Here is a 57,671-nt window from a genome sequence, read left to right as displayed (position 1 = left end):
CTCGGCGCTGGCGGTGGTAATGCTGGCGATCCTGCTGGTGCCCATCATTCTCTTCAACAAGAACCAGGCGAAAGAGATGGAGGGCAGGGCATGAGTCATATTCTCGTCGTGTGCCCATCATTCTGTTCAACAGGCTTTCCATCCAAGAGCCGGGCCAAAGAGATGGAGGGGCGGGCATGAAAAACTTCCGTTTCTCCACTTTCATGCTCTGGGTCGGCTTCGCGTTCATCTACCTGCCGATGCTGATCCTGGTGATCTACTCGTTCAATGCCTCGCGGCTGGTGACGGTGTGGGGTGGCTGGTCGGTGAAATGGTACGTCGGGCTGCTCGACAACCGGCAGCTGATGAGCGCGGTATGGCGTTCCCTGGAAATCGCCTGCTACACGGCGATCGCCGCCGTGGCGCTGGGTACGCTGGCGGCTTTCGTGCTGACCCGGATCAACCGTTTCAAGGGGCGCACCCTGTTCGGCGGCCTGGTCACCGCACCGCTGGTCATGCCCGAAGTGATCACCGGCCTGTCGCTGCTGCTGCTGTTCGTGGCCATGGCGCAACTGATCGGCTGGCCCGCGGAGCGTGGGCTGATGACCATCTGGATCGCCCACACCACCTTCTGCTCGGCCTACGTGGCGGTGGTGGTGTCGGCGCGCCTGCGCGAGCTGGACCTGTCCATCGAGGAAGCCGCCATGGATCTCGGCGCGCGGCCCTGGAAGGTGTTCTTCCTGATCACCATTCCGATGATCGCGCCGTCGCTGGCGGCCGGCGGCATGATGTCCTTCGCCCTGTCGCTGGACGATCTGGTGCTGGCCAGCTTCGTCTCCGGACCCGGTTCCACCACCCTGCCCATGGAAGTCTTCTCGGCCGTGCGCCTGGGCGTGAAACCGGAAATCAACGCCGTGGCGAGCCTGATTCTGCTGGCGGTGTCGTTCGCCACCTTCCTGGTGTGGTTCTTCGCCCATCGCGCCGAGGAGAAGCGCAAGAAGGCCATCGAGCAGGTCATGGAAGAGAGCAGCAATCCCAGCTGGCAGCAGGTGCTCGACAGCCGTCGTCCGGCGCCGAAACCGCTCGACTGAGGTCGCTCGCATGGCCGCCAATACCCGCCCTGCAGACGCAGAGGCGGGCATTGGCGTCGATGAAGGCAGTAGCGGTTCAGGCGTAACACCTAAGCTTTAGCTTCCAGCTTGAGGCTTGCTGCTTAGGGCTGCTGCTTAGGGCTGCTGCTCGAAGATCACATACACCTTGCGGCAGGCTTCCAGCACTTCCCAGGTGCCGCTGAAGCCGGCGGGTATGACGAAGCGATCACCGGCGCGCACCGTCTTGGCGTTGCCCTGCTGGTCGCGCAGGACGGAAACCCCCTGGAGGATTTCGCAGTACTCGTGCTCGCTGTAGTTCACCGTCCATTGCCCGACGGCGCCTTCCCAGATGCCGGCGTTGAATTGGCCGCAGGGGCTGCCGTAATGGTTGCGTGCCTGTTGGACGGGGTCGCCCTTGAGGATCTTTTCCGGAGCGGGCCGGTAATGCTCCGCCGCGCTGGCGCTTTGGGCGAAATCGACGATTGTCTGGATATCCATGCTCGTTTCCGTGGTCGATCGGTGGGTGGGCATGCGGCGCACCGCCGGCGTCGGTACAGGCCGCAAGGAGCGATCGCTTCGAGTCTATGTTTAATAAAACGAACGTGACAAGGCGGTATTGGCCGCAATTGTCAAAAATATTGAAAATCCGACCGGCGCTGGTTTAGTGTGGCCGGCAGGCTATCCAGGGTGCAAGGCGCCTTCACCGACTATTGAGGATGATCGAATGACCCGTTTGACTCGTGCCGACTGGGAACAGCGCGCCAAGCAGCTGAAGATCGAAACCCGCGCCTTCGTGCAGGGCGAGTACCAGGCCGCCCGGAGCGGCGAAACCTTCGACTGCATCAGCCCCGTGGATGGCCGCGTGCTGGGCCAGGTCGCCAGTTGCGACCTGGCCGACGCCGAGCTGGCGGTCAAGTCCGCACGCGCCGCCTTCGATGCCGGCGTCTGGTCGCGCATCGCCCCGGCCAAGCGCAAGCGGAAGATGATCCGTTTCGCCGAACTGCTGCTGGAAAACGCCGAAGAACTGGCGCTGCTGGAAACCCTGGACATGGGCAAGCCGATCAGCGACTCCCTGGACATCGACGTTCCGGGCGCCGCCAACGCCATCAGCTGGAGCGCCGAGGCGATCGACAAGGTCTATGACGAAGTGGCGCCGACGCCCCATGATCAGCTTGGCCTCGTCACCCGTGAGCCGGTTGGCGTGGTGGCCGCCATCGTGCCGTGGAACTTTCCGCTGATGATGGCCTGCTGGAAGCTCGGCCCGGCGCTGGCCACCGGCAACTCGGTGATCCTCAAGCCGTCCGAGAAGTCGCCGCTGACGGCGATCCGCATCGCCCAGCTGGCGCTGGACGCCGGCATTCCAGCCGGCGTGTTCAACGTCCTGCCTGGCCACGGCCATACGGTTGGCAAGGCCCTCGCGCTGCACATGGACGTCGACACCCTGGTGTTCACCGGCTCCACCAAGATCGCCAAGCAACTGATGATCTATGCCGGCGAATCGAACATGAAGCGCGTGTGGCTGGAGGCGGGTGGCAAGAGCCCGAATATCGTCTTCGCCGACGCACCGGACCTGCAGGCCGCCGCCGAAGCCGCCGCCAGCGCCATCGCCTTCAACCAGGGCGAGGTCTGCACCGCGGGCTCGCGCCTGCTGGTGGAAAACTCGATCAAGGACAGTTTCCTGCCCCTGGTGATCGAGGCCCTGAAAGGTTGGAAGGCCGGCAACCCGCTGGACCCGGACACCACTGTCGGGGCCCTGGTCGATACCCAGCAGATGAACACCGTGCTCGGTTACATCGAAGCCGGACACGCCGACGGCGCCAAGCTGGTCGCCGGTGGCAAGCGTACCCTGGAGGAGACCGGCGGCACCTATGTCGAGCCGACCATCTTCGACGGCGTGACCAACGCCATGCGCATCGCCCGCGAGGAAATCTTCGGGCCGGTGCTGTCGGTGATCGGTTTCGACAGCGCCGAGCAGGCGGTGCAGATCGCCAACGACACCGTCTATGGCCTGGCGGCCGCGGTGTGGACGGGCGATCTGTCCAAGGCGCACCTGACCGCCCGCGCCTTGCGCGCCGGCAGCGTCTGGGTCAACCAGTACGACGGTGGCGACATGACCGCGCCGTTCGGTGGCTTCAAGCAGTCGGGCAATGGGCGCGACAAGTCGCTGCATGCCTTCGACAAGTACACCGAGCTGAAATCCACCTGGATCAAGCTCTGACGAGAAAAGCGCTGAAGGCTGGAGGCTGAACGAAGGGGCATTGCGCTTTTCGTCCAGCTTTCCAGCCTACAGCGCTTTTTGTCGAGCGTTTCATGAACTGGAAAACCTATTTCGCCGTCTGTGCCGCGGTGATCAGTATCGGGCTGGCGCTGGGTGTGACCATGCCGCTGGTATCGCTGCGCCTGGAGAGCTGGGGCTACGGCTCGTTCGCCATCGGCGTGATGGCGGCGACGCCGGCGGTCGGCGTGCTGCTCGGGGCATCGCTGGCCGGGCGTCTGGCCGCGCGTTGCGCCACGCCGCGTCTGATGCAGCTGTGCCTGCTCATGGGCGCCGTCTCGGTGACCGGGCTGGCGCTGCTGCAGAACTATGCGGTTTGGGTGCTGCTGCGCCTGCTTCTCGGCGTGGCCCTGACGGTGGTGTTCATCCTCGGCGAAAGCTGGATCAACCAACTGGCCGTGGAGAAATGGCGCGGCCGGCTGGTGGCGCTGTACGGTACCGGCTATGCCTTGAGCCAATTGTGCGGCCCCTTGCTGCTCAGTGTGCTGGGCACGCGCAGCGATCTCGGTTTCTGGTTCGGCACGGCGTTGCTGATCGGCGGTTCCGCGCTGCTGATCGGCCGTACCGGCGCGCCCCGGGTGGATGCCCACAGCGCGTCCGGGCGCGGCTTGCTCGATTTCTGCCGCAGCCTGCCGGCGATCGCCTGGGCGGTGATGCTGTTCGCCGCCTTCGAAGCGATGATGCTGACCTTGTTGCCGATCTACGGCCTGCGCCAGGGCTTCACCCAGGAAGTGGCGCTGCTCATGGCCAGCGTGGTGGTGGTCGGCGACGCGGCCTTGCAGTTGCCCATCGGCCTGCTGGCCGACCGCATGTCGCGGGTCACCCTGTTCCGTGGCTGTGGTGTGGTGCTGCTGTGTTCCAGCCTGGGCATTCCGGCCCTGCTGCACACGCCACTCATATGGCCCGTGCTGGTGCTGTTCGGCGCCAGCGCCGGTGGCTTGTTCACCCTGTCGCTGATCCTTATCGGCGAGCGCTTCCGTGATGATCAACTGGTACGGGCCAATGCCCATGTCGCCCAGCTCTGGGGCATCGGTTGCCTGATCGGCCCGTTGGCCACCGGGGCGGTCAGCCAGTGGGTCAGCGGTCATGCCTTGCCGATGATGATGGCACTGGGTGCGGCCGGTTTCGTCTGGCTGGCCTGGCAGCGCGATGCCTTCGCTGCCCAGGTGCCGTTGTCGCAGCCTTGAAAACCGCCGCGCGCCCGTAGCAGCGGCGGCCCAGGGGAAACCCCGCAGCGATTGGCGGCCATGACGCGGTTCCGGGTAACGGACGCAGTCCTTGTTGCGCCGAGGCCGGGGTTCCTGGGGACTTCTGGCTAAAGCATCTTTTCCAGGCCGATCAGGCGGGAGAACCAGGCGTTGAACTGACGCCAGCGGTTGCCCGGTTCCTTGTCCAGGACGAAGGTCTCGCCGTCTTCTTCGCCGATCCAGACCATGCGGGTGTCGTCGCCTTGCGCTTGCAGGCGCACTTCGTAGCTGACCGCCGGGGCCATGCCCTCCAGGGCCAGGTCGCGTACGTAGGCGGCAAGCTTCGGGCTGTCCACCAGCACCCCGACTTCGGTATTCCAGAGCACCGAGCGCGGGTCGAAGTTGAGTGAGCCGATGAACGATTTGCGTCTGTCCAGGACCAGCGCCTTGCTGTGCAGGCTGGAATTGGAACTGCCGCTGAAGCTGTAGACCGGGCTGGAGTCCTCGCCGGGCTGGCTGCGCAGTTCGAACAGCCGCATGCCGTGCTCGAGCATAGCCTGTCGATAGGGCGCGTAGCCGCCGTGTACCGCCGGCACATCGGTGGCTTCCAGGGCATTGGTCAGCAGGCGGATCTCGACGCCGGCGTCGGCGCGCGAGATCAGGTACTGCATGCCTTCCTGGGCCGGTACGAAGTAGGCCGAGATCAGCACCAGGTCTTCCTGGACGGCCAGCAGGTGTGGCAGCAACTGGGTGGTCAGCAAGAGCTGCGGGTCGGGTTCGCCGCGGGCCAGCACCTTGCTCGGTGCGTCCCACAGCGCGGCACCCGGTGCCCAGATCAGTTCGCCGAGCCAGTGTTCCAGCTGCGGTTTGTCGCGGTATTCCAGCAGCCGTTCGGAGAGTACCGGTTGTTCGGCGCGAGCCTTCTTCAGGTAGTCGCGCAAGCCCTGGCGCGCCTTGCCCAGGTCCTTGTCGTCCGGTTGCTTCCAGACGAACTGCTGGATTGGCTTGCTCAACGCGCTGTTCCAGTACTGATCGAAACTCTGCGACAGGTCCCGCGCCACCGGGCCGACGACGAGCATGTCGATGTCGGTGAAGTTGAGGTTGGGTTCGGCGTCGAAGTATTCGTCGCCCAGGTTGCGTCCGCCGACGATGGCGGCGGCGCTGTCGGCCAGCCACAGCTTGTTGTGCATGCGCCGATGCTGCTGCGACAGGTTCAGGGCACGGCCGAGCAGGCGCGTGGCGCCGTTCATGCGGCCCAGGTGCAGCGGGTTGAACACCCGTATCTGGATGTTCGGGTGCGCCGCCAGCAGGGCGATCTGGTAGTCCTTGCCATCGCTGCTGGTGTCGTCCAGCAGGATGCGCACGCGCACGCCGCGGTCGGCTGCCTGCAGCAGCTCCTTGACCAGCGCCCGGGTGCTGAGCCCGTCGTGCACGATGTAGTACTGCAGGTCGAGGCTGTGCTGGGCGGCGCGTATCAGTTCGGCCCGGGCGGCGAAGGCCTCGTTGCTGGCCGGCAGCAGACGAAAACCCGACTGCCCCGGATGCTCGGCGGCGCGCGCCTCGATGGCGGCGCCGAACGAGGAGTCGGCGGCGGGGATGGCCTGGCTGGGCACGATGGCCACCGGGTTGGCGCAACCGGCCAGGCTCAGCAGGACGATAAGGAGCAAGCGCAGAGGCACTACTGCAGCCTCCATGGCTGGCTGTATTGACCCTGTTAGGACGCCGGCAGCGGAAGAAAGATTCAGTCCGTGTGCATCGCCGTGTCGCGCGCGTGGTTGTCCTCGAGCAATCGCGCCACGCTTGCGCCGACCTGGCGTACCGCAGCTTCGATGGCGGCGCTGGGCTTGGCCGCGTAGTTCATGCGCAGGCAATTGCGGTACTTGCCCGCCGCCGAGAAGATGCTGCCCGGGGCGATCTGTATCTTGTACGGCGCCAGTTCGCGATTCAGGCGCTGGCTGTCGAAGCCCTCGGGCATTTCCACCCAGAGCATGAAGCTGCCCAGCGGGCGGCTGACCCGGGTCTGGGCGGGGAAGTAGCGGCTCACCCAGTCGATCATCTGGTCGCGGCCGCGGGCGTACTGCATGCGCATGCGCCGCAGGTGGGGTTCGTAGTGGCCGCCCTCGATGTACTCCGCCAGGGCCAGTTGCGGCAACTGGGCGGTGGTGCCGGTGCCCATGTACTTCATGTGCAGCACACGATCGAGGTAGCGCCCCGGGGCTATCCAGCCGACGCGCAGGCCGGGCGCGAGGGTCTTGGAGAAGGAACTGCACAGCAGTACGCGGCCGTCTTCATCGTAGGATTTTATGCTGCGCGGGCGTGGGTAGTTGTAGGCCAGCTCGCCATACACATCGTCTTCGATGATGGCCACGTCATAGCGCTGCGCCAGCGCCAGCAGGGCGCGTTTATTGGCCTCCGGCATGATGTAGCCCAGCGGATTGTTGCAGTTGGGCGTGAGCTGGATGGCCTTGATCGGCCACTGTTCCAGCGCCAGTTCCAGCGCATCCAGGCTGATGCCGGTGAGCGGATCGGTCGGCAGCTCCAGGGCTTTCATGCCGAAGCCCTTGAGCGCCTGCATCACGCCGTGGAAGCTCGGCGAGTCGACCGCGACGATGTCGCCCGGCGCGCAGATCGCGCGGATCGCCGCCGACAGGGCTTCATGGCAGCCCGTGGTGATGACGATGTCTTCGAAGGTCACCTGGCAGCCGCTGTCGAGCAACAGCCGGGCGATCTGTTCGCGCAGGCGCTGATCGCCACGGATGCTGCCGTAGGTGAGGGTCTGCAGATCCTGCTTGCGACTCAGGCGTGACAGCGAGCGCAGCAGTGGCCTGAGGGTCGGGCTGTCGATATCCGGGCGGCCGCGGCCGAGCTGGATGAAGTCGTTGTTCGGCTGCATGCCGATCTGTTCGAGGACCTGGTCCCATTGCGACACCTCCACCGGGCGCTGCGCCGTGCGGCTGATCCTGGGCAGCGCCGGTTTGTCCCGGCCGGGTGGCACGAAGTAGCCGGACTTGGGGCGGGGCGTGGCCAGCCCGCGGTCTTCGAGGTGGCGATAGGCCTGCTGCACCGTGCTCAGGCTGACGCCGTGCTCCAGGCTCAGCGCGCGTACCGAGGGCAAGCGGTCCCCCGGGCGATACAGACCTTGTTCGATTCGCGCGCCGAGCAGTTCGGCCAGATTGACATACAGGGTCATGACTGTTGCCTGTTCGGTAGTGGAGGGCGGCAGAGACCAGTACAGATTGTCTCCCAAGCAGCCATTCAGTCGGTTTTCAGCGATTTCTGTATGGATTTAATTGCATATTTTTGAATCTGTCATGCTTTTTCGTCGCTTGCCATCATGGTTACCCATGACAGGTGCAAGCAGGAGAACGAGATGAACGGCCTGAGTGATGTGCGATTGACTCTGACCCGCAGCGAACTGGACGGCAGCCACCGTCCCCGGATGGTGGATCAGGTAACCAGTGGCAAGATCATGGCGCAGCGCTGGAAGCTGTTCCTGCGGCGTCTGGCTACCCGGCGTGCGTTGCTGGAATTGAGCGATGCCCACCTGCGCGATATCGGCCTGACCCGGGAGCAGGCCAGGCAAGAGGCGCTCCTGCCGTTCTGGAAACTGTGAACAGCCGGCCTGCCGAAAGCCCATGGTCGTGTGTAGCCCGGCGTTGAGCGCAGCGATACCCGGGAACGGCTACCCTGGGTATCGCCATGCTCAACCACAGGCTACGGTCCGTGAGTTCGCCCGTAGCAGCCGGTTTGCCGAAAGCCATTGGTCGCCTGTAGCCCGGCGTCGAGCGCAGCGATACCCGGGTCGGTTGCCCTGGGTATCGCTCTGCTCAGCCACAGGCTACGGTCTGTGAACTCGCCCGTGGCAGCCGGCTTGCCGAAAGCCACTGGTCGCCTGTAGCCCGGCGTTGAGCGCAGCGATACCCGGGATCGGTTGCCCCGGGATCGCTCTGCTCAACCACAGGCCACGGTCGACGAAGCACGACCGGTGCTTCAGGCCAGCTCTTTGAGCCGGTGCCAGAGCATGCCCAGCGCCAGGAGCGGGGAGCGCAGGTAGCGCCCGCCGGGGAAGGTCATGTGCGGCACCTTGGCGAACAGTTCGAAGCCGCCGCCGGCCTGGCCGGCGATCGCCTCGCCGAGCAGTTTGCCGGCCAGGTGGGTGACGTTCACGCCGTGGCCGGAATAGGCCTGGGCGTAGAACACGTTGGGCTGATCCTTGAGGCGGCCGATCTGCGGCAGGCGGTTGGCGCCGATACCGATCATGCCGCCCCACTGGTAGTCGATCCGCACCGTGTCCAGGTGCGGGAACACCTCGAGCATCTTCGGCCGCATATAGGCCGCGATGTCAGCCGGATCACGCCCCGAATAGTGACAGGCACCACCGAATAGCAGGCGGCGGTCGGCGCTGAGGCGGTAGTAGTCCAGCGCCACCCGCTGGTCGCAGAGCGCCATGTTCTGCGGGATCAGGGCGCGGGCCTGCTCCTCGTCCAGGGGCTCGGTGGCGATGATGTAGCTGCCCGCCGGCAGTACCTTGCCGCCCAGGGCCGGGTTGAGGTCGCGGATGTAGGCATTGCAGCCCAGCACCAGGTGAGCGGCCCGCACCAGGCCCTGGGCCGTGTGCACGCGCACCTCGCTGCCGTATTCGATGCGCGTCGCCGGCGAGTGCTCGAACAGGCGCACGCCCAGGCTCTGCGCCGCGGCGGCTTCGCCCAGGGCCAGGTTGAGCGGATGCAGGTGGCCCGAGCCCATGTCGATCAGGCCGCCGACGTAGCGGCTCGAGCCGACCACCTCGTGCATCTGCTCCGGTTGCAGCAGGCGCAGCTCATGGCGGTAGCCGAGGCTCTGCAGTTCGGCGGCGTCTTCGGCGAAACCGGCCAGGTCGCGGGGTTTGTTGGCCAGGTCGCAATAGCCCCAGGTCAGGTCGCAGTCGATGGCGAACTGCTCGACCCGTTGGCGGACGATCTCCACCGCTTCGAGCCCCATCAGTTTCATCTCGCGCACACCGCTGGCCCCGATCACCGGCTCGAACTGCTCGAGACCATGGCCGACGCCGCGGATCAGTTGCCCGCCATTGCGCCCGCTGGCGCCCCAGCCGACCCGGTGCGCTTCGAGGAGCACCACCGAGAGGCCTTTCTGCGCCAGTTCGATCGCCGTATTGAGCCCGGAAAAACCGCCGCCGACGACACACACATCGGCACGCTGCTCACCGTGCAGGGCGGCGAAGTCGAGTTGGCGATTGCTGCTCGCGGCGTAATAGGACGGGGCGTGCTCGCTGCTGGGAAGCGACGGGTTGGCACGGGCGTTCATGTGCGAAATCCTGATTGTCTTGTTTGCTAAATTTGACGAGCATAAGCGCTGCGTTCCCTTCGCGCCAAGCACCGCTGGCGTGCAGAGGCAGGCGATGTCGTGTCCGGGTGGGTCTTTTGCCGCGGGCGTGGGCGGGGCGCTACCATGTACGCCTCCTGTTCAGAGCCGCCTCCATGAGCTGTACCCGCGACAAGGTCGACCAGTTGCGTCGGCAGATCCCCCGTTTCGACTGCGTACCGGGTTGCCACGACTGCTGTGGCCCGGTGACCGCCTCGTCGGAAGAAATGTCGCGCTTGCCGCGCACGAGCGCCGCCGAGCAGGAGGCCGCGCTGGCGGAGTACAACTGTGTGCATCTCGGCCCCCAGGGCTGCCGGGTATACGACCAGCGTCCGCTGATCTGCCGCCTGTTCGGCACCACCGCCAGCCTGCCCTGCCCGCGTGGCCGCGGCCCGGAGCAGCCGACCGAGGCGCGGGTGGAGCGCCAGGTGCATCGGCTGATCGCCAGCACGCGGCAGGTGCTGGTGTAAGCCGTCACTCCGCAATCGGCAACTGCAGCGACTCCTTCACCTCTTCCATGACGATGTAGCTCTTCGACTCGCGCACGTGCGGCAGCTTGAGCAGGATGTCGCCGAGCAGCTTGCGGTAGCTGGCCATCTCGTTGATGCGGGCCTTCACCAGGTAGTCGAAGTCACCGGACACCAGGTGGCATTCAAGCACGTGCGGCAGCTTGAGCACGGCGCGGCGGAACTCCTCGAAGGTGTCGCCGGACTTGTAGTCCAGGCTGATCTCGACGAACACCAGCAGGCTGGCCTTCAGGTGTTGCGGATTGAGCCGGGCGTGGTAGCCCATGATGATGCCCTCGCGCTCCAGGCGGCGGACGCGCTCGGTGCAGGGCGTGGTGGACAGGCCGACCCGTTCGCCCAGCTCGGTGAAGGAGATACGCCCGTCTTCCTGGAGGATGCGCAGGATGTTGCGGTCGATCTTGTCCAGCTCGCGGCGGCTCTGGTGTTGAGTGCGCATGGGTGGTGCCCCTCCGTGAAAGGCTGTAAAGGCGAGAACTCTCTTTGAATATAGCTATGTATATAGTGAAAAGCACTGCCCATCACTTTCTATACTGCCCACATTGACTTCTCAATTGCTTTTACGTCAGTGCAAAGTCGCGACGAGGAGAAAACATGCGGGTTCTGGTGCTTGGCAGCGGTGTGATCGGTACCGCCAGTGCGTATTACCTGGCCCGTCAGGGCTTCGAGGTGGTGGTGGTCGATCGCCAGGATGGCCCGGCCCTGGAAACCAGTTTCGCCAACGCCGGGCAGGTATCGCCCGGTTATGCCTCGCCCTGGGCCGCCCCCGGCGTACCGCTGAAGGCCATCAAGTGGCTGTTGCAGAAGCACGCGCCGCTGGCGATCAAGGTCACTGGCGATATCGACCAGTACCTGTGGATGGCGCAGATGCTGCGCAACTGCACCGCCAGCCGTTACGCGGTGAACAAGGAGCGCATGGTGCGCCTTTCCGAGTACAGCCGCGACTGTCTCGATGAACTGCGGGCGCAAACCGGTATCGGTTACGAGGCCCGCCAGCTGGGGACCACGCAACTGTTCCGCACCCAGGCGCAACTGGACAATGCCGCCAAGGATATCGCCGTGCTCGAGCAGTCCGGCGTGCCTTATGAACTGCTCGACCGTGCCGGTATCGCCAAGGTCGAGCCGGCCTTGGCCAGCGTCACCGACAAGCTCTCCGGTGCGCTGCGCCTGCCCAACGATCAGACCGGCGACTGCCAGATGTTCACCCGCAAGCTGGCCGAGATGGCCCGCGAACTGGGTGTCGAGTTCCGCTTCCAGCAGACCATCCAGCGCCTGGATTTCGCCGGCGACCGGATCAACGGCGTGTGGATCGACGGCAAGCTGGAAACCGCCGATCGCTACGTGCTCGCCCTGGGCAGCTATAGCCCGCAACTGCTCAAGCCGCTGGGCCTGCGCGCGCCGGTCTATCCGCTCAAGGGCTACTCGCTGACGGTGCCGATCGTCAACCCGGACATGGCGCCGAGCTCGACCATTCTCGACGAGACCTACAAGGTCGCCATCACCCGTTTCGATCAGCGCATCCGCGTCGGCGGCATGGCCGAGATCGCCGGTTTCGACCTGAACCTCGACCCGCGGCGCCGGGAAACCCTGGAAATGATCGTCGGCGACCTCTACCCGCAGGGCGGCGACCTGAGCCAGGCCGATTTCTGGACCGGCCTGCGCCCGGCGACCCCGGACGGTACGCCGATCGTCGGGGCGACCCCTTATGGAAATCTGTTTCTCAACACCGGGCACGGTACCCTTGGCTGGACCATGGCCTGCGGCTCCGGGCGTTTCCTGGCGGATGTGATGGCCAAGAAGCGTCCGCAGATCAGCAGCGAAGGCCTGGATATTTCCCGCTACGGCAGCGCCCGCGTGCCTGCCGCCGCCTCGCCACAACCGTGCCGTACCTGACGGCCCGCCAAGGAGCATCCGCCCAATGTCCATCCAGCGCCAGCGCATCGAAACGCGCTACAGCGAAATCGTCATCCACAACGGCACGGTCTACCTGGCCGGTCAGCTGGCCGACGATTACAGCGGCGATATCGTCGAGCAGACCGAGCAGACCCTGGCCAATATCGACATCCTGCTGGCCGAGGCGGGGACCGACAAGACGCGCATCCTCTCGGTGACCATCTACCTGCGCGACATGGCGCGTGACTACGCCGGGCTCAACCAGGTGTGGGACGCCTGGGCGCCGCGCGGCCATGCGCCGGCGCGGGCCTGTGTCGAAGCCGCCCTGTACACCCCCGAGGTGCTGGTGGAGATGAGCGTGGTGGCCGCGCTACCCTGAACCCCCTTCGTCGCCAGCGGGCCGGGTGCGTGGTAACGCCCCGGCCCGCGTGTTTTCAACCACCATTCGAGAGAACCATGCGTCCCGCCCGTGCCCTGATCGATCTGCAAGCGCTGCGTCACAATTATCGGCTGGCCCGGGAGCTGTCCGGCGCCCGGGCACTGGCCGTGGTCAAGGCCGATGCCTATGGCCATGGCGCCGTGCGTTGCGCCCGTGCCCTGCAGGAAGACAGCGATGGCTTTGCCGTGGCCTGCGTCGAAGAAGCGCTGCAATTGCGTGAGGCGGGTATCCGCGGGCCGATCCTGTTGCTCGAGGGCTTTTTCGAAGCCAGCGAGCTGGTGCTGATCGAGCAGCATGAGCTGTGGTGCGTGGTGCATGCGCAGTGGCAGCTGGAGTCCATCGAACAGGCGCCGCTGAAGCGTCCGTTGAACGTCTGGCTGAAGCTCGACAGCGGCATGCACCGGGTCGGCTTCCACCCGGCCGACTATGCCGGGGCCTACCAGCGCCTGCTGGCCAGCGGCAAGGTGGCGAAGGTCGTGCTCATGACCCATTTCTCCCGCGCCGACGAGCTCGACTGCACGCGCAGCGACGAGCAACTGGCGGTGTTCCAGCAGGCGCGCCAGGGCCTGGCCGCCGAGACCAGCCTGCGCAATTCGCCGGCGCTGCTGGGCTGGCCGCAGCTGTTCAAGGAACAGCCGGCCAGCGACTGGGTGCGGCCCGGCATCATGCTGTACGGGGCCACGCCCTTCGAACAGCAGCAGGCGCTGGCCACGCGGCTGCAGCCGGTGATGACCCTGGAATCACGGGTCATCAGTGTGCGCGAGCTGCCAGCCGGGGAGCCGGTCGGCTATGGCGCGCGCTTCGTCACCGAGCGCGCGACGCGGGTCGGGGTGGTTGCCATGGGCTATGCCGACGGATACCCGCGGCATGCGCCCAGTGGCACGCCGCTGCTGATCGACGGGCAGCCGTCACGCCTGATCGGCCGGGTATCCATGGACATGCTCACGGTCGACCTCAGCGATCTGCCGGGGTGCGGGCTGGGCAGCCGGGTCGAGTTCTGGGGCAAGGGCGTGCTCGCCAGCGATGTGGCCGGCGCTGCCGGCACCATTCCCTATCAGCTTTTCTGCAACGTGCGGCGGGTACCGCTGGTCTACTCCGGGGACTGAAGGCGCAACTGGGCAGGATTGGCAACCATACTGTTGTAAATACTGAACGCTGTTGCCATGATACGGCCACTTTTCCGTGTCTTCCCAAGGGGGAAACCTGCATTGGACGTCGGTGTTCGACTGCAATCCATCCGTAAGCTCAAAGGCCTCTCCCAGCGCGAACTCGCCAAGCGAGCCGGCGTGACCAACAGCACCATCTCGATGATCGAGAAGAACAGCGTGAGTCCTTCCATCAGTTCGTTGAAGAAGGTGCTGGCGGGGATTCCCATGTCCCTGGTGGAGTTCTTCTCGCTGGAAGTGGAGCAGGACAGCCAGACCCAGGTGGTCTACCGGGCCAGCGAGCTTACCGATATCTGCAGTGGCGCCATCACCATGAAGCTGATCGGCAAGGCCCATCCCAGCCGCGCCATCGCCTTTCTCGACGAAACCTACCCGCCGCAGAGCGACACCGGCCTGGACATGTACGCCCACGAAGGCGAAGAAGCCGGCATGCTGGTCGAAGGCCGCCTCGAGCTGACCGTCGGCGGCGAGGTGTACATCCTGGAAAGTGGCGACAGCTATTATTTCGAGAGCAGCAAGCCGCACCGTTTCCGCAACCCCTTCGACCAGCCGGCCAGGCTGATCAGCGCCACCACCCCGGCCAATTTCTGAAAAGGCAGCGACAAGCCACAAGCCAGAAGCCGAGAACAGCGCTGAAGGCTGGACGAAAAAGCCAGGTAGCCCGGGTCGAGCGCAGCGACACCCGGGGAGGCGTTACCTGGGTATCGCTGCGCTCAACCCAGGCTACGAGCCAGAGGCCGATAAGAGCGCTGAAGGCTGGACGAAAAAGCTTGACGGTGGCGAGGCCGACCACAACGCTGTCCAGCCTCCAGCCTCCAGCCTCCAGCCTCCAGCCTCCAGCCTCCAGCCTCCAGCCTCCAGCCTCCAGCCTCCAGCCTCCAGCCTCCAGCCTCCAGCCTCCAGCCTATTCGTCTACCTCGACCTTGACCCGCCGGGCGCTGCGGCCGTCCTCGGGGGAAAGCTGCAGGAAGATGCCCGCGGCCAGCATCGACAACAGGCCGACGCACAGGTAGGTGGCCTGGAAGGCCGACAGCACGGCATCCGTCTGGCCCTGGTGGTCCAGGCTGAAACCGCCGAGCAGGGCCGCTGCGGCGGCCACGCCGAGGCTCATCGACAGCTGCACCACCACCGAAAGCAGGCCGTTGCCGCTGCTGGCCTCGTTGTCGCGCAGGTCGATCAGGGTCACGGTGTTCATGGCGGTGAACTGCAGTGAATTGAGGGCGCCGATCAGGCTCAGCTGGATGAACAGCTGGACATGCGACGTCTGTCCGTCGACCAGGGCCATGCTGGCGATCAGCAGGCCGAGCAGCAGGGTGTTGCTGGTCAGGATGCGGCGGTAGCCGAGGCGGTCGATCAGCGGCTTGGCCAGCGGTTTCATGGTCATGGCGGCCAGGGCCAGGGGAATCATGCTCATGCCGGCCTGGGCCGGCGAGTAGCCCATGCCCAACTGCAGCAGCAGCGGCGTGAGAAAGGGCAGGGCGCCGCTGCCGAGGCGGGCGAAGACGTTGCCGAGGATGCCCACGGCGAAGGAACGGGTATGGAACAGGCTCGGCGAGAACAGCGCGTTGTCGATGCGTCCGGCGCGCAGCCAGTAGGCCGCCAGGCAGGCCAGGCCGCCGAGCAGCAGGAGCATCACCCGCACGTGGGGCAGGTGCAGCTCGCCCAGACCTTCCAGGGCCACGGTGATCAACAGCATGGCGGCGCCGAACAGCAGGAAGCCGATGGCGTCGAAGCGCGTGCGTTGGGGGCCGCGCAGATCCGGCATGAAGCGCAGGGCGGCCCAGCAGCCGAGCGCGCCCACCGGCAGGTTGATCAGGAAGATCCAGTGCCAGCTGGTGTATTCCACCAGCCAGCCGCCCAGGGTCGGGCCGATCAGCGGGCCGAGCAGGCCGGGCAGGGTGATGAAGCTCATGATCCGCACCAGCTCCGTGCGCGGGTAGGCGCGCAGCACCACCAAACGCCCGACGGGCATCATCAGGGCGCCGCCCAGGCCCTGGATCACGCGGGCGGCGACCAGCATGCTCAGCGAGTTGGACAGGGCGCAGAGCAGCGAGCCGAGGCTGAACAGCAGGATGGCGCCGAAGAAGATGCGCCGGGTGCCGAAGCGGTCGGCGATCCAGCCCGAGGCCGGGATCAGCAGGGCCACGGTGAGCATGTAGGCGATCACCACCGACTGCATGCGCAGGGGGTCTTCGTCGAGGTCACCGGCCATGCTCGGCAGGGCGGTATTGAGGATGGTGCCGTCCAGCGTCTGCATGAAGAAGGCGATGGCGACGATCCAGGGCAACAGGCGGGCGGTGCGGGCGTCGAGCAGGGTCATGGCGGTCGCGAGTCTGCGGGTGGTAGAGCAGTTTGACCGATGCCGGGCGCGAATGTCTCGATCTTGAAGCTTGAAGCTTGAAGCGGCGAACGCTTCACCCTTGCACTTGCCTGGTCGCCTGGCCGGACCTCGGCAAACCCGGGTTACGCCTGCGGCTAATCCAGGCTACGCATACAACCGTAGCCCGGGTGGAGCGAAGCGATACCCGGGAGCTGGCCGTCTCAACCCGCCGAGCGTATTGCCTCGATACCGCGCACCGGCGTGCCGCGTACCGGCGCGTCGCCCGCCACATGGTAGGGCGCATCGCTGCGCGGCAGCGGCGCCCGGCCACGGATGCGATCGGCGATCTTCTCGGCGATCATGATGGTGGTGGCGTTGAGGTTGCCGGTGATGATCTGCGGCATGATTGAGGCGTCTACCACGCGCAGCCCCTGCAGGCCGTGCACGCGGCCCTGCCCGTCGACCACCGCCATGGCGTCTTCGCCCATCTTGCACGAGCAGGAGGGGTGGAAGGCGGTTTCCGCATGTTCGCGGATGAAGGCGTCCAGCTCCGCATCGCTCTGCACATGGGCGCCGGGGCTCAGTTCGCGACCGCGGTATGGGTCGAGGGCCGGCTGCTGCATGATCTCGCGGGTCAGGCGGATGCCGTCGCGGAATTCCTGCCAGTCCTGTTCATGGGCCATGTAGTTGAACAGGATGCTCGGGTGCTGGCGTGGGTCCTTCGACTTCAGGTGCACGCGGCCGCGGCTCGGCGAGCGCATCGAACCGACGTGGGCCTGGAAGCCGTGTTCCTTCACCGCATTGCTGCCGTTGTAGTTGATCGCCACCGGCAGGAAGTGGAACTGCAGGTTCGGCCAGGCGAAGGCCTCGCGCGAACGGATGAAGCCGCCGGCCTCGAACTGGTTGCTGGCGCCGATGCCATTGCCGGCCAGCAACCACTGGGCGCCGATACCCGGCTGGTTGAGCATCTTCAGCGCGGGATACAGCGAGACCGGCTGGGTGCAGGCATACTGCACGTAGACCTCCAGGTGATCCTGCAGGTTGGCGCCCACGCCCGGCAGGTCGTGCACCACATCGATGTCCAGGCCGCGCAACAGCTCGCCGGGGCCGACCCCGGAGCGCTGCAGGATCTGTGGCGAGGCGATGGCGCCGGCGCACAGCAGCACTTCGCGGCGTGCCGTGGCGATGCTCGGCGTACTCGCGTTGCCCTGCAGGTAGGCCACGCCGCTGGCGCGCTTGCCGTCGAACAGGATGCGGTCGGTGGTGGCGTGGGTGACGATGCTCACGTTGGCGCGTGCGCGGGCCTGGTCGAGGTAACCGCGGGCGGTGCTGGCGCGGCGGCCCTCCGGGGTCACGGTGCGATCCATCGGGCCGAAGCCTTCCTGCTGGTAACCGTTGAGGTCGGAGGTAGCGGGGTAGCCGGCCTGTACGCCGGCCTCGATCATGGCCTGGAACAGCGGGTTGTTACCGGGTTTCGGCGTGGTCACGCTGACCGGGCCGTCGCCGCCATGGTAGTCGTTGGGGCCGATATCGCGGGTTTCCGCCTTGCGGAAATACGGCAGGCAGTCCAGGTAGCTCCAGTCTTCGAGGCCGGGCTGGCTGGCCCAGTTGTCGAAGTCCAGGGCATTGCCGCGGATGTAGCACATGCCGTTGATCAGCGAGGAACCGCCCAGGCCCTTGCCGCGGCCGCACTCCATGCGGCGGTTGTTCATGTGCGGTTCCGGGTCGGTTTCATAGGCCCAGTTGTAGCGCCGGCCCTGCAGCGGGAAGGCCAGGGCGGCGGGCATCTGGGTGCGAAAGTCGAGGCGGTAGTCGGGGCCGCCGGCCTCCAGCAGCAGGACACTGACGTCCGCGTCCTCGCTCAGGCGGGTGGCCAGGACATTACCGGCCGAGCCGGCGCCGATGATGATGTAGTCGTATTCCATGGGAAATATCCTCCTGCGGAGGGCTGAAAGCTGGAGGCTGGACGAGTCGGGGCCGCTTTTCGTCCAGCCTTCAGCCTCCAGCGCTTTTATCGTCTTTTAAAAAACGCTGGCGTAATCGCCCAGCTCGACCTGCACCGACTTGATCCGGGTGTAGTGGGCCAGGGTGGTCAGGCCGTTCTCGCGGCCGACGCCGGACTGCTTGTAGCCGCCGACCGGCATCTCGGCGGGCGATTCGCCCCAGGTATTGATCCAGCAGATGCCGGCTTCCAGCCTGTGGATGACCCGGTGGGCGCGGGCCAGGTCGCGGGTCACCACGCCGGCGGCGAGGCCGTACTGGCTGTCGTTGGCGCGGCGGATGGCTTCCTCTTCGCTGTCGTAGATGAGGATGCTCATCACCGGGCCGAAGATTTCCTCGCGGACGATGGTCATGGCATCCGTGCAGTCGGTGAACACGGTGGGCGCCACGTAGGCGCCATTGGCGTAGGCCCCCTCGGTCACGCGTTCGCCGCCGGTCAGCAGGCGCGCGCCTTCCTGGCGCCCCTTGTCGATGTAGCCGAGCACGCTCTCCATATGGGCGAAGCTGACCAGCGGGCCGAAATTGGTGGCGTCCTGCTGCGGGTCGCCGAGGCGAATGCGTTTGACCCGCTCCAGCACCTTGCTTTCGAAGCGGGCCTGCAGCGCCCGTGGCACGAAGACCCGGGTGCCATTGGTGCAGACCTGGCCGGAGCTGTAGAAGTTGGCCATGACCGCGATATCGGCGGCGCGCTCCAGATCGGCGTCGTCGAAGATGATCAACGGCGACTTGCCACCCAGCTCCATGGTCACTTCCTTGAGCGACGAGCTGGAGGCGCTGGCCATGACCTTCTTGCCGGTGACGGTGCCGCCGGTGAAGGAGATCTTCTCGATGCCGGGGTGCTCGGTCAGCCACTGGCCGACTTCACTGCCGCTGCCGGTGAGCACGTTGAACACGCCGTCGGGCACGCCGGCCTCGGTGTAGATCTCGGCCAGTTTCAGGGCGCTCAGCGGGGTCACTTCGCTGGGCTTGAAGATCATCGCGTTGCCGGCGGCCAGCGCCGGGGCGGATTTCCACAGGGCGATCTGGATCGGGTAGTTCCAGGCGCCGATGCCGGCGACCACGCCCAGGGGCTCGCGGCGGGTATAGACGAAGGAGGAGTCGCGCAGGGGGATCTGCTCGCCTTCGATGGCCGGGATCAGGCCGGCGTAGTACTCGAGCACGTCGGTGCCGGTGACGATGTCCACGTAGCGGGTTTCCGACAACGGCTTGCCGGTGTCCAGGGTTTCCAGCTCGGCCAGTTCGTCATTGCGCGCGCGCAGGATGTCGACGGCGCGGCGCAGGATGCGCGAGCGCTGCATGGCGGTCAGCGCCGCCCAGGTCTTCTGCCCCTCGACGGCGCTGGCCACGGCGTGCTCGACGTCGTCCCGGCTGGCGCGCTGGACCTTGGCCAGCACCTCGCCATTGGCCGGATTGATGCTCTCGAAGCTGGCGCCGCTGCTGGCGTCGACATAGCGACCGCCGATGTAGAGCTTCTGGTCTTCGAATCGGGCCATGGGGTGTCCTCTTGATGGGGTTGCGCAAGGCGTGCACGGCGCCCTGGCGAATGGTTCGGCGTGGCAATGGGGGTGGCGAAAAGGATGAGATGCAAGCCGATTGATCAAAAAACAGCCTACTTTATTTTTATTGATCGATCAATCAATAACGATTCCGAGAGCGACGGGAACCGTGCCGGAAGCGACGAATCGGCGCTGTTTCAGGGGGGGCTTCGACGCAGCGCTGTAAAAACAGTTACAGCGGATAGGCACGGTAGGAACTGGCTTGCCAGCGAAGCGATATCACCCACAATGCAAGGGTGAATTTCGCCACCGCTATCGCCGGCAAGCTGGCTCCTACATGAGCCTCGATACCGGGCGCACTCTGTTGCTGTGAAGACGCTACAGTGCAGTCACCAGCGCAGACCGGGAATCAAACCGGTTGGTTATGGGCGAGGCAGTGGCTGCCGGGGTCGTCAGCCCGCCTTGGCCAATTGCAGGTCCAGGTAGTCGTAGGCGATCTGCACCGCCTGGCGGGTGTCGAAGGCTTTCCCGGACAGCGCGCCGCGCAGCCACAGGCCGTCGATCAGCGCGGCCAGGCCGCGGGCGGCGGCGCGGGCCTGCTGCTGCGGCAGCACCCGGTGGAACTGGCCGCACAGGTTGGAGTACAGGCGGTGGTCGTTGACCCGCTGCAGGCGCCGCAGCGAGGGCTGGTGCATGCTGCTGGCCCAGAACGCCAGCCAGGTCTTCATGGCCGGGCCGTTGACCTGGGTTTCGTCGAAGTTGCCGTCGATGATGGCGCGCAGGCGCGCGCGCGGCGTGTCTTCGCGCAGGGCCCGGTGACGGGCACGCACGGCATCGCTCAGGGCTTGCATGAGGTGGCGCATGGTGGCTTCGAGCAGGCCGTTCTTGTCCCGGAAGTAGTGGCTGATGATGCCATTGGACACCCCGGCCAGGCGGGCGATATAGGCGATGCTGGCGTCGCTCATGCCGACCTGGTCGACGGCTTCGAGGGTAGCGGCGATCAGCTGCGAGCGGCGGATCGGTTGCATTCCGACCTTGGGCATCGTGTTCTCCGGTAGGGGCTGTGATGGCAGTCTAACAGAGGCGTCCGCAGGCTGGCCGCTCAGCCATCCCGATCCACCAGGCGATAGCCGACCCCGGCTTCGGTGACGATCAGCCGCGGTGCGGCCGGGTCGTCACCCAGCTTCTGCCGCAGGTGGGCGATGACGATGCGCAGGTAGTGGCTGTGCTCGACATGGCTCGGCCCCCAGATGTCGCGCAACAGCTGCTGTTGGGTGACGACCATGCCGGGATGCCGGGCGAGCGTCTCCAGCACGGCGTATTCCTTGCGTGTCAGGCCGACATCCTGATCGTCCAGGGTGACCCGGCGAAAGGCGAAGTCGACCCGCAGCGGACCACTGACCAATGCTGCCGATGGCCTTTCGGCCGATGGCCGATTGCGCAGCAGGGCGCGTACGCGGGCGAGGAACTCCTGCACGCCGAAGGGTTTGCTGACGTAGTCGTTGGCGCCCTGGTCGAGCGCCATGACCTTGTCCTTTTCCCCGGCGCGTACCGAAAGTACCAGTACCGGTATGCTCGACCACTCACGCAGCCGCGCCAGTACCTGCTGGCCGTCCAGATCCGGCAGGCCGAGGTCGAGCACCACCAGGTCCGGTTGTTCCAGCGCCGCCAGGCGCAGGGCCACTTCGCCGCCGTCGGCTTCGATCACCCGGTAGTTCTGGGCCTGCAGGCCGATGCGCAGAAACTTGCGGATGGCCGCCTCGTCGTCGACCAGCAGAATGGTCGCTTCACTCATGGGCAATGGCCTCGTTCTCGCCAGGTTCATCGTCCGGTGCCGCCGCCAGCGGCAGGTGCAGGGTCAGTGTGCTGCCCTGGCCGACGACCGAGGCGACGCTCATCTTGCCGCCATGGGCAGTGAGCATGCCCTGGCAGATCGCCAGGCCCAGGCCGGTACCCCCGCCGCCGCGGTCACCCCGGGCGGCGGTATAGAACATGTCGAAGATACGCGCCTGTTCGTCCGCGGGAATACCGGGACCCTGGTCGCTGACGGCGATGCTCAGCCAGTCGCCGTCGCTGCAGACGCGAATGCCGATTTCACCGCCGGGCGGTGAGAAGCGGGCAGCGTTTTCCAGCACGTTGATCAGCGCCTGCTCGATCAGTGCGCCCTGCACCCACAGCAACGGCGTGTCGCCGGGTACGCTGTGGCTGACCCGCAGGGGCTGCAGCACCGGCTGCAAGCGTTGCAGGGCGGCGGCGATCAGATCGTCGGCGCTGACCCAGTCGCGCTCCAGGCGCAGGGCGCCATGGCCGAGGCGCGTCATGTCCAGCAGGTTCTGGATGTAACGATCCAGGCGCGCGGCCTCGGTGCCGGTGTCCTGCAGCAATTCGTCGCGGACACTCGCGTCGAGGCTGTCGGCGAACAGTTGCAGGGTTTCGATATTGCCGCGCATGGCGGTCAATGGTGTGCGCAGATCGTGGGATACCGAGGCCAGCAGGGCACTGCGCAGCCGCTCCGTCTCGTGGTGCAGGCGCGAATGGGCGAGGGCTTCAGCGATCTTCACCCGGGCCAGCGCATTGCTCAGCAGCGGCAGCAGCGCACTGATCAGGCGGCGCTGGTCGATAGGCGGCGCGTCGCCCTGGCCGGTACGCACGCCAAGCAGCGCCAGCGGCTGATCGATCTCCAGCAAAGGCCACCACCACCAGTGCGGGCGCGCCAGGCTATGGCTGTCGTAACCGCGCGGCTGGCCGTTGCGCCAGGCGTGTTCGGCACTGATCCGCTCCAGTTCGCTGAGGTCGGTCGGGCTGCCGTCCAGCGTCTGCCAGTGACCCTTTTCGTCCCGGCTCAGCAGGCACAACTGCGCGGCGGGAATATCCAACTGGCGGGCCATGGCGTGCAGCAGGTCGCCGTGATCACGGGCGTTGCTCAGGCGTTCGGCGAACAGCAGCAATTGCTGGGTGTGCGTCTGTGCCTGCTGCAGGTCCCGGTACTGTCGACGCTGGCGGGCGGCGAGGTTGCCGGTGAGCAGGGCCATCAGCATGAAGAACACCAGGGTGAGGATGTCCTGCTCGCGACGAATCATCACCGACCAGGTCGGCGGCAGGAAGTAGAAGCCATAGGCCGCGAACGACAGCAGCGCGCAGAGCAACGCCGGGCCGGTGCTGCTGCGCACCGCCACCAGCAGCACGGCGGCGAGAAATATCAGGGAAATGTTCGGCAGGTCGAGCCAGCGCGAGATGCCCAGGGCCAGCAGTGCGCCGACAACTGCCGCAGCGATCGCCAGCAGATAGTCGGCGAAAGGCGCCGTGGGCCCAGGCACGCGTTTCTCGGTGGGTTTTCCTGGCAAATTCAGGACGCCGATTTCGAAACCGTCACCCTTGCGCAGCAACGATCTGGCCAGCGAGCGTCGCGCTGCGCCAATGCACCACAGGCCCGCTGCCTGCCGGGCATGGGCGAAGTCCATGAGCAGCGCGGCGCAATCGTTGCCCTGCAGTTGCACGTAGCTGCCGTCCAGTTGTTCGCAGAGGCGTTCCGGCGTGCGCAGCCGTTCATGTCGAGCACTGCCGTCCAGCGCCACGGCGACCCACGGCCTGCCACGCTGCCGGGCCAGCTCGGCGACATGGCTGAGCAGGGCGTCTTCGTTGGCCTGGCCGCTCAGGCAGGCCAGCAGCGGCCCCTGTGGATAACGCAGGGTGGAAGGTGCGGCGGTAGGCATGGCGATTTCCGTGTCCCGGGCTGTGGCGATCATGGCCCGCTGCAAGGTTGGCGTAAAGAACCGCGAGTGGGCGTAAAAATGCCGTAAAACTTCGCCTGGAGGCGCTGTCGGTGGCTGAGTTCAGGCGTATATCTGAGGCCTCTGCATTCCCAGAGAGCTTGAACGTGAGCACCACCACCCGCACGTCACCCGTCGCACTGCTGATCGGCGCGGTCGGTATCGTTTATGGCGATATCGGCACCAGCCCGTTGTACAGCCTGAAGGAAATCTTCTCGCCGCATTATGGGGTCGGCCTGTCCCAGGCCAGTGTGCTGGGCATCCTGTCGCTGATCTTCTGGTCACTGACCCTGGTGGTCACGGTCAAGTACGTGATGTTCATCCTGCGCGCCGACAATGGCGGCGAAGGCGGCATCATGGCGCTGACCGCCCTGGCTCAGCGCGCCGCGGCCAGCCACCCGCGGCTGCGCACGGTGCTGATCATGCTCGGCCTGTTCGGTGCCGCCTTGTTCTATGGCGACAGCATGCTCACGCCAGCGGTCTCGGTGCTGTCTGCCGTGGAGGGCGTCGGCCTGGTGGTCGACGGCATCGATCACTGGGTGGTGCCGGTGGCGCTGCTGATCCTGGTGCCGCTGTTCGTCCTGCAGCGCCATGGCACGGCGCGCATCGGTTATCTGTTCGGCCCGGTGATGGTGATCTGGTTCGTGGTGCTCGGTGCGCTGGGCGTGCATGGCATCGTGCAGCGGCCGGAAGTGCTGCTGGCGCTGAACCCGTACTGGGCGCTGCATTTCTTCATTGCCAATCCATTGCTCGGGGTCACGGTGATGGGCGCGGTGGTGCTGACCATCACCGGCGCCGAGGCCCTGTACGCCGATCTCGGCCACTTCGGCCGTCGGCCCATCGTGCAGGCCTGGCTGTTCCTGGCCTTCCCCGGTCTGATGCTCAACTACCTCGGCCAGGGCGCGGTGCTGCTCAGCGACCCCGCAGCGGTGCGCAACCCCTTCTACCTGCTGGCGCCGTCCTGGGCGCTGATTCCGCTGATCGGGTTGTCGACCTTGGCCACCATCATCGCTTCCCAGGCGGTGATCACCGGCGCCTTCTCGGTGACCCGCCAGGCGATCCAGCTCGGCTATGTGCCGCGCATGCAGATACTGCACACCTCCAGCGCCGAACAGGGGCAGATCTACATCCCGCTGATCAACGGTCTGTTGGCGATTGGTGTCGTGCTGCTGGTGCTGGGCTTCCAGTCGTCCAGCGGCCTGGCTGGCGCCTATGGCGTGGCGGTGACGGGCACCATGCTGTGCACCACGCTGCTGGTGTCGGCAGTGATCCTGCTGTTGTGGCGCTGGCCGAAAGCCCTGGCCGTGCCGTTGCTGGCGGTGTTGCTGCTGGTCGACGGGGTGTTCTTCGCTGCCAACATTCCGAAGATCATGGGCGGTGGTGCGGTGCCGATGATGGTCGGCATCCTGCTGTTCGGCCTGATGACCACCTGGAAGCGGGGGCGGCAACTGGTGCTCGAACGCCTGGACGAACATGCGCTGGTACTGAAGGACTTCATCGCCAGTATCACCCTGCAGCCGCCCCATCGGGTATCCGGCACCGCGGTGTTCCTGACCAGCCGCGTGGATGTGGTGCCCCACGCGCTGCTGCACAACCTGCTGCACAACCAGGTGCTGCATGAGCGGGTGATGCTGCTCACGGTGCTCTACGAGGATCGTCCGCGGGTGCCGTTGGCGGAGCGCTTCGAACTCAATGCCTATGACCAGGGTTTCTACCGTGTGCGCCTGCGCTTCGGCTTCCTCGAAGCGCCGGACATTCCCCAGGCGCTGGCGCAACTGAGCGAGCGAGGGCTGGATTGCCCGCCGATGCGCACCACCTACTTCCTCAGCCGGGAAACGGTGATTCCTTCCGAGCGCATCGGCATGGCGATGTGGCGTGAACGGTTGTTCGCGGTGCTGCAGAAGAACGCCGGCAGCTCCCTGGGGTTTTTCCGCCTGCCGGTGAACCGGGTCATCGAGTTGGGAACCCAGGTGGAGATCTAGTGCCCCGTCACAGATCAACTGAGGGGTGAACGGCTTCTCGTAGGGTGGGGCGGGCCACGCCCGCGTAGGAGCCCCGCCCCGGGGCGAATGGTGCGCACGGCACCGATATCGGGTGGCGGCCGCCATCGATTCGCGCCGGGGCGACGCTCCTACAAATGGGCACGAACGACATGGGAAGGTTTCGGGGTGGCGCGGCGCACCGGTCCTGGTGGCCGCGGCCCCCTGCGGGGCAGGGGGCGTTTCAGCGCGTTGTCGGGCTTATTCCAGCCACTCGGCGACCCGCTCCGGGTTCTTGGCGATCCACTCCTTGGCCGCATCTTCCGGCTTGGCGCCGTCGCGGATGGACAGCATCACCGCGCCCACTTCCTCGGCGCTCCAGGAGAGTTTCTTGAGGAAGGCGGCGGCTTCCGGCGCCTTGCTTTCCAGGCCCGGGTTGGCCACGGTGTCGACGTGCTCGGCTTCGCCGAAGACGTTCTTCGGGTCTTCCAGGAAACGCAGTTTCCACTGGGCGAACATCCAGTGCGGAATCCAGCCGGTGACCACGATCGGCTTCTGCGCTCTCTCGGCGCGGGTCAGGGCGGTGGCCATGGCCGGGCCCGAGCTGGGCATCAGTTTGATGCTCTTGAGGTCGTATTCCTTGATCGCGTCTTCGGTGCGGCGCATCACGCCGGCACCGGCGTCGATCCCGGTGATCTTGCCGTCGAAGTCCTTGGCGTATTTCTCCAGGTCTGCGATGGTCTTGGCTTCGACGTAGTCGGGCACGATCAGGCCGATCTTGGCGCCATCGTAGTTGGTGCCCAGGACGGTGACCTTGTCCTTGAGCTTGTCGAAGTATTCGCCATGGGTGGCGGGTAGCCAGGCGGAGAGGGTGGCGTCGAGGTCGCCGCGGGCCACGCCCTGCCACATGATGGCCGGCTCGACCGGCTGCAGGGTGACGTCGTAGCCCAGTTTGCTCTTGAGGATCTCGCCCGCGACGTGGGTGACGGCGACGCTGTCGTCCCAACCGTTCACGTAGCCGATTTTCAGGCTGGGTTTGTCCGCTGCCATGGCGCTGGACATGCCCAATGCCAGGGCTGCGACGCCGAGGCTTTGCAGGCAGAGGCGTTTGAAGTTGTGCATAGGTCTTGCTCCGTCAGTGAGTGGCAGTTCAGGTGTGTTACTGGCTCGTTCTGATCGCGGGCCTTGCGGCACCGGCCCGTGCAGAGCAGGGCATGGCCCTGGTGGCACCGGTCGCATGGGGTGCCGATGCATTCGGCGCCTTCCAGCAGACAGGCTCCGTGCTCGCACAGGGGGCCTGCGATACCTGACCCGGCCGGTCATCGGCCGGGTCGCGGTGGGTGCGGGCGTTACAGCCCGACGTGTTTCTTCACGGCGGCGATGCCGTCCTGGCCGTCGAAGGTGGTGACGCCAGCCAGCCATTGCTCGAGGATCTGCGGGTTGGCCTTGATCCAGGTCTTGGCCACTTCGGTCGGGTCCTGCTTTTCCAGGACCTTTTCCATCAGCTGGCTTTCGATCTCGACGCTGAACTGCAGGTTGTTCAGCAGTTTGCCGACGTTGGCGCAGCGTGCTTCGTAATCCGGCGGTACCACGGTGTAGACCTTGGCCGCGCCATAGTCGGGGCCGAACACGTCGTCGCCACCGGACAGGTAGGTCAGCTCGTACTGGGTATTCATCGGATGCGGCGCCCAGCCGAGGAACACCACCGGCTCCTTCTTGCGCACCGCGCGCTGCACCTGGACCAGCATGCCCGCTTCGCTGGACTCGATCATCTTGAAGCCACCGAGATCGAACTGGTTGTTCTTGATCATGCCGTCGATCAGCAGGTTGCCGTCGTTACCCGGCTCGATGCCGTAGATCTTGCCGCCCAGCTGATCCTTGAACTTGGCGATGTCCTGGAAGCTCTTCAGGCCGGCTTCGGCGGTGTAGGTGGGCACCGCCAGGGTGTACTTGGCGCCTTCCAGGTTGGGTTTTTCCAGCACCTTGACGCCGTTGTCCTTGGTGAAGGGCTCGATCACCGCGTCCATCGAGGGCGCCCAGTAGCCGAGGAACACGTCGATCTGCTTGTTCTTCACCCCGGTGAAGGCGATCGGCACCGAGGCCATGGTCTTGCGTGGCTGATAGCCGAGGCCTTCGGTCAGGGTCATGGCCACGCCGGTGGTCGCCGCGATGTCGGCCCAGCCGATTTCGGCGAAACGTACCTGCTTGCAGCTCTCCGGCTCCTGCGCCCAGGCGCCCTGTACCAGTGCGCAGGACAGCAAGCCAGCACCAGCTACCTTTTTGATGTTGTTCATCCGCGGATCCCTGTGTGATTGAAAAAAGAGGTCGGAAATACGGTCGGCTTCACTGGCGCTGCAGGCGCGCGCTCAGCCAGTTCAGCCAGCCGGCACGGTTCGCAGCGGTCTGCGGGGTGCCGAAACTTTCGGTGATGCGGTCGAGGATGATCGCCAGCAGGACCACGGCCATGCCGCTTTCGAAGCCGAGGCCGATGTCCAGGCGCTGGATACTCGCCAGGACGTCGTTGCCCAGGCCGCCGGCGCCGACCATGGAGGCGATGATCACCATCGACAGGGCCATCATGATGGTCTGGTTGACGCCCGCCATGATCGACGGCATGGCATTGGGCAGTTGTACCTTGAACAGCAGCTGGCGGCTGTTGCAGCCGAACGACTGGCCGGCCTCGACGATTTCCTTGTTGACCTGGCGGATGCCCAGGCTGGTCAGGCGTACCGCCGGCGGCATGGCGAAGATCACCGTGGCGATGATGCCGGGCACGCGGCCAAGGCCGAAGAGCATGGCGGCCGGGATCAGGTAGACGAACGCCGGCATGGTCTGCATGAAGTCCAGCACCGGGCGGATGATGGTCGCCACGCGCTCGCTCTTGGCCGCCCAGATGCCCAGGGGAATGCCCATCAGCAGGCTGATCAGGGTCGCCGAGAAGGTCAGGCCGAGGGTGACCACGGTCTGTTCCCAGAACCCGGTCATGACGATCAGCACGAAGGCCACGGCGGTGAACACGGCGAAGCGCAGGCCGATACGCCACAGGCCGAGGGCGACGAAGATGGCGATCAGCAGCCAGGCCGGCGGTAGCATGAGGATGCTTTCGATGCCTTCGGAGAAGCCGCTGACCACGCTGCCGACGTTGTCGAAGGCGCCGCTGTAGTTGTCCAGCAGGTGTTGAACCGAGTCGTTCACCCAACTGCCCAGATCCAGTTTCTCGCTCATGTCATTCTCCCTGCAGACGGGTCAGGAGGCGGCCCTTGCTGATGGCGCCGCTGTAGTGTCCATCCTGATCGACCACGGGGATGGGGCCTTCGTTGTCCACCAGGCGGCCGATGACCTGATCCAGCGGCAGATCCTCGGGGACCGGGTTGATCTCCTTGAGCAGGTCCTGTTCCAGCGAGCAGGACTCGCCGCCCTCGACCAGCAGGGCGATCTTTTCCAGGCTGATGGAGCCGCGGAACTTGTTGTCTTCGTCGACGATGAAGGCGTAGTGCTTGTCCTGCTCCTGCAGCTCGCGGCACACGGTCTGCGCGTCCGGCGCGCTGCCGTTGTGCACGTAGATCGGCACGCTGTCGGCCTTGAGCTGGCCGGCGGTGAGGTAGCGGCTGGTGTCGACGGTGTCGAAGAAGTTGCGTACGTAATCGTTGGCGGGGTTGTCGATCAGCTCCTGCGGGGTGCCGACCTGGATCAGCCGGCCGCCTTCCATGATGCCGATGCGGGTACCGATGCGCATGGCTTCCTCGATGTCGTGGGAGACGAAGATGATGGTGCGGCGGTCGGTCTTCTGCAGCTCCAGCAGCACGTCCTGCATCTCGCGGCGCTTGAGCGGATCGAGTGCCGAGAAGGCCTCGTCCATGATGATCATCGACGGGTCGACGGCCAGGGCGCGGGCCAGGCCGACGCGCTGCTGCATGCCGCCGGAGAGTTCGTGGGGGTATTTCTGGGCGAAGGTGTCCAGGCCGACCTGGGTGAGCACCTGCATGGCGCGCGCTTCACGTTCCTTGCGGCCCTTGCCGGCCACTTCGAGGCCGAAGGCGGCGTTCTCCAGCACGGTGCGAGAAGGCATCAGGGCGAACGACTGGAAGACCATGCTCATGTCGCGGCGGCGCAGGTCGATCAGTTGATCCTTGGGCAGCTTGGCCACGTTCTGGCCGTCGATGAACACGTCACCGCTGCTGGGTTCGATCAGCCGGTTGATCAGGCGGATCAGGGTGGACTTGCCGGAGCCGGAGAGGCCCATCAGCACGAAGATCTCGCCTTCCTCGACGCTGAACGAGACGTCGCTGACGCCGATCACGGCGCCTTTTTCGGCGAGAATCCTGTCTTTGCTCCAACCTTGCTTGAGCAGGTCGATGGCTTCTTGTGGGTGGTCGCCGAACACCTTGTAGAGGTTTTCGACGACGATTTTTCCAGACTGCATGGGATGGTTCCCCTTCAGTAGACATCTAGAGCAGCTACACGGAACCTGGCGCGCGCCCTCGGGGCGTTCGTCAGGTGATGCCGACTGTTCTTGCCTGTGGGTGTTTACACGGTTCCGAGGTTTGGACAGCGTTCTGCTGCATGGCGTTCTGCTGGCACTCGCCCACGCTCCAAGTGTCACGCCACGGCTGCTGCGAGCCCCTGGCATTGCCTGGATGTGATGTCGAGTGAACCTTGCGTTGCCGTGCTGCAAACCGCTTTCCAAACCCTCTGGCAGTGTTACGAAGCCCAATCCCTTGGGAATTCACATCTCGATCCGAGATGCGCGTACATCCGAAATTTGTTGTTGGGCTGGCGCCCGGCTGCGGTAGCCAGCACTTATCTGTTCTTCGGTCCGGAGCGGTGGGCCCCGGTCTGCCGTCTCCGCAGGAGGCTGGCAGCGACGAAATCGGCTGACTCAACGATATAGTCTTGCGGTCATGGCAATTATCGAATTGCGACCCTGACGTGTTGGGCGACGACACATGGCCATCAGCCCCGGGTTCAACGAACTTTCAGCACCAGGCAAAACGACTCCGGCCACAGGGCGGAACCGTTCTGAAAGGGTGGAAATTCGCAATCCCTTAAAAACCATAACAGATTCTTTCTACCCCGGGTCAAGGCTGGAAGCCGCGCTGCGCGTGCTTCCCAGCCTTCGGGAAGAGCTTAGCCGCCGTATGCCGGGGGCTGTAGCGACTTCGAAAAAAAAGCGTTTCAAGGGCTTTTGGCGCTGTCGAACAGTTGCCCCGCGGCGCTGCCATCGCGTCGGGTAACCCCCTCCAGCCAGCTCGCCACGGTCTGTGGATTGGCCAGTAGCCAGGCCTTCGCCTCGCGCCGGCGATTGGTGCTCTGGTTGAGTATGGCGGTCATCAGGTCGTTCTCCATCTGCAGGCTGAAGCGCAGGTTCTTCAGGAAGCGGCCGACATTGGCGCACTCCTCGGCATAGCCGGCGCGCACATTGGTGTAGACCGTGGCGCCGCCGTAGTCGGGGCCGAAATACTCATCGCCGCCGTCCAGGTAGTGCGGGTGCACCGAGTTGTTCATCGGGTGTGGTTCCCAGGCCAGGAACACCGCCCACTGCTTGAGTGTATCGGCGCGCCTGACCTGGGACAGCATGCCCGCTTCGCTGGATTCGACCAGGGTGAAGTCGGCGAGCCCGAAGGCATTCTCGTCGATCATCCGCGCGATCAGCTTGTTGCCATCGTTACCGGGCTCTATTCCGTATATTTTCCCCGACAATTCCGTCTTGAAGCGTGCAATATCGGTGAAGTTGTTCAGGCCGCCCTCGCGCGCGGACTGGTTGGCCGCGAGGGTGTACTTGGCCCCTTCGAGGTTGGCGCCCAGGGTCTGCACCGAACCGTTCTCCGTATAGGGCTTGATGTCGTTCTCCATGCTCGGCATCCAGTTGCCGAGGAACACGTCGATCTGCTTGCCCTGCAGGGCCTTGTAGGTGTCGGGCACCGACAGGCGCTTGACCTGGGTGCCATAACCGAGCTCGCCGAGTACCAGGCGTGTCACCGCGGTGGTCACGGTGATGTCGGTCCAGCCGACATCGGCAAAGCGCACCGTGTCGCAACTGGGTGGATCCACCGCATGGGCGCAGAAGGGCAGGCCGAGTAAGGCGATTGCCAACCAGAGACGTGTTCTGTTCATCGGGACTCCTTGTAGGTGATGGCTCGGCGTCATGCGCGCCGTAGATGCCCTGTGGCCCAATCGGTGCCCGCTGCCTGCATGCCCGGGCGCCCGTGGCGGCGCCGAAGAGGTTGGGCGCGAGGCCGGGATAGCGCATGCGCGGGTGATCGCCCTGCCACAAGACACCGCCCGACTGGCCAGGGGCCGGGTCGATCGAGCCGGCCGTCCAGTGTGAAACCCTGCCGCACCCAGGTATTGCTCCGGGTCAGCTCCTTGAGCATTTCATTGTCTCTGGTGGCCGGTTCGATGCTGAAGATGAAGGTTGCACCGGGTACCCGGGGTTGCGCGGTTCGTCTGTTCAAGCGTCCTCCGATCGTGCAGCGCAACGTTACCGGCCCGACGGGCGTCGGCCTGTTCATGAGGGCGGATCCTGGCGCCTGTCTCTGTGCTCGCGCAGAGGCAAAGCACAGGGCGTGCCAGGGACAATGGCAGCTCATGGGGTTTAGCAGGGCGCGCGCCGTGCCGCTGTTCTCGGGGCGACACCGGCATGTCTGCGGCGGGAGAGCGGCGGTCGCCGGGCTCTGGCCGGGATGGCGGCGGCACGCCGCTTATGGGCATGAGCAAGTCGGTGCCAATGGCGGGCGGGCCGTGGGAAAGGCCGAATATGGCGCTGAGTAGACCTGGCCCCAGGAGATGACCGTGGCAATCAGTGTGTTCGACCTGTTCAAGATCGGTATCGGCCCTTCCAGCTCGCATACCGTCGGCCCGATGCGCGCCGCCGCGCTGTTCGCCGGGGCATTGCGCGAGCGGCGCCTGCTGGAGCGGGTGACGCGCCTCGAAGTGAACCTGTACGGCTCGCTGTCCGCCACCGGTGTCGGGCACGGTACCGACCGGGCGGTGATCATGGGCCTGATGGGCGAGTGGCCGGATCGGGTCGACCCACTGCAGATCTCGCCACGCATCGCCGCGCTGCTGGAAAGCGGCGAGCTGCCCCTCGATGGCACGCACCGCCTGGCCTTCGACTGGGTGCGGGACATGCGCCTGCACGAGCAGAGCCTGCCCTACCACCCCAACGCCATGACCCTGGTGGCCGAGGGCGAGGCGGGCGAGCTGTATCGCGACACCTTCTATTCCGTCGGCGGTGGCTTCGTGGTCGATGCCGAGCAGGCCGCCGCCGGCCAGCTGGATCAGGATCACACCGTGCTGCCCTACGACTTTTCCAGCGCCGACGAGTTGCTCGGCCTGTGCCGGCGGCATGGCCTGCGGGTATCCGAGCTGATGCTGGCCAACGAGAAGGCCTGGCGCAGCGAGGCGCAGATCCGCAGTGGGCTGCTGCTGTTGTGGCAGGCCATGCGCGACTGCGTGGAGGCCGGCTTGCGCCACGAGGGCGTGCTGCCGGGCGGGCTCAATGTCAAGCGCCGCGCGGCGAAGCTGCACCGCAGCCTGCAGGAACTGGGCAAGCCGAACGTGATCGGTTCGACGCTGTCGGCCATGGAGTGGGTCAACCTGTTCGCCCTGGCGGTCAACGAAGAGAACGCCGCCGGCGGGCGCATGGTCACGGCGCCGACCAATGGCGCGGCGGGGATCATTCCGGCGGTGCTGCACTACTACATGAAATTCAATCCCCAGGCCTGCGACGAGGATGTCGTCGACTACCTGCTCGCGGCGGCGGCGGTCGGCATCCTGTGCAAGAAGAACGCCTCGATTTCCGGCGCCGAGGTCGGTTGCCAGGGCGAGGTCGGTTCGGCCTGCGCGATGGCGGCGGCCGGGCTGGCCGAAGTGCTCGGCGCCACCCCGGAGCAGCTGGAGAATGCCGCCGAGATCGGCCTGGAACACAACCTCGGGCTGACCTGCGATCCGGTCGGCGGGCTGGTGCAGGTGCCCTGTATCGAACGCAACGCCATCGCCGCGGTGAAGGCGATCAACGCCGCGCAGATGGCGCTGCGCGGCGACGGCTCGCACTTCATCTCCCTCGACCGGGTGATCCGCACCATGCGCGACACCGGGGCCGACATGCACGACAAGTACAAGGAAACCTCACGCGGTGGTCTGGCCGTCAGCGCCATCGAGTGCTAGTGCCGCATCACGGATCGAAGGCCGTGTGGCTGTTCAAAGGCCGAAGCGGCCGTTCGTAGGGTGGACGACGCTTCACCCGTCCACCGCTCCGCAATCGCAATGGTGGATGAAAAAAGCGTCATCCACCCTACGCGCTGTTTCATGGTGATAGCGGACATTGCGGTTTGCGTGGGAGGGGCTTTAGCCGCGAATGAGGTGCGAAGGGCTCGCGGCTAAAGCGGATCGCCGCCCGGCCCCTCCCACAGCCCGTAGGATGGGACGGGCCGCGTAGGTGAAACCCATCAATATGCCGATGGGGTTCACCCATCCTACGGCCGCTTTCGCCTTATGGCTGCCATCCCGCATCACGCCTGTTCCATTCGCGGTCTCGGGCACACCGACCGCCCAGGCCGCCGGTCCAGGCCGGTAATGTGCGCGATGTGAACGTTTTTCGATCAATTTGCCAACCGTTGCCAAGTTTTGGTGCAGTTCGTTCGGCTTGCCGGCGCGCGCCTGGATGACGCCCGGTCACGCCTGCGACCGCCTGTCCGTTACGGCTCACGGGGCAGCGCGATCGCGCTGAGGAAACAGCCGCCGCCACAGTGCTACCGAAATGCTCAAGCGCCTGTATCCACGCGCCTTTCAGCTTCGCCGAGCGGCTCTCGCGGGCGCCCCGGAAGCATCGCCGCAGAGGCGATGAAGAGGGGCCGGATTTTTTTATTGAACGAGCGATCAATCTAGGCATGACCTTTGCGTTGTATTTGGCATTCGTCTTGACTGCTTGTATGCCGTGATCACAAGAAAGTAGAGCTTCGCCATGAAAGCTCACAACGTGCGTAGCGTGAGGGTTCGCTGATGACAGAGTTCAATCTAGGAGCGCCGCTCCAGAGCCGTGTTCCCCAGTCCATCGGCTTTCTGCTGCTGGACAATTTCACCCTGATTTCCCTGGCCTCCGCGGTGGAGCCTCTGCGCATGGCCAATCAGCTTTCCGGCAAGGAGCTGTATCGCTGGCACACCCTGACCCTGAACGGTCAGGTGGTGAATGCCAGCGACGGCCTGCAGATCACCCCGGACGCCAGCATCGCCAATGCCCCGGCACTGAGCGCCGTGATCGTCTGTGGCGGGGTGGATATCCAGCGCAGCGTGACCCGCGAGCACGTCCTCTGGCTGCAGAGCCAGGCGCGCCAGGGCCGCCAGATGGGCGCCGTGTGCACCGGCAGCTGGGCGCTGGCCAAGGCCGGCCTGCTCGATGGCTACGATTGCAGCGTGCACTGGGAGTTTCTCGCCGCCATGCAGGAGGCCTTCCCCCGGGCGGCGATCACCACCCGGCTGTTTTCCATCGACCGCAACCGCAACACCTCGTCCGGTGGCACCGCGCCGATGGACATGATGCTGCACCTGATCGGTCGCGAGCATGGCCGGGAACTGGCGGCGGCCATCTCCGAGATGTTCATCTACGAGCGTATTCGCAACGAGCAGGATCACCAGCGTGTGCCGCTCAAGCACATGCTCGGCACCAACCAGCCGAAACTGCAGGAAATCGTCGCGTTGATGGAGGCCAACCTCGAGGAGCCCATCGACCTCGACCAGCTGGCGCTCTACGTGGACGTGTCGCGGCGTCAGCTGGAGCGGCTGTTCCAGAAATACCTGCACTGCTCGCCGTCGCGCTATTACCTCAAGCTGCGCCTAATCCGCGCCCGGCAACTGCTCAAGCAGACCTCGATGTCGATCATCGAGGTGGCCTCGGTCTGCGGTTTCGTTTCCACGCCGCATTTCTCCAAATGCTACCGCGAGTACTTCGGCATACCGCCGCGCGACGAGCGCGCCGGCCAGAGCGCGACCAACGTCGTGGCGCTGGTGCCGATGCCCGAGGACCTGCTGCAGCCATCGTCCACCGCCATGTCGGCGCTCAGCCGCGCCCAGGGCGAGTCGACCTTTGCCAGCGTCAGGGTCATTTGAGAAGCAGCGGCAAGCCGCAAGCTTCAAGCCGCAAGTAGCAGCGAGAGTCGCTAGCTTGTAGCTCCGGCTGCCTTAGCCGCGTGGCACCAGGGCCGGCAGCAGGGTGCGGGAAATCGCCTCGCGTACCGTCGGCAGCACGGTGGCGCTGCCGCCCAGCAGTTCTTCGACCATGTGCCGCAAGGCCAGCGCCCGATCCGGGCTCAGGCCCATGACGGCGTATTCGCAGGCCTGCTCGGCGCTGACGCCGCTGGGGATGCTGATGCCCAGCGCTACAAGGCGTTCACGCAGGTCTTCCTGGTCGATCAGTTCGGCATGCATCATCGTCGTGTCCTCGAGAAGGTGGGGGAGGGCCCGTTGCCGTTCAGCGCAACACGCCTTCGTCCATCAGCAATTTGAAGATAGCCTCTGCGCCCTCCTGCGGCGAGACATCCTTGAGCACCTGGCCGCCGCCACCGGCGGCCTTGGCCGTGGCGGCCTTCATCCGCTCGGCGCCGGTCTTGGCCTTGATCACCTTCAGGCGCTTGGGGCGTGGCCGGGCCGCTTGCCACTGGGCATCGGCGTAGAGCGGGTCGTCGACCTGCTCCACCGATTCACGCTCCAGCGTACCGCGTCGCGCCGGGCCGAAGGCGCTCTGGCGCGCGGTCGGTGCGGCCTGGTCGACACTGGCGAGGAAGGGCAGGCGTACGCGCAGGCGCCGGCGTTGGCCACGGGGCAGGGCCTGCAACACCTGGGCCATGCCGCCTTCGATATGTTCCACCTCGGCCAGGCCGACGATCAGCGGCCAGCCCAGCCGTTCGGCCAGCAGGTAGGGCAGCAGCCCGGAGCCCTCGCCGGTTTCCGCCTGGCTGCCGGTCAGCACCACGTGCGCGCCGGCCAGTTGCAGGTGTTCGACCAGGGCTGGCAGGGCGTCGCTCGAGGCATCCTGCTCCAGTACCGTGAGGGCGGGCAGGCCCATGCCGAGGTAGGCGCGCAGGGTTTCTTCCTGCGGGTCGCCAGCGTGCACCACATCGAGTCTTTCACCGGCCAGCTTGAGGCCCAGCTCCACGGCGCGGGCATCCTGCTCGGCGCGCCGCGGGCGGCCGGAGGCCGGGTGGGCACCGATGGAAACCAGGGCAACGACGTTCAGTTCAGTCATGACGCAGCCCTCGCAGAAGTGGCGTAGGGTGGAAGACGCTCTTTTCTTCCACCATCGAACGGTATGGCGTCATGGTGGATGGATAAGGCCCCATCCACCCTACGGATTGCTCTTCAGGCGGCATCGCGCTTGCCTCCGTTGCGATGGGCTTCGACCCGCTCGATCAACGCCTGCAGGATCGCGGCGGAATCGCTGATCACCGCCAGGTCGGCGCGCTTGATCATGTCGCAGCCCGGGTCGAGGTTGACCGCCACCACCTTGTCGCAGGCGCCGATGCCCTGCAGGTGCTGGATGGCGCCGGAGATGCCGACGGCCAGGTACACGCGGGCGGTGACCCAGGTGCCGGTGGCGCCGACCTGGCGCGCACGTGGCATGTGGCCGTCGTCGACCGCTACCCGCGAGGCGCCTTCGGTGGCGCCGAGGGCGACGGCGGCCCGGTGGAACAGCGCCCAGTCCGTCACGCCGTTGCCGCCCGACAGAATGAATTCGGCCTCGGCCATGGGAATCTGCGCCGGGTCGACGGCCACCGAGCCGAGGTCTTCGATACGCGGCAGGTTGCGCACCACCTGAGCGCCCAGCTCGAGGGTACGCGCTTCGTGGCGGCTTTCGCTGACCGGCTCGGCGCATTCGGCGGCGGCCAGGATCAGCCGTGGGGCGGGCTGTACGATGTCCTCGCGGCCGGCCCCGGCGCGGCCGCTGCACTGGCCGTCCCGGATCTGCCAGACGCGGGTCGCCGGCCGTTCGCCCAGGCTCGCGGCCAGGCGCCGGCCCAGCTCGCCCCCGCCGCTGCGGCTGTCCGGCAGCAGCCAGTGGCGCGGGCTGAACTGGCTCTCCACGGCGCGCAGGGCGAGCACGCGCTGCTCCGGCGCATAACCGGCGTATTCGTCGCCTTCGAGCAGCAGCAGACGGTCGACGCCGGCGCTGTCGAACGCGCTTTCCTTGGATTCGCCGAAGACCACGGCGAGCACCGCGCCATCCTTGCCGGCCAGTTGCCGGGCCAGGCCGAGCAGGTCCTTGTCATGACCGCTCAGGCGGCCGCCGACCATATCCGGCACCACGGCGATGACGAATGCCGGCTGCTCGACGACGTGCAGCGGCAATTGCACCTCGGCGCTGCCGCGCTGGCGCTGACCGCCGCCGCCCTGCTGCACGCCAGAGCGGTCGATGCGCTTGATGCCGGCCGGGCCGATAAAGCCGGCCGCTGCGGCATGGGGGTTCTTGCGGACTACGCCGTTGGGGCCCATCCACTGGATTTGCTGGGTCTGCATGGCGGCGTGCAGCGGATGCAGACGATTGCGGGCGATCCATTCGGCCCGAGGGTCGCGGCGGATGAGGTCACTCATGGCTGCGCCTCCAGAGTGCTTGGTGTAGGAGCCGGCTTGCCGGCGATGAGGGCTTCGATCGCCCGCAAGCGGGCTCCTACAGGAGAGGGGCGTCGCGTACGTCGGGCGGCTGGCTTCCTGAGCGCTTCTTCGCGCTCGATCAGTGCTGCGCCGTAGGATGGGTGACAACCCATCAAGCGCCGATGGGTTGGCACCCATCCTACGGTTCTGTGGAAGGGGTCGAGCAGGCGGCGCGCAGCAAAGCCCTCACCCCCGGCCCCTCTCCCGGGGGGAGAGGGGAGAAAAGCGCGCAGGCAAACATCAGCTGTACACTGCATCATGCACCTCCACGACGGCGGGTTCAGCCACCGGCTCTTTTTGCGGTGCTTCGCGCTCGATCAGTGCTGCGCCGTAGGATGGGTGATAACCCATCAAGCGCCGATGGGTTGGCACCCATCCTACGGCCCTGTGGAAAGGGTCGAGCAGGCGGCGCGCAGCAAAGCCCTCACCCCCGGCCCCTCTCCCGGGGGGAGAGGGGAGAAAAGCCTGCAGGCAAGCATCGGTTGTACGCTGCATCACGCCACCTCCACGGCGGTGGATTCAGCCACCGGCTCTTTTTGCGGTGCTTCGCGCTCGATCAGTGCTGCGCCGTAGGATGGGTGATAACCCATCAAGCGCCGATGGGTTGGCACCCATCCTACGGTTCTGTGGAAAGGGTCGAGCAGGCGGCGCGCAGCAAAGCCCTCACCCCCGGCCCCTCTCCCGGGGGGAGAGGGGAGAAAAGCCTGCAGACACACATCGGTTGTACGCTGCATCACGCCACCTCCACGGCGGCGGGTTCAGCCACCGGCTCTTTTTGCGGTGCTTCGCGCTCGATCAGGACCTCGGCGACCAGCTCGGCGATGTCCTTGATCTGCGGTCGCGGCTCGACCACGCCCTCGAGCATCACGGTGCACTGCGGGCAGCCGACGGCGACCAGTTCGGCGCCGGTTTCCTTGATGTCGTCCATGCGCATGTCGGGAATCCGCTGCTTGCCGGGGATGTCGGTGATCGGCGCGCCACCACCACCGCCACAGCAGCGCGAGCGGAAACCGGAGCGGGCCATTTCCCTGATCTCGATGCCGATGGCCTTGAGCACCGCGCGCGGCGCCTCGTACTCGCCGTTGTAGCGGCCCAGGTAGCAGGGATCGTGGTAGGTCACGCTGCCCCCTTTGTGCCGGCCCAGAGCGAGGGCGCCGCGTTGCACCAGGGTGTCGATGAAGGTGCTGTGGTGCATGACCTGGTAGTGGCCGCCGAGGGCACCGTATTCGTTCTTCAGCACGTGGAAGCTGTGCGGGTCGCAGGTGACGATGGTGGTGAAACTGTACTGCGCCAGGGTGGCGATATTGCGCCGGGCCAGTTGCTGGAAGGTCGCCTCGTCGCCGAGGCGCCGGGCCACGTCACCGCTGTCGCGCTCCTCCAGGCCGAGCACGGCGAAGTCCACCCCGGACGCCTTGAGGATCTTGACGAAGGCGCGCAGGGTGCGCTGGTTGCGCATGTCGAAGGCGCCATCGCCGACCCAGAACAGCACCTCGACGCGCTTCTTCTCGCTCATCAGCGGCAGGTTCAGATCCGCCGCCCAGTTCAGCCGCCCGCCCGGGGCGAAGCCGCCCGGGTTGTCGGTGGCGATGAGGTTTTCCAGCACCTCGGCGCCCTTGTTCGGCGTCGCGCCTTGCTCCAGGGTCAGGTGGCGGCGCATGTCGACGATGGCGTCGACGTGCTCGATCATCATCGGGCACTCCTCGACGCAGGCGCGGCAGGTGGTGCACGACCACAGCGTCTCGGCATCGACCAGGGCCTTGCCCTGCAACGACACGATCGGCTGGTGCGGGCCGCCGCTGTGCTCGCCCAGCGGCTTGCCGGGGTACGGTGAGCCGGCGAATTTGGCGTCGTTGCCGCCGGCCAGGCCGATGACCATGTCCTGGATCAGCTTCTTCGGGTTCAGCGGCTGGCCGGCGGCGAAGGCCGGGCACATGGCCTCGCACTTGCCGCACTGCACGCAGGCGTCGAAGCCGAGCAACTGGTTCCAGGTGAAGTCGCTGGGTTTTTCCACGCCCAGCGGCGCGGTGGGATCATCCAGATCGAGGGCTTTCAGCCCGGTGGAGCGGCCACCGGCAAAGCGCTCGCTGCGGCGGTGCCAGGCCAGGTGCAGGGCGCCGGCGAAGGCGTGCTTCATCGGCCCGCCCCAGGTCATGCCGAAGAACAGTTCTGACACGCCCCAGGCCACGCCGACAGACAGCACGGCGGCGAGAATCCAGCCGCCGAAGCCTTCCGGCAGGATGCCCGCGACGGGCAGGGTGGCGATAAAGAAACTCGCCGAGAACATCAGCAGGCTTTTCGGCAGGCGCATCCACGGGCCCTTCGACAGCCGCGCCGGCGGGTTGCGCCGACGCCCAGCGACGAACAGCGCGCCGCCGAACATGCACAGTGTGGCGGCCAGCAGGGCGAAGCCGAGGATGCGATGGTGCAGACCGAAACCGTGCACGACGATGGCCAGCAGCGCGGCCAGCACGAAGCCGCCCGCCGTCGCCACGTGGGTCCTGGACATGTAGCGGTCGCGCTCGACCACGTGGTGCAGATCCACCAGGTAGCGGCGCGGCATCGTCAGCAGGCCACCGAGCCAGTCGACCTTCGACGGCCGCCCGCGACGCCACATGAAGAAGCGTTTCGCGGCGCCGAGTACGGCCAGGCCAAGGGCGGCGAACAGCAGGATGGGGAGAAGGGTGCTAAGCATGGTGAAGCTCCCGCAAGGGTCTTGTAGGAGCTGGCTTGCCAGCGATTCGGGCTCCGCGGTTATCGCTCGGGCCGCGTTAGCGTTCATCGCCGGCAAGCCGGCTCCTACAGGGAGGCTGCTTAAAAGTCTTTACAAAGCCGCAGCGCGTCGTAGATCGCCGCGTGGGTGTTGCGCTGGGCCACGCAGTCGCCGATGCGGAACAGCAGGTAGCCGTCTCCGTCCTCGCTCAGGCTCGGTTGCGGCTGGATGGCGAACAGGGTTTCGATGTCGATCTGGCCCTTGTTGCGCGAGCCTTCCTTGAGCGCGTAGTACAGCGACTCGTCCGGGCGCACGCCGTTCTCGATCACCACTTGGTCGACCACCCGCTCTTCCCTGGCGCCGGTGTATTCGTTCTCCAGCACGGCGATCTTCTTGTCGCCCTCGAGGTAGACCTTCTCCAGCATCATGTCGCCGGTCATGATCACTTCCTTGGGATAGATGCTGCGGTAGTAGGTCGGGAACGAGGTACCGCCCATGGCCACGCCGGGCTTGATGTCGTCGGTGACGATCTCGACCTGGCTGCCCTTGTCGGCGATGAAGTCGGCGACCGACATGCCGGTGAATTCGCAGATGGTGTCGTACACCAGCACGTTCTTGCCCGGCGCCACCTTGCCGCTGAGGATGTCCCAGCTGCTGACCACCAGGCCCTCGGCCGCGCCCCAGTGCTCGACCTGTTCGAGGAACGGGTGGCCGCCGTTGGCGAGCACGACGATGTCGGCGCGCAGGTCGTTGATGGTGTCGACGTCGGCCGCGGTGCCCAGGCGCAGGTCTATGCCCAGGCGCGCCAGTTCCAGCTGGTACCAGCGGGTGATGCCGGCGATCTGGTCGCGCTGCGGGGCCTTGGAGGCCAGGGTGATCTGCCCGCCAAGGCTGTCCTGTTTTTCAAAAAGCGTCACGTCGTGGCCACGCTCCGCTGCGACTCTCGCCGCTTCCATCCCGGCCGGGCCACCGCCGACGATGACCACCTTGCGTTTCGGCCCGGTGGATTTCTCGATGATATGCGGCACGCCCATGTATTCGCGGCTGGTCGCGGCGTTCTGGATGCAGAGCACGTCCAGGCCCTGGTACTGGCGGTCGATGCAGTAGTTGGCGCCGACGCACTGACGAATCTGGTCGACCTGGCCCATCTTGATCTTGGCGATCAGGTGCGGGTCGGCGATGTGCGCGCGGGTCATGCCGACCATGTCCACATAGCCGCCCTCCAGAATACGGGTAGCCTGGTTCGGGTCCTTGATGTTCTGCGCGTGCAGCACCGGCACGTCGACCACTTCCTTGATGCCGGCCGCCAGGTGCAGGAACGGCTCCGGCGGGTAGCTCATGTTGGGGATGACGTTGGCCAGGGTGTTGTGGGTGTCGCAGCCCGAGCCGACCACGCCGAGGAAGTCGAGCATGCCGGTGTCGGCGTAGTACTTGGCGATCTGTTTCATGTCATCAAAGGACAGGCCGTCGGGGTGGAACTCGTCGCCACAGATGCGCATGCCCACGCAGAAATCGTCGCCCACTTCGGCGCGCACCGCCTTGAGCACTTCCAGGCCGAAGCGCATGCGGTTCTCGAAGCTGCCGCCCCATTCGTCGGTACGTTTGTTCACCCGCGGCGACCAGAACTGGTCGATCATATGCTGGTGCACGGCGGACAGTTCGACGCCATCCAGCCCACCGGCCTTGGCGCGACGCGCGGCCTGGGCGAAGTTGCCGATCACCCGCTGGATCTCTTCCGGCTCGATGGTCTTGCAGGTGGCGCGGTGCACCGGCTCGCGGATGCCGGACGGCGACATCAGGGTCGGCCAGTGACCACCGTCCCAGCGCGAGCGGCGGCCCATGTGGGTAATCTGGATCATGATCTTGGCGCCGTGCCTGTGCATGGCGTCGGCCAGGTTCTGGAAGTGCGGGATGATGCGGTCGGTGGCCAGGTTGACCGAGGCCCACCAGTGCTGCGGGCTGTCGATGGCGACCACCGATGAGCCGCCGCAGATGGCCAGGCCGATGCCGCCCTTGGCCTTCTCCTCGTAATACTTCACGTAGCGCTCGCTGGTCATGCCGCCATCGGTGGCGTAGACCTCGGCGTGCGCGGTGGAGAGCACGCGGTTGCGGATGGTCAGTTTGCCGATCTGGATCGGCTGGAACATTGCTTCGAAAGCCATTGCGGCACCCTCACGGAACTGGGGCTTGTAGGAGGCGCTTCAGCGGCGACAGCATCGCCGCTGAAGCGCCTCCCACGGATTTCTTATCGGACGGATCAGAGCGGACGGGTGACGAACAGGCCATCGTCGTGGCCTTCTTCGGCGCCGCTGTATTGCTGCACGGTGACGGTGCGGATCGGGCTGCCGGCGGCCGCCAGGATCTGGTCGATGGCGCCGGAGAACCAGCCGGTGAACATGTAGTCCACCTTGCGATTGACCTTGCCGTACACGTAGACGAAGGCCGAGTGGCGCAGGCGCACCTGGGCGTGGCCGGTCTCCAGGTCGAGCTGCTGGATGTCGAACAGCCCCCAGCCGCGCTGGGAAATGCGCTTCATGTAGTGCTCGAACACCGCCGCGCCTTGCAGGCCATGGCACTCGGCTTCCTTCTCGCACCAGTGCCAGGCGGACTTGTAGCCGGCCTTGTAGAGGATCTCGGCGTAGGCGTCGGCGCCGAGCACGTCCTCGATGCCCCTGTGGTTGTTGACGAAGAAGTGCCGCGGCACGTAGAGCATCGGCAGGGCGTCGGTGGTCCAGACGCCGGTTTCGTCATCGACCTGGATGGGCATTTCGGGGGCGTGGGTGGCCATGTGTTCAGTACTCCAGAATTTGGTTGCATTGAGCCCCTCTCCCCTTGGGAGAGGGTTGGGTTGAGGGGGAGGCAAGGTGATCTTCAAAGCCCCTCACCCCGCCCCTCTCCCGGAGGGAGAGGGGAGCGAAGCGGTCATTCGCCCCAGACGTCCGCGAGGACGCGTACCCAGTTCTCGCCCATGACCTTGCGCACGGTGCGCTCGCTCATGCCGCGCTTGAGGAGGGTTTCGGTGAGGTTGGGGAATTCGCCCACGGTGCGGATGCCCAGCGGGTTGACGATCTTGCCGAAGTTGGTCAGGCGGCGGGCGTAGCCCTTGTCGTGGGTCAGGTACTCGAAGAAGTCCTGGCCGTGGCCCTGGGTGAAGTCGGTACCGATGCCGATGGCGTCCTCGCCGACGATGTTCATCACGTACTCGATGGCTTCGGCGTAGTCGTCGATGGTCGAGTCGATGCCCTTGGCCAGGAACGGCGCGAACATGGTCACGCCGACGAAACCGCCGTGGTCGGCGATGAACTTCAGCTCGGCGTCGGACTTGTTGCGCGGGTGCTCCTTGAGGCCGGAGGGCAGGCAGTGGGAGTAGGTGACCGGTTTCTTCGATTCGAGGATGACTTCCTCGCTGGTCTTGCTGCCGACGTGGGACAGGTCGCACATCACACCGACGCGGTTCATCTCGGCGACGATCTCGCGGCCGAAACCGGACAGGCCGCCGTCACGCTCGTAGCAGCCGGTGCCGACCAGGTTCTGGGTGTTGTAGCACATCTGCACGATGCCCACGCCGAGCTGCTTGAAGATCTCCACGTAGCCGATCTGGTCCTCGAACGCATGGGCATTCTGGAAGCCGAAGAGGATGCCGGTCTTGCCCAGCTCCTTGGCCCGGCGGATGTCGGCGGTGCTGCGTACCTGCATCACCAGGTCGCTGTTCTCGCGGATCAGCTTCTGGCTGGCGGCGATGGCGTCGACGGTTTCCTGGAAATCTTCCCAGACCGACACCGTGCAGTTGGCCATGGTCAGGCCGCCCTTGCGCATGTCCTCGAACAGTTCGCGGTTCCACTTGGCGATGATCAGACCGTCGATGACGATGCTGTCGGCGTGCAATTCGGCTGGGCTCATCAGGCTGCTCCCCTTGATCGGTGACACCAGACCCGTTGCTGGCGCTTTGTGGGCAGCATATGCCTCGACGCCCGGTCGACCCGGTGCAAAAACGACCGGGGGTTTGCCGAAAGCGTCAAGGCGAGGTCGCGATCGGACAAGCCGGGTTGCCGCAGCCTGCGCATTGGACGGACCAGCGGTCTTCGATCAGAAACGCTTGAGGCTGGAAAGCTGGACGAAAGAGCCGATGCGGTTTGCTTGTCGTTCAGCCTCCAGCCTTTAGCGCTCCTATCGGCCGTCCGCTTCGCGCCTGTCCTGGCGCGGGCTGACGGCGAAGCGGGCGCGGTAGCGGCGGGAGAAGTAGGATGCCGACTCGAAACCGCAGGCCAGCGCCACCTGCAGTACGCTCATGTCGCTCTGGCGCAGCAGCTGGCGGGCCTTGTCCAGGCGCAGGGCGAGGTAGAAGGAGGAGGGCGTTTGCTTCAGGTGGTGGCGGAACAGGCGCTCCAGCTGGCGCACGCTGATACCCACCGCCCCGGCCAGGGCGCTGGTCGTCAGGGGAAACTCGCCGCTGCGCTCCATCTCGCCGACCACCTGCACCAGCTTCTTGTTGTGGATGCCGTAGCGGCTGGTGATCTGCATGCGCTGGTGATCCTGGCGGGTGCGGATGCGGCCGAGCACGAACTGCTCGGACACCTGCACCGCCAGTGGCTCGCCGTGGTCGCGGCCGATCAGGCTGAGCATCAGGTCGAGGCTGCTGGTACCGCCGGCGCTGGTGATGCGTCGGCCGTCGATCTCGAACAGTTCCTGGGTCGGCTGCAGCCGGGGATAACGCTCGCGGAAAGCCTCGATCGCCTCCCAGTGCAGGGTGAAGCGCTGGCGTTCGAGCAGCCCGGCCTCGGCCAGCACGAAGCTGCCGGTGTCGATGCCACCGAGCACCCGGCATTCGCGTTCGACGCGGCGCAGGCGGACGGCCAGTTCATGATCGAAGCCGGCCAGCGGATCGAAACCGGCGACCACGAACAGGCTGATGTCCGGCAGGGGCCCCTCCAGGGCGCCGTCGACGTTCAGCGACATGCCGTTGCTGGCCAGCACCGCCTGGCCATCGACGCTGAGCAGGCGCCAGTCATAGCGGCTGGGGTGAAAGCGGTTGGCGACCCGCAGCGGTTCGATGGCCGACATCAGGCCCATCATCGAGAAGCCCGGCAGCAGGAGAAAGCAGAAACGGTGCGGCATAGGGGCCCCCATGGCATGCGCAGCCACCATTCAGCGGCAAAGGTCGTATAAGTTCAAGTTTGCGTCGTGAAAGTGTGAATTTCTCGCCACATGGCTGCGTAAGGTGAAGCCATCGGAATCTGCGGGTTCTGGTCGCGGTACTAAAAAACATCACTAAACCGTTGTGCCTGCACGAGGAATCAATCGATGAAAGGGCTTACCGCTTTGGCAGCTTGCTGCGCATTCACCCTGTTCAGTTCGTCCCTGCTGGCGGCCGATGAGGCCAGTTGCAAGACCGTGCGTCTCGGCGCCGTCGGCTGGACGGACGTGGTCGCCACCACGGCGGTGGCGGCCGAGTTGCTCCAGGGGCTCGGCTACGAGACGACCCAGACCCAGGCTTCCCAGCAGATCATCTTCGCCGGCATCCAGAAGGGCCAGATCGACGCTTTCCTCGGCTACTGGAAGCCGATCATGGACGACAACATCAAGCCTTTCCTCGCTTCCGGCGCGGTGACGGTGGCCGAGCAGCCCTCGCTGGACGATGCCGTGGCCGTGCTGGCGGTGCCCAGCTACGCCGCCGAGCAGGGCCTGAAGACCCTGGCCGATATCGCCCGCTTCAAGAACCAGCTGGACGGCAGGATCTACGGCATCGAGGCTGGCTCCGGGGCCAATACGGCGATCCAGAAGATGATCGATCAGAACCGCTTCGGTCTCGGCGATTTCACATTGGTGGAATCCAGCGAGGCCGGCATGCTCGCCGCCGTCGGCCGCGCGGTGCGAAGCGAGAAGCCGGTGGTGTTCTTCGGCTGGAAACCGCACCCGATGAACCTGCAGATGCCGATCACCTACCTGTCCGGCACCGAAGGCGTGTTCGGGCCCAACGATGGTGCCGCGACGGTCTCCACCGTCACCTCGCCCGACTATGCCCAGCGTTGTCCGAATGCCAATCGCCTGCTGACCGGGCTGCGCTTCACCAGCGAGCAGGAAGCCGCGCTGATGCAGCCGATCATGGATCGCCAGGCGCCGGCCAAGGTGGCCCGGGAATGGCTCGCCGCCAACCCCGAGGTGGTCGCCGGCTGGCTGGACGGCCTCACCAGCTTCGATGGCAAGCCGGCCGCCGAAGCCCTCAACGCCACCCGCTAACCCGTTCCATCGCCGTTACCGTGCCGGGCGCGGGGACGGCGTTCGCTCTGATGAAAGGAGTTCGACCGTGAACCATGAAGTCATCGTCACCTGCGCGGTCACCGGCGCCGGCGATACCGTCGGCCGGCACCCGGCCATACCCGTCACCCCGAAGCAGATCGCCGACGCCGCCATCGAGGCGGCCAGGGCCGGCGCCACCGTCGCCCACTGCCATGTGCGCGACCCCCAGAGCGGCCAGACAAGCCGCGACGTGGCGCTGTACCGCGAAGTGGTCGAGCGCATCCGCGAGAGCGACACCGACGTCATCATCAACCTCACCGCCGGCATGGGCGGCGACCTGGAGATCGGCCGTGGCGAACAGCCGCTGGAGTTCGGCGCCGGCACCGACCTGGTCGGGCCGCTGGCGCGCCTGGCGCATATTGAGGAACTGCTGCCGGAAATCTGCACCCTGGACTGCGGCACCCTGAATTTCGGCGATGGCGACTTCATCTACGTCTCCACCCCGGCGCAACTGCGCGCCGGCGCCAGGCGCATCACCGAACTGGGGGTGAAGGCCGAGCTGGAGATCTTCGACACCGGCCACCTGTGGTTCGCCAGGCAGATGCTCAAGGAGGGTCTGCTCGACGATCCGCTGATCCAGATCTGCCTGGGCATCCCCTGGGGCGCGCCGGCGGACACCACGAGCATGAAGGCCATGGCCGACAACCTGCCGCCGGGCCTGACCTGGGCCGGTTTCGGCATCGGCCGCCAGCAGATGCCCATGCTCGCCCAGGCCATGCTGCTCGGCGGCAACGTGCGCGTCGGCCTGGAAGACAACCTCTGGCTGGACAAGGGCGTGCCGGCCAGTAACGGCGCGCTGGTCGAACGCGCCGTGGAGATCATCGAACGCCTGGGCGGGCGTGCGCTCAGCCCCGCCGAAGGGCGCGCGAAGATGAACCTGCGGCCGCGCTGAAACGGGCGCCGGTTTTCTTGCCACCGATGACCGCCGTAGTCATGAAGATGCACGGCGGACACCTTCCCTTTTCTTCTGGGAGAGGGGCCGGCGCCTGATGCCGGTCAGATAAGGTTTTTGTAGACGCAGGGGCGCCTACGCAAGAGCGGCAAACAGCCGTTCATGTAGGAGCGTCGACCTCGGTGCGATGCGATTGCGGCCAGCCCGCGAAATCCGTGGCGCGACCGCCATTCGCTGCGAGGTCGCAGCTCCTACAGGCCCTGGGCAAACCGCCGTTTTGCGGGCCAAACACTTAACTGACTGGCATTAGGCCGGCGCCTCGCTTTATCGATACGCCAATACCTCATTACTGTCGCCTGGAGTCCTGCATGTCTTTCATGACCGAAATCAGAACCTTCGCCGCCCTCGGCACCGGCGTGATCGGCGCCGGCTGGGTTGCCCGCGCCCTGGCCCATGGCCTCGACGTGCATGCCTGGGACCCGGCCCCCGGGGCCGAAGAAGCGCTGCGCGGGCGTATCGCCAATGCCTGGCCGGCCCTGCAGCGACAGGGGCTGGCGGCCGGCGCGAGCCCGCAGCGCCTGCGTTTTTTCAACGACCTCGAGGCCTGCGTGGCCGATGCCGATTTCATCCAGGAAAGCGCGCCCGAACGGCTCGAGCTCAAGCTCGAGCTGCACGCCCGCATCAGCGCGGCGGCGCGCCCGCAGGTGATCATCGGCTCCAGCACCTCGGGCCTGCTGCCCAGCGAGTTCTATGCCGGAGCACAGCACCCGGAGCGCTGCGTGGTCGGCCATCCGTTCAACCCGGTGTATCTGCTGCCCCTGGTGGAAGTGGTCGCTGGCGAGCGAAGCGCGCCCGAGGCGGTGCAGGCGGCCATCGCCATCTACAGTGCGCTGGGCATGCGCCCCTTGCACGTGCGCAAGGAGGTGCCGGGGTTCATCGCCGATCGGTTGCTGGAGGCGCTGTGGCGCGAGGCGCTGCACCTGGTCAACGATGGCGTGGCCAGCACCGGCGAGATCGACGACGCGATCCGCTTCGGCGCCGGCCTGCGCTGGTCGTTCATGGGCAGCTTCCTGACCTATACCCTGGCCGGCGGCGATGCCGGCATGCGCCATTTCATGGCCCAGTTCGGCCCGGCCTTGAAGCTGCCCTGGACCTACCTGCAGGCGCCCGAGCTGAGCGAGACGCTGATCGACGACGTGGTCACCGGCACCGCCGTGCAGCAGGGCCAGCGCAGCATCGCCGAGCTGGAACGCTACCGCGACGATTGCCTGCTGGCGGTGCTCGGCGCGATCAGGGAAACCAAGGCGCGCCACGGTTTCGCCTTCGAGGAGTGAACGGCATGCTACCCATCACCTACCACACCGCCGTGCAGCCCGACTGGGTGGACTACAACGGCCACCTGCGCGATGCCTATTACCTGCTGATCTGCAGCTTCGCCAGCGATGGCCTGATGGGTCGCCTCGGCCTGGACGAGGCGGGCAGGGCGCGCACCGGGCACACGCTCTATACCCTGGAGTGCCACCTGAATTTCCTCGCCGAGGTGAAGCTCGGCGCCGCGGTGCAGGTGCGCACCCAACTGCTCGGCCACGACCGCAAGCGCCTGCATATCCAGCATCGCCTGGAGACCGTCGCGGGCGAGCGGCTGCTGGCCGAGAGCGAGCAGATGCTGATGAACATCGACACGGCGAGCGGCCGCTCGACGCCGTTCGATGCACAGGTCGCGCAGCGCGTGGCCGAACTGGCGGAGTCGCAACAGGGTATACCGCGCTCCGAGCATGTCGGCCGGGTGATCGGGCTTCCGGTGAGGTAGCGCGTCTACCCCGTAGGAGCCGGCTTGCCGGCGATCATCCAGGCGCACTATCGGCCGCAGGAGTTGGGCTGCGGATCGCCCGCAAGCGGGCTCCTACTGGAGCCGTTGCCAATCGAGTCTGGCAAATCAGCCGCGCATCACCCGCCAGGCCGGCGTGTCGTCGTTGGGGTTGTAGGTCAGTTCGCTCTTGTCGGTCTTCTCCACGCCGATCGCCTTCAACCAGGTTTCCAGGTCGCCGGTGCTGATCTTGCCGTCGCGCCTGTCGTTCTTCGCCAGGTTGTCGAGCTGGTCGAAGAACTCCGCATTGTCGAGCAGGAAGCGCGCCGCCTTCTTCTCTTCGTCGCTGCCGTCGCCGTCCGCGATCTTTTCCAGGTCCTTCTTGCTGACGATGTCGTCCTTGCCATTCCAGTCATCCCAGCGGTCGCGGATGGTTTCGATGATGCCCTCGTGCTCGTCGTAGAAGGCCCTGTCGAACTTCTCGTCGTGGGCGCCGACCATCTTCAGCCAGGTATTGAGGTCGTTGGTGCTGACCTTGCCATCCTGGCCGCCCTTGCCCCACTGGGTATCCAGCTGGTCGAAGAAGCCGGTGTTGTCGAGCAGGAACTGCGCCGCCTCCTTCTCCTCCTGGCTGCCGTCGCCAGCCGCGATCTTCTCCAGGTCCTTCTTGCTGACGATGGCGTCCTTGCCGTTCCAGTCGTCCCAACGTTCGCGGATGGTGTGGATAACGTCCTTGTTGTCTTCGTAGAAGGCCTTGTCGTACTTGGCCATGTGCAGGTCGTCGTCGAGGCGATTGATGGATGAGCCGCCTTCCTGCGGCGTGTCCTTGAAATGCTCCCACTCTTCTTTCTGGTAATCGTAGATGCTCTGCCCGGCTGGGGCGTCGCGGCCGTCGTATTCGTAGAAGCTGTAGCGGGCGTATTCCAGTTTGTCGCCCCAGTCTTCCTGGGCCAGGCCGAGTTCGGCGAGGTCCTTGAACCACTGGCCTTCCTTGTCGGTGGCCTTCTGCTTCTTCTCGTGGTCGACGAAGATGCCGATGATCCCGGCGATCAGCCCGAGGCCGGCGGTGATCAGGAACAGTGGGCCGGTGGCGCCCGCCAGTGCACCGATGCTGGCGAACAGGCCGACGGTGCCGATCACGCCGGCCGTCGTCCCCGCCACGCCACTGATGATCTGCAAGGCGCCGGCAGCCTTGCCCATGTCGCTGTTGTTGGCGATGGCGTCCTTGATCGCGTAGCCGCCCAGGACGATGTCGGCCACGCTGAGGATATCCGGGGCCACGCCCAGTACCTTGGTCAGGGTGCCGCCAATTTTCGCCGCCAGGCCAGGTTTGAGCGAGGGGGTATCGGTGGTGCTCAGCGTATCCTGGATGGTGCGCGTGTCGACGATGCCCTGTACCGAGGTATTGCTGCGCACGGAGTCGTTGACCCGCTCGATGGCATCGTCGACGACGTCGGCGGCTGGAGGCGTGCGGTTTTCGTGCTCGAACATCTCGTTGATCGATTGGCGATCGAGCTCCAGGTTGCCGTCGAACGGGTCGCTGCCGGCCGGCGTGGTGCGGCCTGACTCTTCCAGCCGTTCGTTGACCACCCGATCGAAGGACTCGCGGCTCGGCGGGGTGATGTTGCGCTCTTCGAAATACTCCACGGCGTCTTCGTAGATCGAAGACAGAGCGTCGGTGTAGGTGGAGTAGCCGGAGGAGGCGCTGGACGGTGGCAGCGCACGGTTGGCCGCGTCGTCCAGATGGCTGGCGAACTCGTTGACCGAGGCATCGTCGGGAATGTCGCCCAGATTGTTGGCCGCACGGCGTTCGGCGATAGCGTCGTTGATGTGCTCTTCGCTGATGGTCAGGTTCTGTTCTTCGGCGATCTGGTTGAGGCTGGTGTAGCGAGACCAGTCCTCGGGCGGGTTGCCGCCGGCGCGGGTGACGATGTCGTCGAGCAGGGCGCGACTGCCGGCGTCGTCCAGGGAACCGATGCCCGACGCTTCGGCCGAGAGCCTGACCTGGTCGAGTGCGTCGCTGCCGCCGCCGCTGTTCAATGAGCCCAGCTCGATCATGCTGTTGGCGCGATCCTGCACCGCTTCGGGAATGCCAGAGATGCCCTTGTCGCGCAGGAATCCTTCGATCTTCTTGCCGAGCGCGCTTTCCTTGCCCCAGATTTCCGGCACGGTCTTGCTCAGGCCGAGCAGCTCGGCGGTGTTGGTTTTGGTGAACAGGTCGAATATGCCGGTCTTCTCGAACTGCGCGCCGCCACCGAGGAAGGTGATGAAGTCCTTGGCGATGGCCAGGCGCTCCAGCGGCTCGTCGGCCAACTGGCCGTTCTTCGCCGAGAGCATGTAGATGGCGCCGCCCAGTGAGCCGAAGGCGGAAATGGTGCCGAGCACGCCGTATTTGTTGAGGGTGCCCAGGGCCTTGGCGAAGTCGTCCTTGCTGACGTCCATGGGCACGTACTTGCCCTGCATCTGCCGGTCGAATTCGGCCTGGGTGATGGTGCCATTGTTCAGTTGGTTGCTGAGCTCGACGAAGTCGGCCATCTTGGTCTTGTCGTTGAGCAGTTCGTTGTAGAACTTCTCGATGGTCTCCTGCACCCGGCGCGGGATGTCGGCGGACTTGAGCGCGGTCTTGATCAGTGCGCCCATGTCCTTGTAGGCCATTTCCTTGTATTCGTCGGGAATCGCACCGGGATCGCCGACCAGGGTGTCGATCTCGACCAGGATGCCGTTCTGCTTGAGCGTCGATTCAGCCTGGCGGGCGCGCTCCGGGTCGAGCAGTTCCAGGCTCGAAGCGAGGCGGGCGACTTCCGCCTGGCCCTCGCTGTTCAGGCCTTGTTTCTTCATGTCCGCCAGGTATCTGACGAAGTCGAGACTGGTCAGGGTTTCGTAGATTTCGTCCGCCAGCTTGTCTTTGTCTTCGCCGCTGACCTTCTCGATGGCGCTGTCCAGCTCGGCCTGGAATTCCTTGCCGATCTTGTCCTTCTCGCCATCGCCGCTGGTGAACATCTCGCTGAGCAGCTTATCCACCGAGTTGCCGTCGAGGATGTCCTGCATGTCCTCTTCGCTCAGGGTTTCGCCGTCGGTGTCGAACTTGCGCCAGGTGGTGTCGCCGCCACGCGGGTCTTCTATGTAGGGGGTGATCTGGTGGCCGCTCTCCATGGCGGCCTTGGCCTCGATGGCCTTGACCAGCTTGTAGATGTCGCTGTCCTTGCCGACCTCGCCGTCGTCGATGAGCTTCTTGTACTTGTCGAGCAGGTTCTTGGTGGCCAGCTCGACCACCGTCATCTCATCCTCGTCGTCCTTGTTGGCTTTCTCGCCACTGTTCTGGCCGAGCAGATCCAGAGCGTCGAGGTCGGGCAGATCGTACTTGTCGCGAAGTGCCTGGATCGCGTCGCCGCCCTTGACGTGGTCACTCCACATCCCCGCGACACGGTCGTACATCTCCTTGTTTTCGTGCTGGGATACGACGTACTTCTTGCCGTCCTTGGTCTCGAACTGGATGACCCCATTGCCGAACTCGTCCGGGCCGCCCCAAAGGGCAATGTCATGCTCGGCCACATAGGTGTCGGCACCAGCGACCTCGCGGCCATCGGCCACGCGCTGCTCGAGTGTGTAGCGCGACAGGCCGATCTGCTGCACCGAGGCGAACAGCTCGGGGGTGAGGGCCTTGGAGACGCTGACGGTTTCGCCGTCGGCGGTGATGTAGGTGATCACTTCGGCGTCTTCCAGGTTGCCCTGCCACTTGAACTGGGCGTAGTCGCCCCAGTCCTGCACCTCGGTGTTGCGGTCGGCGATAAGGTGTTCGTCGCCCATCGCTGCAACCACTTGAGCTTTCTGTCCAGGAGACTGGTTGAGGGCGTGCAGGTTGACCAGAAACTTGTACAGCTCCGGGTTGACCGAACGCTCGACCACCACGCCCTGGCCGTTCAGCTCGTAACGGATCTTGCCGTCCTTGGCTGCTTCGACCTGGGTCTTGTCCACGGCTGGCCATTTCTCGTTGTCGGTGGCGATACGGTCCGGTTTTTCCCGGTTGTCGTCGTTGCTCGTCGCGCTTTTGCGTACGAAGAGTTCGAATTTCAGGGCGTTATCGCCTGCCTGGCCAGTCAGGCGTTTGTTCAGGGGGGTAACGCTCACGGTGGTTTCCTCGCGAAATGGCTGGCGGCTCCCGAACCGACCCAGGCACGAGACCGCGCCGGCTGTCGCGAGCCGCCGTGCGGCATGCTGTCAATGCGAACGCATCCGACGTTACTGCGATTTTTCTGCGCCAAGGCGTGAAATGCTGTGAAACATACGGCCGCCGTGAGCGCGGCCTTCAGGCCAGAGGATTCGGGAGGATTCTCCATGGCGTGCGGGGGGCTCGCCTGGGATGGCGGTTCACCCGCCAGCCTCGCCTCCCGGGTGAGGAGGGCAAGGGCCGGCATCATGCTTCAGCGCACGGCGTTCGCACCCGCCTGAGCCACTTGCGAGTCATTGGGGCCATGTGCGCCGCTGACGCCGACAGCGCCCACGACCTGCCCGTTGACGGCAATGGGAATGCCGCCTTCCAGGGGCGTCGTCCCCGGGGTCGACAGGAAGCTGGGCCGCCCGCCATTGATGTAGTCCTCGAAATTCTTCGAGGGCTGGCGCAGCAGCGCCGCCGTGCGCGCCTTGCCGATGGCCACCGCGGGGCTGATGCCGATGGCGCCATCGGCCTTGTGGAAGGCCACCAGCTCCCCGCTCGAGTCCACCACGGCCACGGCGATGATCCAGCCGTTGCGCTCGGCCTCGGCCAGCGCTGCCGCGATGGCACGTTGGGCCCCGGCCTGGGCGACATCCGCGCGGACCTGCGTCATGGCCTCTGCGGCGGAAGGCGACTGCGCGCTGGCGAGTGGCGCGACAGCGCCTGCCGCCAGTGCGAGCAGCAGGCCGGCAAGCATCCGCCGCGTGGGGGCGACAGGGACGTGTGGCGAGAGATGGCGTGATGCAAGGGTCATGGCATTTCCTCCGTGGGTGGCGTGCGAGCAGGGTGGCCGTTGGCGGCGAATGCCGCCAGGAAGGTGGTCACGGCCCGTCGTACCCAGCGGTCCAGTTGTTCCGCCGATGGATACGCATCCGGGTGGGTCAGGCACTCCAGCTGCCCTTCGCCGCGCAGGAGGCTGACGAACAGGCTCGCGGCGGCCTCGAGGCCGACCGCCTGGACGTCGATTTCATCCGCCTGCGCGGCCACTTCGAGGCGCTCGGCGATCATCCGGGCGATGACCTTGGGGCCCGCCAGATAGAACCGGCGCGCCAGTTCGGGAAAGCGTGGCGCCTCGGCCACGACGACGCGGAACAGCGCCAGCCCGGTGGGCGAGAGAACGATCCTCAGATAGGCAAGCCCGAGCTCGGTCAGCGTCCTGGAGACATCGCCGGGAGCCGTCTCGAGGGTGCGCAGCGTCTCGGCCATGGCCGCGCATTCCCGTTCGATGACGGCTGCAAACAACGCCTCCTTGGTGGGGAAGCAAGCGTACACCGTGGCCTTGGAGACCTTGGCCGCTCTCTGGATCATATCCGTGGTGGCGGCGCTGAAACCATGGGCCAGGAAAACCGAGGCGGCGGCCTTCAGCACCGGCAGTGACTTGTCCTGGCGAGCGACGGAACGGGGGGTGGGCATGATCTACTCGGGTATGAATTGATACCGATCGGTTTTTACGCATGAAAACCAATGATAGGCAATAATAAGCATATTTACTGGGTATTTATTCATATTAAGAACAGGTTTGTTACTGGATAGTACCGATCGGTTTCTACCTTGGGCGATCCGCGACGTGCCGCTGGCCTGCGTGGCAGCCAAAATGGCCGGGAGCCAATGGCGCCATGAAAAAAGCCCCGCCCGGCAGAGCCGGGCGGGGCCTGGAATGACCCTGACGGGTCTTGGTGTGTCCCACTGCCGCCATGCGGCTACTGTGCGGTAACCCCGCGCAGGTAGGCGGCCGGCGCGGCATCGAGGTTGGCCAGCATGCGCTCGCTGTACCAGTCGATGAAATTGACCACGCCGAACTCGTAGGTCTTGGAGTACGGCCCCGGCTGATAGGCGCTGGAGTTGATGCCGCGCTGGTTCTCCTCGGCCAGGCGGCGGTCCTGGTCGTTGGTGGCGTCCCACACCTTGCGCAGGTTCTCCGGGTCGTAGTCGACGCCTTCCACCGCATCCTTGTGCACCAGCCACTTGGTGGTGACCAGGGTTTCCTGGGCGCTGATCGGCCACACGGTGAAGACGATCATGTGGTCGCCCATGCAGTGGTTCCACGAGTGTGGCAGGTGCAGGATGCGCATGGAGCCGAGGTCGGGGTCGGTGATGCGGCCCATCAGTTTCCTGCTGCCGGGCTTGCCATCCATGGTCATGGACACGGTGCCCTTGAGCAGCGGCATGCGCACGATGCGGTTGCGCAGGCCGAAGCTGGCGTGGGCATAGGGGATGTTGTCCTTGTCCCAGCGGGTGGTGCATTCGGCCACCTGGTCCTTGAACGCCTGGGTCGCCCGCGGATCGGTGACGTCGTCCCATTCCAGCAGGGTGTTGAGCAACTCCGGGTGTGAACCGTTGCAGTGGTAGCACTCGCGGTTGTTTTCCATCACCAGCTTCCAGTTGGCCTTTTCCAGCAAGGTGGTCTGCACCGCCACCTTGGTGTTCTCCATGTCGTAGGGCTCCATGTAGTGGGCCAGGGTAGCGAGGAACTCGTCGATCGCCGGCGGGTTCTCGGCCAGGGAGACGAAGATGTAACCGCCGGCGCTCTTGCAGTTGACCGGCTTGAGGCCGTAGTCGGCGAGGTTGAAGTCGGCGCCCATCTCGGCGCCGGCGAACAGCAGTCGGCCGTCCAGCTCGTAGGTCCACTGGTGGTAGGGGCAGACCAGCTTGGCCACCTTGCCCTTGTCGCTGGTGCACAGGCGCGAGCCGCGGTGGCGGCAGACGTTGTGGAAGGCATGGATGACGCCTTCGGCGCCACGGATGACGATGATCGGGTTGTTGCCGATCTGCAGGGTCAGGTAGTTGCCCTTGGCCGGTATCTCGCAGGTCATGCCGGCGATCAGCCATTCCTTGTGGAAGATTTCCTGGATGTCGATCTGGAACAGGCGTTCATCGTTGTAGAACGCCTGTGGCAGGGAAAAGGTGCGCTCGCGGTTCTGCAGCATTTCGGCTGTCGCCGTGCGTGCCGATTCCAGCGGATCGCCCAGGCTCAGGGTTGAGGTGACGGTCATCGAAAACTCCTCGGGGCGGGCGCTGTGCGGCCGCCGTGAAAGTGGCTGTTCCGGTTGTACGCAAGGTGGCGCGATCCGCTCGCTGTCGCCGCCTGCCGAGTGGCGGTTCAAGGGCTGCTGCGATTGCGCCTCGAGCCGCGATACCACGGGCGATTGCGGGCGAAACCTCGGGCTGGCCCAGGTGGCGGGTTGCAGACGCTCTTATCCTGTTCGGCTGAGCCGAGTGTGGAGCCGGGCGCGGTGCGAACCTTATCCATGGGCGACATGGCCGCATCCGTTTCCGACTCGGCAGGCCAGGCCGTGCAAGGCAGGTCGCGATAAGCATGCCGATGTCGCTGGCAGGTAAACGAGCGCCGTGGCCGTTGCGCACAATCGCCGCAAAGACAGGGCCGGTGAGCGGCCTGCGTGCGCGAGAGAAACGACCATGTCGAACGACTTCCTCAACCCCGTCACGACCCAGACCTGGAGCAACGGCCGCCATGTGGTGCGCTGCGTCAAGGTCATCCAGGAGACGTGGGATGTGCGCACCTTCTGTTTCATGGCCGATCAGCCGGTGCTGTTCTTCTTCAAGCCGGGGCAGTTCGTCACCCTGGAACTGGAAATCGCCGGGGCCGCGGTCATGCGCTCCTACAC

The 57,671-nt window shown here is 65.6% G+C and carries 46 protein-coding genes (2 of these 46 cut by a window edge); 18 read left to right on the top strand and 28 right to left on the bottom strand.

All coding sequences use genetic code 11. The annotated features are described in order from the left end of the window. Together DNK34_RS11430 and DNK34_RS11425 are read left to right on the top strand one after the other, a co-directional pair. Nucleotides 1–94 carry the 3' portion of an ABC transporter permease subunit gene (locus tag DNK34_RS11430; RefSeq protein WP_131175311.1) on the top strand. The gene continues 815 nt to the left of window position 1, outside the view, so 94 of the gene's 909 nt are visible here — the last part of the coding sequence; its start codon lies off the left edge, out of view; its stop codon occupies nt 92–94. Nucleotides 95–176: 82 nt separating this feature from the next. Further along, entirely contained in the window at nt 177–1,070 is an 894-nt protein-coding gene (locus DNK34_RS11425) for an ABC transporter permease subunit (RefSeq protein ID WP_131175310.1), read from the top strand. Nucleotides 1,071–1,205: 135 nt separating this feature from the next. Here DNK34_RS11425 and DNK34_RS11420 read toward each other — a convergent pair whose 3' ends face one another. Continuing rightward, on the bottom strand, nt 1,206–1,568 hold the full coding sequence (locus DNK34_RS11420; protein WP_131175309.1) for a cupin domain-containing protein: 363 nt from the start codon (nt 1,566–1,568) through the stop codon (nt 1,206–1,208). A 226-nt stretch (nt 1,569–1,794) separates the two neighbouring features. Here DNK34_RS11420 and DNK34_RS11415 point away from each other — a divergent pair, with 226 nt between their 5' ends. Continuing rightward, the gene (locus DNK34_RS11415) at nt 1,795–3,288 is read left to right on the top strand and encodes an aldehyde dehydrogenase (RefSeq protein ID WP_131175308.1); all 1,494 of its coding nucleotides are present in this window, start codon (nt 1,795–1,797) and stop codon (nt 3,286–3,288) included. 92 nt (nt 3,289–3,380) lie between these two features. Further along, the gene (locus tag DNK34_RS11410; protein WP_131175307.1) at nt 3,381–4,532 is read left to right on the top strand and encodes an MFS transporter; all 1,152 of its coding nucleotides are present in this window, start codon (nt 3,381–3,383) and stop codon (nt 4,530–4,532) included. 128 nt (nt 4,533–4,660) lie between these two features. On the opposite strand, the gene DNK34_RS11405 is transcribed toward DNK34_RS11410, so the two are convergent. Then, on the bottom strand, nt 4,661–6,226 hold the full coding sequence (locus DNK34_RS11405; protein WP_131175306.1) for a phospholipase D family protein: 1,566 nt from the start codon (nt 6,224–6,226) through the stop codon (nt 4,661–4,663). 47 nt (nt 6,227–6,273) lie between these two features. Next, nucleotides 6,274–7,722, bottom strand: coding sequence for an aminotransferase-like domain-containing protein (locus DNK34_RS11400; protein ID WP_131175305.1), 1,449 nt, complete (start codon nt 7,720–7,722; stop codon nt 6,274–6,276). Between the two features lie 180 nt (nt 7,723–7,902). On the opposite strand from DNK34_RS11400, the gene DNK34_RS11395 reads away from it, so the two are divergent. Continuing rightward, complete coding sequence (locus DNK34_RS11395) at nt 7,903–8,145, top strand: DUF1127 domain-containing protein (RefSeq protein ID WP_131175304.1); 243 nt, start codon at nt 7,903–7,905, stop codon at nt 8,143–8,145. Nucleotides 8,146–8,522: 377 nt separating this feature from the next. On the opposite strand, the gene DNK34_RS11390 is transcribed toward DNK34_RS11395, so the two are convergent. Continuing rightward, complete coding sequence (locus DNK34_RS11390) at nt 8,523–9,836, bottom strand: NAD(P)/FAD-dependent oxidoreductase (RefSeq protein WP_131175303.1); 1,314 nt, start codon at nt 9,834–9,836, stop codon at nt 8,523–8,525. 173 nt (nt 9,837–10,009) lie between these two features. Between DNK34_RS11390 and DNK34_RS11385 the strand changes: the two genes are divergently transcribed. Further along, nucleotides 10,010–10,363 carry a YkgJ family cysteine cluster protein gene (locus DNK34_RS11385; RefSeq protein WP_131175302.1) on the top strand — a complete coding sequence of 118 codons (354 nt, stop codon included), beginning with the start codon at nt 10,010–10,012 and terminating at the stop codon, nt 10,361–10,363. Nucleotides 10,364–10,367: 4 nt separating this feature from the next. On the opposite strand, the gene dadR is transcribed toward DNK34_RS11385, so the two are convergent. After that, nucleotides 10,368–10,856 (bottom strand): transcriptional regulator DadR, encoded by a 489-nt coding sequence (gene dadR / locus DNK34_RS11380; RefSeq protein ID WP_131175301.1) that lies wholly within the window; start codon nt 10,854–10,856, stop codon nt 10,368–10,370. A gap of 155 nt (nt 10,857–11,011) precedes the next feature. Between dadR and dadA the strand changes: the two genes are divergently transcribed. From dadA to DNK34_RS11360, 4 genes are all read left to right on the top strand, one after another. Next, nucleotides 11,012–12,310: a D-amino acid dehydrogenase gene (gene dadA, locus DNK34_RS11375; protein ID WP_131175300.1), complete on the top strand. Its 1,299-nt coding sequence runs from the start codon at nt 11,012–11,014 to the stop codon at nt 12,308–12,310. A 25-nt stretch (nt 12,311–12,335) separates the two neighbouring features. Beyond that, a complete protein-coding gene (locus DNK34_RS11370) occupies nt 12,336–12,689 on the top strand; it encodes a RidA family protein (protein WP_131175299.1) in 354 nt (117 codons plus the stop codon). 77 nt (nt 12,690–12,766) lie between these two features. Continuing rightward, the gene (gene alr, locus DNK34_RS11365) at nt 12,767–13,855 is read left to right on the top strand and encodes an alanine racemase (protein WP_131175298.1); all 1,089 of its coding nucleotides are present in this window, start codon (nt 12,767–12,769) and stop codon (nt 13,853–13,855) included. Nucleotides 13,856–13,957: 102 nt separating this feature from the next. After that, a complete protein-coding gene (locus tag DNK34_RS11360; protein WP_131175297.1) occupies nt 13,958–14,506 on the top strand; it encodes a cupin domain-containing protein in 549 nt (182 codons plus the stop codon). A 313-nt stretch (nt 14,507–14,819) separates the two neighbouring features. Here DNK34_RS11360 and mdtD read toward each other — a convergent pair whose 3' ends face one another. The 6 genes from mdtD to DNK34_RS11325 all read right to left on the bottom strand — a co-directional run bounded on the left by mdtD (nt 14,820) and on the right by DNK34_RS11325 (nt 23,445). Next, complete coding sequence (mdtD, locus tag DNK34_RS11350) at nt 14,820–16,235, bottom strand: multidrug transporter subunit MdtD (protein ID WP_131175296.1); 1,416 nt, start codon at nt 16,233–16,235, stop codon at nt 14,820–14,822. Between the two features lie 221 nt (nt 16,236–16,456). After that, complete coding sequence (betA, locus tag DNK34_RS11345; protein ID WP_131175295.1) at nt 16,457–18,160, bottom strand: choline dehydrogenase; 1,704 nt, start codon at nt 18,158–18,160, stop codon at nt 16,457–16,459. A gap of 96 nt (nt 18,161–18,256) precedes the next feature. After that, the gene (betB, locus tag DNK34_RS11340) at nt 18,257–19,729 is read right to left on the bottom strand and encodes a betaine-aldehyde dehydrogenase (RefSeq protein WP_131175294.1); all 1,473 of its coding nucleotides are present in this window, start codon (nt 19,727–19,729) and stop codon (nt 18,257–18,259) included. A gap of 455 nt (nt 19,730–20,184) precedes the next feature. Next, nucleotides 20,185–20,775 carry a transcriptional regulator BetI gene (gene betI / locus DNK34_RS11335; protein ID WP_131175293.1) on the bottom strand — a complete coding sequence of 197 codons (591 nt, stop codon included), beginning with the start codon at nt 20,773–20,775 and terminating at the stop codon, nt 20,185–20,187. A 59-nt stretch (nt 20,776–20,834) separates the two neighbouring features. Continuing rightward, on the bottom strand, nt 20,835–21,527 hold the full coding sequence (locus DNK34_RS11330; protein ID WP_131175292.1) for a response regulator: 693 nt from the start codon (nt 21,525–21,527) through the stop codon (nt 20,835–20,837). Next, a complete protein-coding gene (locus DNK34_RS11325) occupies nt 21,520–23,445 on the bottom strand; it encodes an ATP-binding protein (protein WP_242675321.1) in 1,926 nt (641 codons plus the stop codon). The genes DNK34_RS11330 and DNK34_RS11325 overlap by 8 nt, the downstream gene beginning before the upstream one ends. A 128-nt stretch (nt 23,446–23,573) precedes the next feature. On the opposite strand from DNK34_RS11325, the gene DNK34_RS11320 reads away from it, so the two are divergent. Next, entirely contained in the window at nt 23,574–25,484 is a 1,911-nt protein-coding gene (locus DNK34_RS11320) for a potassium transporter Kup (protein WP_411269308.1), read from the top strand. A gap of 258 nt (nt 25,485–25,742) precedes the next feature. On the opposite strand, the gene DNK34_RS11315 is transcribed toward DNK34_RS11320, so the two are convergent. The 5 genes from DNK34_RS11315 to choX (DNK34_RS11295) form a co-directional block, all read right to left on the bottom strand. Beyond that, nucleotides 25,743–26,603 carry a glycine betaine ABC transporter substrate-binding protein gene (locus DNK34_RS11315; RefSeq protein ID WP_131175290.1) on the bottom strand — a complete coding sequence of 287 codons (861 nt, stop codon included), beginning with the start codon at nt 26,601–26,603 and terminating at the stop codon, nt 25,743–25,745. A gap of 227 nt (nt 26,604–26,830) precedes the next feature. Further along, on the bottom strand, nt 26,831–27,775 hold the full coding sequence (locus DNK34_RS11310; RefSeq protein ID WP_131175289.1) for a choline ABC transporter substrate-binding protein: 945 nt from the start codon (nt 27,773–27,775) through the stop codon (nt 26,831–26,833). 49 nt (nt 27,776–27,824) lie between these two features. Further along, the gene (locus tag DNK34_RS11305) at nt 27,825–28,706 is read right to left on the bottom strand and encodes an ABC transporter permease (protein ID WP_131175288.1); all 882 of its coding nucleotides are present in this window, start codon (nt 28,704–28,706) and stop codon (nt 27,825–27,827) included. A gap of 1 nt (nt 28,707) precedes the next feature. Continuing rightward, nucleotides 28,708–29,904 (bottom strand): quaternary amine ABC transporter ATP-binding protein, encoded by a 1,197-nt coding sequence (locus DNK34_RS11300; RefSeq protein ID WP_131175287.1) that lies wholly within the window; start codon nt 29,902–29,904, stop codon nt 28,708–28,710. Between the two features lie 752 nt (nt 29,905–30,656). Continuing rightward, the gene (choX, locus tag DNK34_RS11295) at nt 30,657–31,595 is read right to left on the bottom strand and encodes a choline ABC transporter substrate-binding protein (RefSeq protein ID WP_131175286.1); all 939 of its coding nucleotides are present in this window, start codon (nt 31,593–31,595) and stop codon (nt 30,657–30,659) included. Between the two features lie 678 nt (nt 31,596–32,273). Between choX (DNK34_RS11295) and DNK34_RS11290 the strand changes: the two genes are divergently transcribed. Next, nucleotides 32,274–33,650 (top strand): L-serine ammonia-lyase, encoded by a 1,377-nt coding sequence (locus DNK34_RS11290; RefSeq protein WP_131175285.1) that lies wholly within the window; start codon nt 32,274–32,276, stop codon nt 33,648–33,650. Between the two features lie 834 nt (nt 33,651–34,484). Then, entirely contained in the window at nt 34,485–35,588 is a 1,104-nt protein-coding gene (gene gbdR / locus DNK34_RS11285) for a choline metabolism transcriptional regulator GbdR (RefSeq protein ID WP_131175284.1), read from the top strand. A gap of 72 nt (nt 35,589–35,660) precedes the next feature. On the opposite strand, the gene DNK34_RS11280 is transcribed toward gbdR, so the two are convergent. From DNK34_RS11280 to DNK34_RS11245, 8 genes are all read right to left on the bottom strand, one after another. Beyond that, on the bottom strand, nt 35,661–35,909 hold the full coding sequence (locus tag DNK34_RS11280) for a hypothetical protein (RefSeq protein WP_131175283.1): 249 nt from the start codon (nt 35,907–35,909) through the stop codon (nt 35,661–35,663). A 40-nt stretch (nt 35,910–35,949) separates the two neighbouring features. Beyond that, a complete protein-coding gene (gene etfB, locus DNK34_RS11275) occupies nt 35,950–36,723 on the bottom strand; it encodes an electron transfer flavoprotein subunit beta (RefSeq protein WP_131175282.1) in 774 nt (257 codons plus the stop codon). A gap of 113 nt (nt 36,724–36,836) precedes the next feature. Continuing rightward, the gene (gene etfA, locus DNK34_RS11270) at nt 36,837–38,066 is read right to left on the bottom strand and encodes an electron transfer flavoprotein subunit alpha (RefSeq protein ID WP_131175281.1); all 1,230 of its coding nucleotides are present in this window, start codon (nt 38,064–38,066) and stop codon (nt 36,837–36,839) included. A gap of 793 nt (nt 38,067–38,859) precedes the next feature. Further along, on the bottom strand, nt 38,860–40,818 hold the full coding sequence (gene dgcB, locus DNK34_RS11265) for a dimethylglycine demethylation protein DgcB (protein WP_131175280.1): 1,959 nt from the start codon (nt 40,816–40,818) through the stop codon (nt 38,860–38,862). A gap of 119 nt (nt 40,819–40,937) precedes the next feature. Further along, on the bottom strand, nt 40,938–42,998 hold the full coding sequence (dgcA, locus tag DNK34_RS11260; protein ID WP_131175279.1) for a dimethylglycine demethylation protein DgcA: 2,061 nt from the start codon (nt 42,996–42,998) through the stop codon (nt 40,938–40,940). A 95-nt stretch (nt 42,999–43,093) separates the two neighbouring features. After that, nucleotides 43,094–43,624 carry a DUF5943 domain-containing protein gene (locus DNK34_RS11255; protein WP_131175278.1) on the bottom strand — a complete coding sequence of 177 codons (531 nt, stop codon included), beginning with the start codon at nt 43,622–43,624 and terminating at the stop codon, nt 43,094–43,096. Between the two features lie 134 nt (nt 43,625–43,758). Then, a complete protein-coding gene (locus tag DNK34_RS11250; protein ID WP_131175277.1) occupies nt 43,759–44,736 on the bottom strand; it encodes a dipeptidase in 978 nt (325 codons plus the stop codon). Nucleotides 44,737–45,003: 267 nt separating this feature from the next. After that, nucleotides 45,004–45,951 (bottom strand): GlxA family transcriptional regulator, encoded by a 948-nt coding sequence (locus tag DNK34_RS11245; RefSeq protein WP_131175276.1) that lies wholly within the window; start codon nt 45,949–45,951, stop codon nt 45,004–45,006. Nucleotides 45,952–46,137: 186 nt separating this feature from the next. Here DNK34_RS11245 and choX (DNK34_RS11240) point away from each other — a divergent pair, with 186 nt between their 5' ends. From choX (DNK34_RS11240) to DNK34_RS11225, 4 genes are all read left to right on the top strand, one after another. Then, entirely contained in the window at nt 46,138–47,073 is a 936-nt protein-coding gene (gene choX, locus DNK34_RS11240) for a choline ABC transporter substrate-binding protein (RefSeq protein WP_131175275.1), read from the top strand. A 67-nt stretch (nt 47,074–47,140) separates the two neighbouring features. Further along, nucleotides 47,141–48,025 (top strand): 3-dehydrocarnitine:acetyl-CoA trimethylamine transferase CdhC, encoded by an 885-nt coding sequence (gene cdhC, locus DNK34_RS11235; protein WP_131175274.1) that lies wholly within the window; start codon nt 47,141–47,143, stop codon nt 48,023–48,025. 368 nt (nt 48,026–48,393) lie between these two features. Continuing rightward, a complete protein-coding gene (locus DNK34_RS11230) occupies nt 48,394–49,359 on the top strand; it encodes an L-carnitine dehydrogenase (RefSeq protein ID WP_131175273.1) in 966 nt (321 codons plus the stop codon). 5 nt (nt 49,360–49,364) lie between these two features. Continuing rightward, a complete protein-coding gene (locus tag DNK34_RS11225) occupies nt 49,365–49,835 on the top strand; it encodes a thioesterase family protein (RefSeq protein WP_131175272.1) in 471 nt (156 codons plus the stop codon). Between the two features lie 126 nt (nt 49,836–49,961). Here DNK34_RS11225 and DNK34_RS11220 read toward each other — a convergent pair whose 3' ends face one another. From DNK34_RS11220 to gbcA, 4 genes are all read right to left on the bottom strand, one after another. Beyond that, a complete protein-coding gene (locus DNK34_RS11220) occupies nt 49,962–53,960 on the bottom strand; it encodes a hypothetical protein (protein WP_131175271.1) in 3,999 nt (1,332 codons plus the stop codon). A gap of 293 nt (nt 53,961–54,253) precedes the next feature. Next, nucleotides 54,254–54,658 carry a GlcG/HbpS family heme-binding protein gene (locus DNK34_RS11215; RefSeq protein ID WP_131175270.1) on the bottom strand — a complete coding sequence of 135 codons (405 nt, stop codon included), beginning with the start codon at nt 54,656–54,658 and terminating at the stop codon, nt 54,254–54,256. A 137-nt stretch (nt 54,659–54,795) separates the two neighbouring features. Then, nucleotides 54,796–55,458: a TetR/AcrR family transcriptional regulator gene (locus tag DNK34_RS11210; RefSeq protein WP_131175269.1), complete on the bottom strand. Its 663-nt coding sequence runs from the start codon at nt 55,456–55,458 to the stop codon at nt 54,796–54,798. A 287-nt stretch (nt 55,459–55,745) separates the two neighbouring features. Continuing rightward, nucleotides 55,746–57,038, bottom strand: coding sequence for a glycine-betaine demethylase subunit GbcA (gene gbcA / locus DNK34_RS11205; RefSeq protein WP_131175268.1), 1,293 nt, complete (start codon nt 57,036–57,038; stop codon nt 55,746–55,748). 424 nt (nt 57,039–57,462) lie between these two features. Here gbcA and gbcB point away from each other — a divergent pair, with 424 nt between their 5' ends. Next, on the top strand, nt 57,463–57,671 hold the 5' end (the start) of the coding sequence (gene gbcB, locus DNK34_RS11195) for a glycine-betaine demethylase subunit GbcB (protein ID WP_131175267.1). Its footprint extends 892 nt past the window's final position; 209 of the gene's 1,101 nt are visible here — the first part of the coding sequence; the start codon lies at nt 57,463–57,465; its stop codon lies beyond the right edge, outside the window.

The organism is Phytopseudomonas dryadis, from assembly GCF_004327355.1.
GTDB lineage: Bacteria > Pseudomonadota > Gammaproteobacteria > Pseudomonadales > Pseudomonadaceae > Aquipseudomonas > Aquipseudomonas dryadis.
This window is presented reverse-complemented; position numbering and strand designations above follow the sequence as displayed.

What these genes read in the sequence shown, in the direction of transcription:
- mdtD (WP_131175296.1), bottom strand. Translation starts at nt 16,235, where the DNA reads ATGACCCTGCTCGACGCCCGCACCGCCCGCCTGTTGCCCTGGATCGTC.
- dgcB (WP_131175280.1), bottom strand. Translation starts at nt 40,818, where the DNA reads ATGCTTAGCACCCTTCTCCCCATCCTGCTGTTCGCCGCCCTTGGCCTG.
- gbcA (WP_131175268.1), bottom strand. Translation starts at nt 57,038, where the DNA reads ATGACCGTCACCTCAACCCTGAGCCTGGGCGATCCGCTGGAATCGGCA.
- DNK34_RS11305 (WP_131175288.1), bottom strand. Translation starts at nt 28,706, where the DNA reads ATGAGCGAGAAACTGGATCTGGGCAGTTGGGTGAACGACTCGGTTCAA.
- DNK34_RS11370 (WP_131175299.1), top strand. Translation starts at nt 12,336, where the DNA reads ATGTCCATCCAGCGCCAGCGCATCGAAACGCGCTACAGCGAAATCGTC.
- betA (WP_131175295.1), bottom strand. Translation starts at nt 18,160, where the DNA reads ATGGAATACGACTACATCATCATCGGCGCCGGCTCGGCCGGTAATGTC.
- dadA (WP_131175300.1), top strand. Translation starts at nt 11,012, where the DNA reads ATGCGGGTTCTGGTGCTTGGCAGCGGTGTGATCGGTACCGCCAGTGCG.
- etfB (WP_131175282.1), bottom strand. Translation starts at nt 36,723, where the DNA reads ATGACTGAACTGAACGTCGTTGCCCTGGTTTCCATCGGTGCCCACCCG.
- DNK34_RS11310 (WP_131175289.1), bottom strand. Translation starts at nt 27,775, where the DNA reads ATGAACAACATCAAAAAGGTAGCTGGTGCTGGCTTGCTGTCCTGCGCA.
- dgcA (WP_131175279.1), bottom strand. Translation starts at nt 42,998, where the DNA reads ATGGCTTTCGAAGCAATGTTCCAGCCGATCCAGATCGGCAAACTGACC.
- DNK34_RS11400 (WP_131175305.1), bottom strand. Translation starts at nt 7,722, where the DNA reads ATGACCCTGTATGTCAATCTGGCCGAACTGCTCGGCGCGCGAATCGAA.
- DNK34_RS11385 (WP_131175302.1), top strand. Translation starts at nt 10,010, where the DNA reads ATGAGCTGTACCCGCGACAAGGTCGACCAGTTGCGTCGGCAGATCCCC.
- alr (WP_131175298.1), top strand. Translation starts at nt 12,767, where the DNA reads ATGCGTCCCGCCCGTGCCCTGATCGATCTGCAAGCGCTGCGTCACAAT.
- etfA (WP_131175281.1), bottom strand. Translation starts at nt 38,066, where the DNA reads ATGAGTGACCTCATCCGCCGCGACCCTCGGGCCGAATGGATCGCCCGC.
- DNK34_RS11410 (WP_131175307.1), top strand. Translation starts at nt 3,381, where the DNA reads ATGAACTGGAAAACCTATTTCGCCGTCTGTGCCGCGGTGATCAGTATC.
- DNK34_RS11215 (WP_131175270.1), bottom strand. Translation starts at nt 54,658, where the DNA reads ATGACGCAGGTCCGCGCGGATGTCGCCCAGGCCGGGGCCCAACGTGCC.
- DNK34_RS11300 (WP_131175287.1), bottom strand. Translation starts at nt 29,904, where the DNA reads ATGCAGTCTGGAAAAATCGTCGTCGAAAACCTCTACAAGGTGTTCGGC.
- choX (WP_131175275.1), top strand. Translation starts at nt 46,138, where the DNA reads ATGAAAGGGCTTACCGCTTTGGCAGCTTGCTGCGCATTCACCCTGTTC.
- DNK34_RS11255 (WP_131175278.1), bottom strand. Translation starts at nt 43,624, where the DNA reads ATGGCCACCCACGCCCCCGAAATGCCCATCCAGGTCGATGACGAAACC.
- gbdR (WP_131175284.1), top strand. Translation starts at nt 34,485, where the DNA reads ATGACAGAGTTCAATCTAGGAGCGCCGCTCCAGAGCCGTGTTCCCCAG.
- DNK34_RS11425 (WP_131175310.1), top strand. Translation starts at nt 177, where the DNA reads ATGAAAAACTTCCGTTTCTCCACTTTCATGCTCTGGGTCGGCTTCGCG.
- DNK34_RS11280 (WP_131175283.1), bottom strand. Translation starts at nt 35,909, where the DNA reads ATGATGCATGCCGAACTGATCGACCAGGAAGACCTGCGTGAACGCCTT.
- betI (WP_131175293.1), bottom strand. Translation starts at nt 20,775, where the DNA reads ATGCCCAAGGTCGGAATGCAACCGATCCGCCGCTCGCAGCTGATCGCC.
- DNK34_RS11315 (WP_131175290.1), bottom strand. Translation starts at nt 26,603, where the DNA reads ATGCACAACTTCAAACGCCTCTGCCTGCAAAGCCTCGGCGTCGCAGCC.
- DNK34_RS11395 (WP_131175304.1), top strand. Translation starts at nt 7,903, where the DNA reads ATGAACGGCCTGAGTGATGTGCGATTGACTCTGACCCGCAGCGAACTG.
- DNK34_RS11325 (WP_242675321.1), bottom strand. Translation starts at nt 23,445, where the DNA reads ATGCCTACCGCCGCACCTTCCACCCTGCGTTATCCACAGGGGCCGCTG.
- DNK34_RS11210 (WP_131175269.1), bottom strand. Translation starts at nt 55,458, where the DNA reads ATGCCCACCCCCCGTTCCGTCGCTCGCCAGGACAAGTCACTGCCGGTG.
- DNK34_RS11225 (WP_131175272.1), top strand. Translation starts at nt 49,365, where the DNA reads ATGCTACCCATCACCTACCACACCGCCGTGCAGCCCGACTGGGTGGAC.
- dadR (WP_131175301.1), bottom strand. Translation starts at nt 10,856, where the DNA reads ATGCGCACTCAACACCAGAGCCGCCGCGAGCTGGACAAGATCGACCGC.
- DNK34_RS11415 (WP_131175308.1), top strand. Translation starts at nt 1,795, where the DNA reads ATGACCCGTTTGACTCGTGCCGACTGGGAACAGCGCGCCAAGCAGCTG.
- DNK34_RS11420 (WP_131175309.1), bottom strand. Translation starts at nt 1,568, where the DNA reads ATGGATATCCAGACAATCGTCGATTTCGCCCAAAGCGCCAGCGCGGCG.
- DNK34_RS11245 (WP_131175276.1), bottom strand. Translation starts at nt 45,951, where the DNA reads ATGCCGCACCGTTTCTGCTTTCTCCTGCTGCCGGGCTTCTCGATGATG.
- DNK34_RS11390 (WP_131175303.1), bottom strand. Translation starts at nt 9,836, where the DNA reads ATGAACGCCCGTGCCAACCCGTCGCTTCCCAGCAGCGAGCACGCCCCG.
- DNK34_RS11405 (WP_131175306.1), bottom strand. Translation starts at nt 6,226, where the DNA reads ATGGAGGCTGCAGTAGTGCCTCTGCGCTTGCTCCTTATCGTCCTGCTG.
- DNK34_RS11250 (WP_131175277.1), bottom strand. Translation starts at nt 44,736, where the DNA reads ATGAGCCCAGCCGAATTGCACGCCGACAGCATCGTCATCGACGGTCTG.
- DNK34_RS11330 (WP_131175292.1), bottom strand. Translation starts at nt 21,527, where the DNA reads ATGAGTGAAGCGACCATTCTGCTGGTCGACGACGAGGCGGCCATCCGC.
- DNK34_RS11230 (WP_131175273.1), top strand. Translation starts at nt 48,394, where the DNA reads ATGTCTTTCATGACCGAAATCAGAACCTTCGCCGCCCTCGGCACCGGC.
- betB (WP_131175294.1), bottom strand. Translation starts at nt 19,729, where the DNA reads ATGGCCCGATTCGAAGACCAGAAGCTCTACATCGGCGGTCGCTATGTC.
- choX (WP_131175286.1), bottom strand. Translation starts at nt 31,595, where the DNA reads ATGAACAGAACACGTCTCTGGTTGGCAATCGCCTTACTCGGCCTGCCC.